Consider the following 56,248-nt stretch of genomic DNA (forward strand, 5'->3'; position numbering starts at 1 on the left):
GCGCCGTGAAGCCGACATTGTCGAGATCATTATGCTTGCCGCCGGCGCGCACGCATTTCTGCGACGAGGCCGCGGTGCTGTACGGCCGCTTTTCCAGCCCGGTGAAGACATTCTTGAACGGCACCATGCCCGCGTTGACGAACATCAACGTCGGATCGTTATACGGCACCAGCGGCGCCGACGGTTCGATATGGTGGCCGGTCCCCGCGAAATAGTCGAGGAACGAGCGGCGAATGTCGTTGGTCGATGTCATGCGCGCGAATTAGGGATTTTGCAGCGATGCGACAAGCCGGTTCGTGTCGATGACCGTCATCGGCCCGATCGGTCAGAAATTGGTCGCAATCCCCTTGCCCAGATAGCAGGGCAGTTCGCGCAGCACATCGGCCTTGGGAACTCCGTCTTCGATCAGGTTGGCGGGCACTTCGGATGTGTCGGTTCGCACCACGGTCCAACCGGCAACCGGCGTCGCGCGGTGGACGACGACATAGCCGCAATCCATCGTCTTGTCCGCACGATCGCCGCGAAAATCAAAGGCGGCATAGAGCCCAGGCGGCTGGCCCGCCGGGTCGAGATACCAGCTAAGGCGCAGGATACGGATCGTCCCGTCAGCCCACAGCCCGGCACGCTTGCGTTGATTCATTTCCCATTCGAGCCGCGGGTTCGACGCCTGGAACGACAGGCGCAACATCGCATAGGCGCTCGCGTAATCGCGTTTCGCCAGAGCCATAGTGTAAGCGGCGAGCCGATCGATTGCGCCTTCCTCATCGACCGGCGCCGGCTGGAAGGTCACGCCTTCGGGGGCAATAATCTCGCGCTCGACTTCAGGAGCGACCACCGGGGGCGCAGCAAACGCAACCGGACCGTGAAGAATCAGGGCAGCAACCACCAAGAGGCGGCGGCAACTCCCCCAGCCTTCAATAGCCATAATAGGCGCCGCCCTTTTCGCGCGCCCGCTGCCAGGCCGGGCGGACGTGACACGCGTTCACGAAGCCTGCGAGCTTCGGATAGCGCGGCGCCATGCCTTGCATGATCGCAATCTCGGCCGGGAAGCTGAGCATGATATCGGCCGCCGACAGGCTATCGCCGATGAAGTGGCCATTCTCCCCGACGCGGTTTTCCATATAGGCGAAATGCGCGTCGAGCTGCTGGTTGATCCGCGGCTCAATCGGCGCCGCGGCCTCGCCCAGCCGTACAGTGTAGATACGCAGCAGGATCGGCATCATCGCCGACCCTTCGGCGAAATGCAGCCATTCAAGATGGCTGATGTGGTCGTCGCTGCCGCGCTCGGGCACCAGATGCCTGCCGCCGTGCCGCTCACACAGATATTCGGTGATTGCTCCCGATTCGATCACGACGCGACCGTCATCTTCAAGAACCGGCGACTTGCCAAGCGGATGAACCGCGATCAATTCGGGCGGCGCGAGGTTGGTAACGGCATCGCGGTCATAAAATTTGATTTCGTAGGGCGCGCCGATTTCCTCGAGCAGCCACAAGATGCGCTGCGAGCGGCTGTTGTTTAGATGGTGGACGATCAGGCTCATGGCGCTCTCCTATCGCGCAGTCTGCGGGGTTCCGTTGCGGTCGATCAGCGCCGCAAGTTCGCGGACGAGCTTGGCGCCGAGGATCGCAGTGACATCGCCGACATCGCGGCCGGGATGCAACTCGACGATATCGGCACCGACGATTGGCGCGGTCTGTTTGTGCAAAACCGCCAGCACCTCGCGCACCGTCAGCCCGCCGGGTTCGGGATGCGCGACGCCCGGCGCCGCCGACGGGTCGAACCCGTCGAGATCGATCGAAATATAGAGCGGTCCGTCGAGCACCGGCACCCGGTCGGGCGTAAAGTCCGTCATCGGAATGATCTCGACGCCGAAACGCTCCGCTTGCTCGCGGCAATGGCCGTTGAGCGTGCGAATGCCGACCTGCACCAGCCTCTTGGCATAGCCCGCCTCGCAGATGCGCGCAAAGGGTGAGGCGTGGCTGCGCGGATTGCCGGCAAAATCGTCGTAGAGATCGGGGTGCGCGTCGAAGTGGAGGATGTTTACCGGCCCGAAGCAGGTCGACGCGGCTTCGACAAGCGGGAAGCTCACGGCATGGTCGCCGCCGACCGCGAGGGGGACTTCTCCGTCCTCGCGCACCATGGCCAGATAGCGGCGGATCGCCACGTCGTCGCTCGGGGTATCTTCGGTCAGCGGCAGGTCGCCGTCGTCGGTGAGCGCGATGTCGGTGCCGATTTCGGGGCCGAGTTCGCTCGCCATATTGCCGCGGTCGCTCCACAGCGCCGCGCGGATCGCGGCCGGACCGGCGGCGGCACCGCGTTCGAAGCTGCTGTTAACGTCAGTGGGGAGGCCGAAGAGGCGGATCGCGGGCATGGCGCGTTGTACCCGCTTGCGATCATGAGGCAAGGATCAACGGCAGGCGGGCCGACCTGTGGGGAGAGGATACAGGTCCAAGGGGCATTGGGGCCCGCCGCCGTTAGCCGGCCGATCCGCCAAAGCGAACCGGCCGGATGGCTATCAATTGTCTTCGTCGCCCTCGTCGTCGGGACCGGCCATCATTTCTTCGGCCACCGCCTCGGTGCGGCCACGGATCGCGGTTTCAAGCCGCTCCATCAGTTCGGGATTGTCTTTGAGGAAGGTTTTCGAATTCTCGCGACCCTGCCCGATGCGGATCGAATCATAGCTGAACCAGGCGCCTGATTTCTCGACAATGCCCGCCTTCACGCCCAGATCGAGAATCTCGCCGATCTTCGAAATGCCTTGCCCGTACATGATGTCGAATTCGACCTGCTTGAACGGTGGCGCGACCTTGTTCTTCACCACCTTCACGCGGGTGGTGTTGCCGACGATCTCGTCGCCATTCTTGATCTGGCCGGTGCGGCGGATGTCGAGGCGGACCGAGGCATAGAATTTGAGCGCGTTGCCGCCGGTCGTCGTTTCCGGGTTGCCGTACATAACGCCGATTTTCATGCGCAGCTGGTTGATGAAGATCACCATGCAGCGCGAGCGGCTGATCGAGCCGGTGAGCTTGCGCAGCGACTGCGACATCAAACGCGCCTGCAGGCCGACGTGGCTGTCGCCCATCTCTCCCTCGATTTCGGCGCGCGGCACGAGCGCGGCGACCGAGTCGACGACGAGCACGTCGATCGCGTTCGAGCGCACGAGCGTATCGACAATTTCGAGCGCCTGTTCACCCGTGTCGGGCTGCGACACGATGAGTTCGTCGATGTTGACGCCGAGCTTGCGCGCATAGACGGGGTCGAGCGCATGTTCGGCGTCGACGAAAGCGACGGTGCCGCCGCCCTTCTGGGCTTCGGCGAGCGTGTGCAGCGCGAGGGTCGTCTTGCCCGAGCTTTCGGGGCCGTAAATTTCGATGACGCGCCCGCGCGGCAGGCCGCCGACGCCGAGTGCGATGTCGAGGCCGAGCGAGCCGGTCGAGATCGACTCGACCTGCATGGTCTCTTTCGAGCCCAATTTCATTACCGAGCCCTTGCCGAACGCGCGATCGATCTGCGCGAGCGCGGCGTCGAGCGCCTTCTGCCTGTCCGTGTTGTTCACTGATTTCCCCGATTCGACGAGTGACAATTGTCCGGCCATGACCGTCCCTTTCCAGCTCTAGAGCGACGGTCGAACCATCGCAACGCCGAACCTGTGTACGGCATTTGTTCTCTCGGAACAAGAGTGGAACAAAATTAAATGCTTTTCCGCTTTTTGGGTCATCCCGGCGAAGGCCGGCATCTCGATCCAGCATCAGAAATCAACGTCGAGATCCCGGCCCTCGCCGGGATGACGGAGTTCCTAATTAGCCGAAAAATCCTCCAGCGCCGCCTCGATATCGCTGATCCGAAACGGCTTTGTGATCAGCTTGCGATGCGCGTGCGCAGGCGGAATGACGTCGCCACCGCCCGAGGTGAACGCAAAGGGGATACCGCGTTCGGCGAGCGCGTCGGCGACCGGCCAGCCCTTTTCGTCGCCCAAGTTGATGTCGACGAGTGCGCCGGCGAGCGGTTCGGCGGCGATGAGCGCGAGCGCCTCTTCGTTGCTCGTCGCCTGCGCGGGCTCGGGAAGGTCGAGCGCGTCGAACATGTCGACGAGCATCATGCCGATCAGCACATCGTCCTCAACGAGCAGGATGCGACGATTGTCGCTCATTTCGGCACCCGATGCGCGGCGTCGTCGAGCGCGGCCGACGTTGCCTCGGCCAATTGCGCGACCGAGAAGGGTTTGGGCAGGAAGGCGACATTGTCGATATCGATCGACTGGCGCAGTTGCTCCTCGGCATAGCCCGACATGAACAGGACCGGGAGGTCGGGCCGCTTGGCGCGCATCGCGCGAACCATCGCCGGTCCGTCCATCGTCGGCATCACGACGTCACTTATAATCAAATCGACCCTCTCCATCTGGGCAAAACGTTCGAGCCCCTCCTCACCCTGCGAAGCGGTGACGACTGTATAACCCGCGCGGGTCAGCGCACGTTCCGCCACCGCGCGCACCATATCCTCATCCTCGACAAGCAGGATGGTTCCGGTGCCCCATTGGCTCTTCTTGGGCTTGGCAGGCGGCGGCACCACGACGGGCGCATCGCCATCGGCGCGATGGACGGGCAGATAGATGAAGAAACTCGTCCCCTGCCCCGGTTTGCTTTCGGCGAAGATATAGCCTGCCGATTGCTTGATGATCCCATAGACCGTCGAGAGACCAAGCCCGGTCCCCTTGCCAACGTCCTTGGTCGTGAAGAAGGGTTCGAAAATCTTGGGCAGCACATCGGCGGGAATGCCCGTTCCGGTGTCGCTGACCTTCAGCGCGCAATAATCGGCGGGCGGCATGAATTCATTGCCCATTTGCCGCACGTCGGCCGCAGAAACCGGATAGGTTTCCATCGTCAGCGTGCCGCCACCCGGCATCGCGTCGCGCGCATTGACCGCAAGGTTTATGATGACCTGTTCGAGCTGCCCCGGATCGGCGCGCACCGCGCCAAGGCCGCGGCCGTGATGCACTGCCAGTTGGACCGTCTCACCGATCAGGCGCTTCAAAAGGTGCGACACTTCGGAAATCACATCGGGCAGCTGCAGGATTTGCGGGCGCAACGTCTGCTGCCGCGAGAAAGCGAGCAATTGCCGCGTCAGGCTGGCGGCGCGATTGGCGTTGCTGCGGATCTGCTGGATGTCGTCATAGTCGCTGTCGCCGGGCGTATGCCGCATCAGCATCAAATCGCACGCGCCAAGCACGGCGGTCAGGATATTGTTGAAATCATGCGCGACGCCGCCAGCAAGCTGGCCAACCGCCTGCATCTTTGACGCCTGCGCCACCTGCTGCTTCAGGCGCGATTCCTCGCTCGAATCCTTGAGGCTCAGCAGTACCGCCGCCTCGCCCAGCCCGCGCACGCCAACGATCCGCATCGACACCGGATCGCCGCTTTGCCCCGCGAGCCGGATCGACAGGTCGCCGCCGACCTGCTGGCCGCTGCTGTGACGGCGGATCATATCGGCAAGCGCGCCCTTGTCCTCGCCGACGACGATGTCGCCCGGATAACGCGGCATCTTGCCTTCGGGAAGGTTGGCCGCCCGAACGAATGCCCGGTTCACATAGAGAAAGCGCCCGTCGCGATCGACCATCGCGAGCCCGAAGGGCAACAGCGACAGCAAGGTTTCGACATAGGTTTGCGCGGTGCCGCGGTCGGTCGGCCCCATCTCCTCGTCGAGCATGGCCAGCAGCATCGGCGTGTTATTGTCGGCGGGCGCGAGCGGAATCTGGATCAGCCGGACCGGCGTCGCGCGATCGCCTTCGCGCGCGAAATAGAGCGCACCAGCGTCGTCTAGCCGGATCATCGGCGCGACGTCGCGGCCAGCATAATGGACCGCGTCATCCTCACCGAGTGCACGGAGCAGGAACGCCTGGTTCGCGACGCGGAGCCGTCCTTCGGCACTGACAAGCGCTGCCATCACCCCCGCATGGCCCAAGGTGCGGCCGGCGGGACCGTCGAGATGACGGACGATCTCGGCCGCGAGATCGAGCCGTTCGAGCGCCGAAAAGCGCCAGACGAGATAATCGTCCGATTGTCCGGTGCGCGTCACCTGCGCGCGCAGTTGCAACGGCCCGATCGCAATATCGTCGGCGTAGCCCTCGCCGTCGCGCCACGCGACGCGGCCGGCATTTTTCAGCGTCTCCGCGCCGCGGCCTTCGAGCGGCAGGCCCGGCGGCGTCACAAAGCCATTGAACCAGGTTCCGAACAAATCGTTCGCGCAAACCATGCGGCCACCGCGATCGGTCACTGCGATTGCGATATCGTCATGATTGACCGCCTGACGCAGCATCGTCCAGTCGGGCACGAGTGCCTCGCCCGTCACCGCCGCCGGGAACAGCCGACGCGCGAGCAGCACGCCGCCCACGGCAACGGCAAGCCCGGCGAGGAAACCCACCGCCAAGACCGCATCGCGCGTCGCCCAGAACAGCAGCGCGGCGGACAGCAAAGCCAACCCGCCGAGCACCGCCTTGTCGACGAGCGACAGGCCCGCCGGGGCCGACAAAGGCCCGGCGGACCCCGCCCCCCTGATGAAATCACCATCAGCGGAGGGCAGGCTTTGCGCGGTCAATGATCAACTTTCCAGTTATTGCATCACCAGATGCGGACGCGGTCTTTCGGCTCGAGATAAAGCTTCTGTCCCTGCTTGATCTGATAGGCCTTATACCAAGGGTCAAGATTGCGCGAGACCCAAGTCCGCTGGATCGACGGCGAATGCGGATCGGTCGTGATACGCTGCGACAAATTCTGCTCGCGATAGTTGCGGCGCCACACCTGTGCCCAGCCGAGGAAGAAGCGCTGATCGCCAGTCAGTCCGTCGATCACCGGCGCCTCCTTGCCGCCAAGTGACTTTTTATATGCGTCATAGGCGACGGTCAGACCCGCCAGATCGCCGATATTCTCGCCGAGCGTGAAGGTGCCGTCGAGCTTTTCGCCGGGCAGCACTTCATAGGCGTCATATTGCGCAATCAACGCCTTGCCCGCGGATTCGAACGCCGCGACGTCGGCGGGGGTCCACCAGTCTGCGAGCTTGCCGGTTTCGTCATATTTCGCGCCCTGGTCGTCGAAATGATGACTGACTTCATGGCCGATTACCGCGCCGATGCCGCCATAATTGACCGCAGCGTCGGCATGCGGATCAAAGAAGGGCGGCTGGAGGATCGCGGCGGGGAAAACGATCTCGTTCATGCCGAAATTGGCATAGGCGTTGATCGTCATCGGGGTCATGAACCACTCCCAGCGGCGGATCGGTCCGCCGAGATGGCCAACATTATCGTCATGCGCGAACTGGTTCGAACGTAGCGAATTGCCGAACAGGTCGTCGGCGCGGATTTCCAGCTTGCTGTAATCCTTCCACTGATCGGGATAGCCGATCTTGGTGGTGAAATTGGCGAGCTTTTCGCGTGCCTTTACCTTGGTCGCGGGCTGCATCCACGTCAGCCCGTCGATGCGGCTTCCCATCGAGGCGAGGATATTCTTCACCAGCGTGTCCATCGCCGCCTTGGTTTCGGGCGGGAAATATTTCGCGACATAATCCTTGCCGACCGCGTCGCCGAGGCTCCCCGTCGTGAAGTCGACCGCACGTTTCCAGCGTTCCTCCATCTGCGGCGTGCCCGACAGGGCCGTACTGTAGAAGGAGAAGGTTTCCTTTGCGACGGCGTCGGGCAGGACGCCCGAAAAGCTGTCGAGGCTGCGCACGATCAGCAGGTCGCGGATCACCGCGATCGGCGCATCGGCGAGCAGCTTGGCTTCGCCGGTGAACGCGCTCGGTTGCGACACGATCAGCGTGTCTTCCTTGACGCCGAGCCCGCGGATGAAGGTCGGCCAGTCAAAGCCCGGCGCGGCCTTGCCAAGTTCGGCGATCGTCATCTTGTTATAGGCTTTGGTCGCATCGCTGCTGTCGTTCTTGTCCCAATGGACCGTCGCGACCTGCTTTTCGAAATCATAGATCGCCTTGGCGCGCGCCGGTGCATTGGCTTCACCCGCGAGTGTCAGGACGTTTTCGAGATGCTTGAGATAGGCCGCCTGAAGCGCCGTGTTGCGCTCATTTTCCTTCAGGTAGAAATCGCGGTCGGGCATGCCGATGCCGCCCTGAAAGATGATGTAGGTATAGACGTCGGGGTTCTTGTCATCCTGCCCGACATAGCCGCCGAAAAAGTGCTGGACGCCGTTGCGGTCGGCTTCGGCGAGCAGCGCCGCGAGACCAGGCTTTTCGACGGCGCGGATCTTGTTCAGCCACGGCTGGATCGGCGCGAACCCCTTGGCTTCGACCGTCGCCGAGTCGAGATAGGATGCATAGGCGCGGCCGATCATGCTGTTCGGGTCGTCCTTGGCGGCGTCGAGGATTTCACGTGTGCGCGTCTGCGACAGGTCGTTGAGCGCGGTGAACATGCCATAGTTGGATTTGTCGGCGGGGATTTGCGTGTTCTTTGCCCAGGTGCCGTTGGCATAGGCATAGAAATCGTCGCCCGGCTGGACGCTCTTGTCCATGCCCGACAGGTCGAAACCGAAATCGCCGATTTCGGGCTTTGCGGTGGTTTCGCCCGCGGACGTGGTCGCGGCCTGTTGCTTGGCGGTTGCCGGAACGGCGGCGATCATCAGCGCGCCCAGTGCGGCGGTCGCCATCAGGCGCGAAGAAATATGCAGAGTCATGATATTCCCCAGTTTTCGATTTGAAGCGAAAATCCGCGCCGCGCAGGCACAACGCAGATTAGCGATGCGACAGCTATACGCGCGCCGTTCGGCGGTTCAACCGGCTGCGGTGTCGCTGGTCGATGCCTCATGTCGTTGGTCGCGGGCGCGCGCCAGTTTGCGCCGCCAGCGGAGGCGAATCCAATTGTCCCAGAAGATCGAGGCGAGCACATAGCCGACCACCGCCGAAACGAGCGAAATGACGAACAGTCCGGCGAGCATCGCGGGCGCGGCGTCCGAAAACACCCAGCGCGCCCATTCGCCCGCCGACGCGCCATGCTCGATCATGGCGGAAAAGGTCGCGCTGTTCGCATGGAGGCCGAACAGCCAGTCGCCGAGCCAGACCGATGCGATGATGATGAACGGCGTCGTCACCGGGTTCGACAGGAAGGTCATCGCCGCGCCGATCGGGATGTTGGCGCGGAAGGGCAGCGCGAGCAGCGCTACGCCCAAAATCTGCACCCCGGGGATCAGGAAGAAGATGCCGACGAACAGACCGAGTGCGGTGCCGCGCGGCACCGAGGTGCGGGTGAAGCGCCACAAATGGCTGTGCGCGACGCGGTGGGCAAAGGGTTTAATGAAGCGGCTCGCGAGCAACTCGTCGCGCGTCGGCGAATTGCGGCGGATCCAGTTCATCACCGCCGCCTTGTCGCGGGGCTTGCCCGCGCTCATCCGCGGTCCTTCATCAACCGCTGCTTGTCGCGCTTCCAATCGCGTTCCTTGATCGACTCCCGCTTGTCGTGTGCCTTCTTACCCTTGGCGAGTGCGAGTTCGACCTTCGCGCGGCCGCGGCTGTTGAAATAGACCGAAAGCGGTACGAGCGTCATGCCCTGCCGCGCGACGCCGGCGTACATCTTGTTGATCTCGCGGCCGCTCAGCAGCAGCTTGCGCGGGCGTTTGGGCTCGTGATTGTGGCGGTTGCCGTGGCTGAATTCGGGGATGTTGCTGTTGATCAGCCACACCTCATTGCCCTTCACCTCGGCATAGCTTTCGGCAATCGTGCCCTCGCCGAAGCGGAGCGATTTGACCTCGGTTCCTTGCAGCGCGATCCCCGCCTCGAACACCTGTTCGATGGCAAAGTCGAACCGCGCGCGCCGGTTCTCGGCGACGACTTTCTTCTTGTCGAATTCGGCGGCGGACTGGGGACGAGCCATGGCGGGACCTAGATTACTCCGGCCGCGGACAGCGCGGCATCGACGGCGGCGCGCGATGTTTCGTTCGCCGGAATGATAGGTAGGCGCACTTCGGGCGAAAACCAGTCGTGGACGCGCGATAGCGCATATTTAACCGGGCCCGGCGAGGTGTCGGAGAACATCGCCTGGTGCAGATCGAACAATTTGTCGTGCAGTGCCAGCGCACGCGCCCAATCGCCGGCGGCGCACGCAGCGGCGAAATCGGCGCACAGGCGCGGCGCGACGTTGGCGGTGACCGAGATGCAGCCCACCCCGCCCATTACGGCATGCGGCAGCCAGAGGTCGTCGTTCCCGCTGAGCTGACAGAAGCCCTTGCCCGCCCCCGCACGCTGAACCGTCACGCGCGCAAGGTCACCGCTCGCGTCCTTGATCGCGACGACACTCGGGATTTCGGCGAGCTTGCACAATGTCTCGGCGCTGATGTCGGCGACGGTGCGGCCGGGGACGTTATAGACGACGATCGGCAGGTCGCTGGCGTCGGCGAGCGCCTGAAAATGCGCGATCATCCCGGCCTGGCTCGGGCGGTTGTAATAGGGTGCGACGATCAGCGCCGCGGTCGCACCGGCCGCCTGCGCGTGGCGCATATGACGGATCGCAGTGGCGGTGTCGTTCGACCCGCAACCTGCAATCACGGGCACGCGGCCCGCCGCAGCCTGGATGCAGCTATCGATCACCTGATAATGTTCGTCGAAGCCGAGCGTTGGGCTTTCGCCGGTCGTACCGCACGGAACGAGCCCGCTCGTCCCCTCTTTGATCTGCCAATCGACGAGGCGCGCGAAGGCCGGAGCGTCGAACGCCCCATCACGGAATGGCGTCACCAAAGCGGGAATGGACCCCGAAAACATGCTCCGCTCCTTTACAATACCCCGCCGTGACCGATAGAATCCGGCCAGCGCGCCGCTATTGGACGTCTATTCAGCGCCCCGCAAGGAGTTTGGTATTACCATGGCAGCCATGACCTCGCTGACCCGTATCTCCCGCCTCGCGCTAGCCGCGGCCCTCCTCATTCCAACGGCTGCGCACGCCAGCGAGCTCACGCCCGAACAAATGGCCTGGTATCGCGCCCAGATGGGTCTGGCGGCCACTTCCGGGCCACCGCCGTCGACGAGTTCGGTTGGCGACGCCGTGATGGAATGGCGGCGGCTGACCGCGAATACCGGCGCGTCCTTCGACCAGCTTTCGCGCTTCCTGATGGCGAACAAGGGCTGGCCCGACGCCGAAAAAATGCGTTCCCGCGCCGAAAAAGCGATCTCGCTCGACAGCTATGATCCGCAGCGTACCCTTGCCTATTTCCAGACTTATCCGCCGCAAACTGCGAGCGGCCAGCTCCGCTACGCGCTCGCGCTCAATGCGTCAGGCCGCCGCGAAGATGCCGCCGCCGCAGTGCGCCGCGCATGGACCAGCGGGCCGCTCGACGATTATGAAACGAGCCGCGCGCTCGGCATGTTCCCCGGCGCGATCACGCTTGCCGACCATGACGCGCGAATGGACAAGCTGCTCTGGCTCGGCGCGACCTCGGCGGCGAGCCGCCAACTCGCCTACACCTCGCCAGAGAAACGCAATGTATTCGCGGCGCGGCTCGCGATGCGCAGCAAGGCGGTCGACGCCGCCTTCCAGGCATCGGCGGTCGAAAGCGCGAACCCGTCGCTGACGCGCACCGACCCCGGCTATATCACGGACAAGGCGACCTGGCTGCGGACATCAGGCCGCGTTGGCGAAGCGCGGGCTCTGCTCGCCGCGCCGCGATCGCTGGCAAAGGCGCCGACCGATCCCGAAGAATGGCTCGAAACCTTGCTCACCAACGCGCGGCAGGCCGATGCCGGCGGCGACAAGACGACCGCCTATAATATCGCACGCCAGCTCGACGACGCCTTTCCGGCGGGGACGGTGATCCGCGAGACGCCGCTCGGCGTACGCGACGATTATACGTCGCTCGCCTGGCTTGCGGGGCAACTCGCATATAAGGACCTTCGCCGGCCGGCCGAAGCGGTGAAGCTCTATCGCGCCTATGGCGAAGCTGCGCGTTCGGCGCAGACGCGTACCAAGGGCTTTTACTGGGCGGGCCGCGCCGCGCTCGCTGCTGGCGACGCTGCCACTGCGAACGCGCATTTCGCTGACGCAGCGCAGCATTATGACCAGTTCTACGGACAATTGGCACTGGAACGGCTGAACCGTCCGCAGCCCAAGCCGACGCCCGACCCGACAATTCAGGTTGGCAGCGCCGAACAGCGCGCATTCGAAGACGACCGGCTGGTACGTGCCGCGCGTGCGCTCGGCGAAATCGGTGCGTGGCGCGAGCAATCCGCGTTCCTGCGAGCATTGGCGCAAAAGGCCAGCTCGCCTGCGGATCATGTGCTCGCCGGCAAGCTGGCGTCCCAGATCGGGCGCCCCGACCTTGGCGTGATGATCGGCCGCAGCGCGCAGGCTAACAGCCTCGACGCAGTCGAGGTATCGGGTTTTCCGACGGTGCGTGTTCCCGCCGGGCATGAAAGCAACTGGACCTTCATCCATGCGATCACGCGGCAGGAAAGCCAGTTCGACCGGCAGGCAATCAGCCACGCCGGCGCGCGCGGGATGATGCAGCTGATGCCGGGCACCGCGAACGAGGTCGCAGGCAAACTCGGCCTGTCTTATAACCGCGACCTGCTGACATCCGATACCAATTACAACATGATGCTCGGCTCGACCTATTTCCAGCAGATGCTGCGTTACTTCGGCGGCAGCTACCCGCTCGCTGTCGCGGCGTACAACGCCGGGCCGGGAAATGTGAACAAATGGCTCCGCGCCAATGGCGATCCGCGCACGGGCTCGATCGAAATGATCGACTGGATTGAGGCGATCCCGATCTTCGAGACGAAAAATTATGTCCAGCGCGTGCTCGAGAACGCCGTCGTTTACGACACGCTGCGCGACGGCAGCGGCGCGCGCGCGCAGGCGCCGCTCAGCTTCTATCTCGGCAAACGGACGCCCGGCTGACACCCGATGACGGGGGAGAAAACGAATATCATCAGCCCGGCGGGCTTCGCCGCGCTGCGCGCCGAATATGACGCGCTGCTCGGCGGCGAGCGGCCGAAGCTGGTCGAAGTGATCAGTTGGGCCGCCGGCAATGGCGACCGCAGCGAAAACGGCGACTATATCTATGGCCGCAAGCGGCTACGCGAAATCGACCGGCGCCTCTCCTTCCTCGCGCGGCGCATGAAAGCGGCGCGGGTCGTCGATCCTGCCGAGCAGCCCGACAAGAGCCGCATCTGGTTCGGCGCGACGGCCGAGCTCGCCGACGACGATGACGCGCGGCGTATCGTCACGCTGGTCGGCGATGACGAGGCCGAGGCGGGCGAAGGCCGGATCGGCTGGAACAGCCCTCTCGCCCGCGCACTGCGCGGCGCCGCGATCGGCGATCTGCGTACAGTACAGCTACCCGCCGGGCCGAAAGAATGGGAAGTGATGTCGGTCAGCTATCCCTCGAACTGATGTTCGCCCTTCTCGCCGCCACTGAAGACCGATATGCAGAAAAAAGGGCGCGGAAGCTTGCTGCCGCGCCCTTTTCCGCTGAGGTTCGCGATGCTTAGCTAGCGGGTTTGTCCGGAGCGGGCGTCGCGGCGTCGGCGGTTGCATCGGCCTGCGGTGCCGGCGCGCCGGTGGCCTGCGCGACGGCGGAAGCGAACTGCTCGGCGGTGTAGGCCGCAGCAAGGCCCGCGGGCGACATCAGGAAGGCGCTCCGCGGCAGGCTGACATCATCGCCAGCCGCCGTCGTCACGACGACGGTCGCGGCGCTGGCCGATTTCACCTTGCCCAAGACGGCAGCGCCCTTGAGGCTGCGGACATCGGCACCTGGGACAAGCGCAGTGGCAACCGCAGCGTCATTGGCGGCGGCGGCGGTGTTCACTTCGGCCATCGCCGCAGCAAACTGATCGGCGGTGAAGCTGGTTGCAAGGCCGGCCTGACCGACGAAAAAAGCGTTGCGCGGCAATTTGACGTCGCCGGTCGGGGTGGTGAGCACGACGCCATCGGCCGCGGCGAGCTTTACTTTGCCAAGAATGGCGGTGCCGTTGGCGCTACGAACATCGGCGCCCGGCTGAAGCGCAGCCGTCAGCTTGGCATCGCTGCCTGCGGCAGCCTGATCGACCGCAGCGACCACCTGTGCTTTGGTGGCACCGATCGTCGGACCCTGTTCCAATTTGCCAAAGGCGTTGCTGGGGAGCGTAACCTGCTTGCCCTCGCCCAGGTCGACGACGACATTGGCACCTTGCGCGCTGGAAATAGTGCCGAGTTCGGCGCCTGCGGAATCAAAAACCTTGGTGCCGACCGATAAATCAACGGTGGCAGCGGCGGCGTCCTGGGCCGTTGCGGGGGCTGCCACAAGCGCGGCGCTGCCAAGGGAAAGAGTTGCGATTAAGCCTGCGAATTTCCGCATTGCCTGTGGTCTCCTTTAGAATGTCGGAACGAGAGGGTCGCCTTTTGAACGCGCATGGGCAGCAAAGGACACGCCAATGCCGTCGAAACGTGGCAAAGCTGGGACGAATTGAGTTTATGGTCGGGCGATTGCCATGATGTCGCCTGCCGCTGCGCTCTTCTCGTTGCGGGCGGCGTGACTGCGGCGATGCGAAATAGCCCTCCCGCCGATCAGGGCTGCAACAGCGCCGGGATGATCCAGATCGCCGACAGGACGATCACCACCGCGATCAACGAAAATCCTAGCACATAGCGAACGTTGTGGCCCTTTACCCCGCCGCTCGCCTCTGTCTCGTTCACTTCGACATGTTCATCGACGACTTTCATGATGCGGTTCCCTTTCAACTGGTTCGTTTAGAACGCCGCCCGCACGCGGGCGTTCCGCGCAGGGTGTTGGGGAGAATATTGCCAGAGGGTCTGTAAGCCGGGTTCTGTCCATCCCCTTGCGGGGACTGGGCGATCATTCCTCTAGGCGAACGGTTACCCGAACGCTCAAGCAGTCAACCCGGACGGCTGGGCCGGAATCAGCCCTGAGTTGCCTCGTACCGTCCCTATTCGACCTTGCTCCCGGTGGGGTTTGCCGTGCCGCGCCTGTTACCAGCCGCGCGGTGCGCTCTTACCGCACCCTTTCACCTTTCGCCGGGCCGAAGCCTTTGGCGGTCTACTCTCTGTGGCACTTTCCCTGAACCTGGCCGAAGCCCGATCCGCCGGACGTTATCCGGCACCGTGATTTCCGTGGAGCCCGGACTTTCCTCCCCCGGCGGGATACCCCACCGGCGGCGATCGCCCAACCCTCTGGCGGGATCGAGTATAGCCCTCCTTGGGCGCTTTGACGAGGAATCAATTGCCCTCGGGTTGCGGCAACAGCAGCGCGAGCAGGATCGCGCGGCATTCGCCGCAGATCGTGCCGTCGATCAGTTCGGGACGAAAGCGCCGCTGGAACGCCACCGTCGCCGCAAAACCGTCGGTCACGTCATATCCGAACCGTTCGAGCGCGAGCAGAAAGCCCGCGTCGGTCCACAGCGGATCGGTGAGCTTCTTGGTCGGGCGCGGCAGCGCGAGGCGGCGGCGCGCGAGTTCTTCCCACGGGAAAAGCTCGCCCGGATCCTGCTTGCGCGTCGGAGCAACGTCCGAATGGCCGACGACATTGCCGCGCGTGATCGAATAGCGATCCTTGATCATGTGGACGAGACGGACGACCGAGGCGACCTGCGGGTCGGGGAACGGGACATAGCCCCATTCATGCCCCGGATTGACGATCTCGATCCCGACGCTCGCCGAATTAATGTCGCTGATGCCGCGCCAGTGCGATTTTCCCGCATGCCACGCGCGCTTGTCCTCAGGCACCATATGCGTAATCTGCCCGTCCTCGCTGACCACATAGTGCGCCGACACTTTCGCTTCCGGATTGGCCAGCCAATCAATGGCTTCGGCGCCGCTTTTCATACCTGTATAATGCAGCACGATCATCGAGATGGGCAGCGCGCGCTCGTCGAAATTGGGAGACCAGCGTTCGATAAAATCGCTCATACGCTTTTGGGGGTCCGTCCTGTACTTGCCAACCCATCGATTGCGCCAGTGGGGCGCAAAAAGCAAGGTCAGGCAGCGGCGCGGCGCACCTGCTGGTCGGCGGGCTCATAGAGGCCGCGTAATCGCGGGCTGGCGACGAACTGGTCGGTCTGGCCCAATACGGTTTCGCCCGCACCAAGCACAAGGAAGCTTTGCGGCGCCGCCATTGCACGGAGCCGGGCAAAGGCTTTCTGGCGCATCGGCGCGGAGAAATAGAGCAGCAGGTTACGGCAAAAGATCAGGTCGGCGGAACTCGCGAGCGGCGGCCGGTCGACGAGCATATTCTGCACCGAAAAATCGACGCGGCGGCGCAGGTCCGCCTTGGCGAGCCATCCGCCGTCGGTCTGGTCGAACCAGCGGACCATGCGCTGAACGGGCAGCCCGCGCTGAATCTCGAACTGGCTGTAGAGCCCGACGCGCGCCCGCGAAATCGCGTGATAGCTGACATCGGTGCCGACGATATCGACCTGCCAGCCCGCCCATTTTGCCCCTTGCTCGGCGATCAGCATCGCGAGCGAATAGGCTTCCTGGCCGGTCGACACACCGCAATGCCACACGGTCAGGCGGCGGCGCAGCTTGTTGATCTCGCGGATTTGCTCAAGTGCGGTCGCAGCTATTTCATCGAACACGCTATATTCGCGGTAAAAATAGGTTTCGTTGTTGAGCATCGCGTCGACGGTGTCGTCGAGCAATTGGCGGCTGTTCGACGTAACGAGCGCCGCGACGAGCGCGTCGAGGTCGGCGATACCGTGGCGCTGCATCACCGGTTTCAGCGACATTTCGATCCGCCAGATTCGGTTCGGCGACAGCGTTTGCCCGGTCCGCGATTCGAGTACCCCCATCAACACGCGATACGCCGATTCGCTGGCGGTCGCGCCCATCATGACTTGCGGCGCCCCGGAAGGAAGCTGCCGAGCATCAGCGCGATCGCGTCCGGGTTGAGCGTCGCCGCGGCAATTCCCGCTTTCGCGACCGCGCCTGGCATCCCCCAGATCACGCAGCTTTCGGGGGCCTGTGCAAAAATTGTGCCGCCGGCCGCTTTGAGCCGCGCCGCGCCGATCACCCCGTCGCGGCCCATGCCGCTGAGGACGACCGCTACGCCGCCCTTGCCATAGACGTCGGCAACCGAATCGAGCATCGGATCGGCCGATGGGCAGCAGCCATTGTCCATCACGCGGCGGTCGAGCGCGATTTCGCGGCGGCGACCGTTGGCGACGACAATCAGATGGGCGTCGCCAGGGGCGAGATAGATGCAGCCGCGCTCGACGACCATTCCCAGCTCGGCAACGCAGACGCGGCGCGTGGTCATCGTCGCGATCTGCTTGGCGTAAAATTCCATGAACGCGTCGGGCAGATGCTGGGTGAGGAGGATCGGCGCGGTGATGCGCGGGTCCAGATTAGCGAGGAAATTGGCGAAGGCGGGAATGCCCCCGGTCGATGCCGCGACCGCGATGCATTCGATCGGCTGGTCGGTGTCGATCGCGAGCGCCGCGGCGGGTGCGGGAGCCGGACGCTCGGCGACCGGGATCGGCGCCGGAAAATCGCGTCGATGGCCGAGCGTCATGATCCGTTCGGTCAACACTTCGGCGAAACGGCCCGAGAAGCTGCCGCGACCCGGCTTGGCGAGCGTGTCGCTCGCGCCGAGCGCCAGCGCGTCGATCGCCGCCGGACCGCCCTCGACGCAGTTCGAGGACAGGATGAGGACGCGCGCCTTTTCGGCGCGCTCCAATATATGCGGCAACGCATCGATGCCGTTCATTCCGGGCATTTCGATATCGAGCACAACGACATCGACGGGCTCGCGCGCCAGATAGTCGAGCGCGTCATGCGCAGAGGCGACCGATGCGCAAATCTTTAAGCCCGCGCGCTGGTCGACGATCCGCTCGAGGATGCTGCGGACGACAAGGCTGTCGTCGACGAGCATCACGCGCACGGTGCGGGCGGTCGGCTCGGGATCTTGTATCAGGGGTTGTGGACGGGCCACCTAAAACACCTCAACAGAAAACCTTAGGCAATGCCGACGAGCTGCAGCTTTCCTTCAAGCGTTTCGCGGTCGAACGGCTTCATGACATATTCGTCCGCGCCGGCCTCGATCGCCGCGCGGATATGGTCGATGCTGTTTTCTGTCGTGCAGAAAACGACGCGCGGCCGTTCTTCACGCCCGTAATCCAGGTCGTTGAACGCGCCGAGGAACTCCATGCCGCTCATCACGGGCATGTTCCAGTCGAGCAGGATGACGTCGGGACGATTGGCGCGGCAGAAGGTCAGCGCCTCTTGTCCGTCGGCAGCCTCCTCGACGGCAAAGGACATGCTTTCAAGGATATGGCGCGCGACCTTGCGAATGACTTTGCTGTCATCGACCACCAGACAAGATTTCGACATTCAATTTAACTCCGACCCCCGGGATTTGGGCATGTTTACGTTGAAGGCGTGTGCAGCCCGTTAATAAACGACCATATTCATGCCGCCTTTAAGGCCGGCAGCGTGATAAAATTGGATGGATCGACGACGAGCAGTGAAGCGCCCCGATGTTCGATCATCGCATCGGCGACGCGCGCCCAGCCGGGGAGCAGCTTTCCCGCGATGCGCGTCTCGGGCGCGTCGATGAAACAAACATCCTCGATCTCGTCGGCGAGCAGCGCATAACCATGTTCGGCGACGTCGACGACGATCACGCGCTGTCCCGGCGTCACCGGCACCGCGGGCAGTCCGATGACGACGTGCGGGTCGATGAGTGTGAAGACACGGCTGCGCAGCGCAAACAGCCCGGCGACATGCGGCGGCGCGGCAGGCACTTCGACCGGGACGCCGACGGTAACGACCGAATTGATCGCGCGGCTGCGGAGCGCAACGCGCGTGTCAGCGATGCGTGCGATCAGATAGAGTTTTTCCATCATGCGCGGTCTCCTCCGACCTGACGGCGCAATGCGTCGAGAAGCGCCTGGCGGTCATAACGATAGACGGTTTCGTCTTCCGGCCCCTTGGCGGCGATCGAAGTGCGTAGACGGATCACCGGCACCTCGCCATTGGCAGAACCCAAAACCGCCCCTTCGTCGGTGCAGCACAGCAGAACATCGGGCACTTCGTCCGACACATCATCGCCGAGGACGACGCGGTAACCGGCGCTCCGCAGGATCGGCGCGAGAAAATTGCCGCCCCAGCCGTCACGATCGTCGGCAACACGACATAGGGGCTGGCGCAGCGCGGGTGCAGGTGCACCGGCGGCATATTGTTCCATCAGCCAGAAGGGATCGATCAGCTCGACCGGATCGCCACCGACAAGCACGACGCCGGCGATCAGGCCGGGCGCCGCCGACGGCTGGACGGCATCGGGCAGACGGACGATATCGATCACCTCGGCGATCGGATAACAAAGAACCGCGCGGCCGTCGTAGAGGCGAAGCAGCTTCAGCGTCCCTTCGCCGCCCGGCAACGTCGCGGCATGGACGGGAAAGATGTCGTCGCCGATCTGTGCCTGGACGCGGCCCGCACTTTCGAACAGCGCCGATGCGGGCACTTCCTCGACGCGTTCGATGACCGACAGGCGGACCCCGCGGACGCGGCCGTTCATGTCGCGGAACAGCAGCAACTGCACGGCATTGCGCGCCGCCGCGGCCGCGGCGTCCGCTTCGGTCATCCGGTTATGGCTGCGGCCCGCTTCGCTCGCGTCGACCGCCGCGGCCGCCAGCAGCCCCTGGACATCGAGCAACAGGACGGGACGGCCGTTGTCGGGCAGCGTGGTGCCGGCATAGAGGCCCGTCGCCATGATCATCGGCGCCGCAGGCTTGATCACCAGTTCCTCGTGATCGTGGATCGCCGCGACACTCAGCGCATAGCTTTGCCCTTGCCCCGGCCGAACGATCACGAGCGCGCGGTCGTCGCTGTCGTCTTGCGCGTCGCGCGCGCGACCCAGTATATTTTCCAGCCGCAGGAGCGGAAATTGTTCACCGCGGACGGTCGCGAGTTCGCCGCCGCCCAGCTGATCGATACGCACCGTATCGCCGCCTTCGAGCAGGATCTCGCGCACCGCGCCGCGCGGGATTGCGAAATATTGTCCCGCCGCGCGCACCATCAGACCCGAAATGATCGTCAACGTCATCGGCACGCGGAGCAGGATCGTCAGGCCGCGCCCCTCATCGTTGCGCAGTTCGACGATGCCGCCGATCTTTTCGACATTCGCCTTGACGATATCCATGCCGACGCCGCGCCCCGAAACCGCAGTCACCTTCGCGGCGGTCGAGAAGCCTGGGCGGAAAATCAGCTCGAGTTTTTCTTTTGGCGTCAGCGCGCGCGCGTCGGTCGCGGTAACGACGCGCGACCCGATCGCCTTGGCAACGAGCGCTTCGGGCGAAAGCCCGCGGCCGTCGTCGCGCACCTCGATTTCGATCTGGTTGCCCGACTGGCGCGCTGACACCGAAATCGTCGCGGTGATATCCTTGTCGGCGGCAACGCGGTCCTCGAGCGATTCGATGCCATGATCGATCGCGTTGCGGACGATGTGGATCAAGGGATCGCGAATATTCTCCATCATTTCACGGTCAAGTTCGACTTCGCCGCCGCTCGTCTGGAACGCGATCTTCTTGCCCAAGTCCTTCGCGAGGTCGCGGACGATGCGCGGCAGCGGTGCAAACAATTTGTCGATCCGCTGCATGCGCATCTGGCTGACCGACTGGCGCATCCCGGCGATCGAGTCCGACAGGCGGTCGAACGAGGCGATCACCGACAGGTCGGCGCCCGATTCGCGCAGCATCCGCGCGAATTCATTGCGCGCCAGCACGATATCGGTAACGCCCGTCATCACGCTGTCGAGCAGTGGCAGCGGCACGCGGATCGAGCGCCAATTTTGCAATTCGGCCTGAAGATCATCCTCGCGGCGTAGCGGCACACCCGCGACCTCGATCACCGGTTCTTCGGAGGCATCTTCCGCCGCGAGGGCGCCGATGACATCGCGGTCGTCGCCCGCGGGCTCAACCCCCGTCTGACCCAGCGTCGTACAAAGATCGCCCAGCCGGTCGAGGATGCCGAGCACGCCGGTGACGAGCGCAGCATTCGCCGGACGATTGCCGCACCGCACTTGATCTAGCGCGTCTTCGGCGGCGTGCGACAATGCGGTGACGCGCGGCAAAGCGAGAAAGCCCGAGCTGCCCTTGATCGTGTGAACGAGCCGAAAAATGGCATCGAGCTGCGCGCGATCGGCAGGGTCCGCCTCCCACGCGACGATGGCCCCGCCGGCTTCGGCAAGGATTTCCGCCGTTTCGGCCAGAAAGTCGTTCAGCAGATCGTCCATCGCGGTACCGGTGCGCCCCAAAAACTGAGGTTCGACCATGCCCGACAATGGTTAAGGGAGGCTTTACCCGCGACCGCGGAGGACGGCTCCAACCAGCAGCGAGGTCGGTGTTTCGCGCGCCAGCATGACGGTGCCGTCATTCTGCCGCGCCACTGCCTGCACCAGCACTGCGGGCGCGGTGCGCGAGGTCATCGGGCTCGCGCCTTCGCCTTCGGCCAGGATGCGTTCGACATCGGCGTCGAGGAACATGCGCTCGGCCTCGACATGCAGCGCGATCTCGATGCCCCCATCCTTATCGGCGCCCTGCTTTTCGCAGCCGACATCGAGCCGCCCGCCGCGCACCAGCGCATCGACGAGGAGAAGCGACAGGTTGAGGATGATCTTCACCGCGGGCTTGGGCAGCGGATCGGTCCCGATCATCCAGTTCAGTTCGATCGCGCGGTCGCCGATGATCCCCTGGATCGCCGACTTCGCTTCGTCGGCCGGAACGAGTTCGCCGAAGCCGCCCGCCGACCCGAAAGCGAGGCGAAAAAACTTCAGCTTGTTCGCCGATGTCCGCGCGCTTTGTTCGAGCAGTTCGAAGCAACGCTCACGCATCGCCGGGTCTTTTTCGTCGGCGAGCAGTTCGAGGCCGTTGGCGAAGGCGCCGACGGGGCTCAGCAGGTCGTGACACAGGCGCGAGGCCAGCATCGAGGCAAAATCGACGCGATCGTCGGACATGGATGAAATGGCTCCCCAGCGCAGTCTCCGGACCTTTCCGGCACGGGCTGCTCCTACGGCACCAAAGCCGTCCAGGGCAAGCGCGATACGGCAAGGCGTGGCCCTTGAATTTCGCCGTCCAAAAACCACATTCCTCTCAATGCAGGGGGATGACGATATTTTGACCGTGGCGCTATCGGATAGCGCGGCCGGGTTGCGGCTCGACCGGGCCTTGGCCGAGGCGCTGCCCAGCCTGTCGCGCGAGCGCCTCAAGAGCCTGATCAAGGGCGGCCGCGTCGTCGATGCGAGCGGCAATATCCTTTGGGATCCCTCGGGAAAGGCGGCGGCGCCCACTACGATCGAGGTTCGCCTTCCCGCCGCCAAGCCCGCGCACAATGTCGCGCAAGACATGGGGCTGGTCATCGCATATGAGGACGAGCATCTAATCGTCATCGACAAGCCCGCGGGGATGGTCGTCCATCCCGCCGCCGGCAATCTCGACGGCACGATGGTCAACGCATTGCTGCATCACTGCGCGGGGCAATTGTCGGGGATCGGCGGCGTCGCGCGGCCGGGGATCGTGCACCGGATCGACAAGGACACGAGCGGGCTGATCGTCGCCGCCAAGCATGACAAGGCGCACGAAGGCCTGGCGAAGCAGTTCGCCGCGCACAGCATCGACCGCCGCTATCTCGCGCTCGCAACCGGACGGCCGATGCCCGCGAACGGGACGATCGATGCGGCGCTCGGCCGCTCGACGACGAACCGCAAGAAGATGGCGGTGGTCGCCGAAGGGCGCGGCAAGCATGCGATCACGCATTATCGCACGATCGAACCGCTGAAGGGTGCGGCTCTGGTCGAATGCCGGCTGGAAACCGGACGTACGCATCAGGTACGCGTTCACATGGCGCATATCGGCCATCCGCTGGTCGGCGATCCCGTCTATGGGCGCCAACGTAAACCTTTGTCTGATGTACTTAAGACCCGGAATTTCGTACGTCAGGCGTTGCACGCGGCCCATTTGGGTTTTATTCATCCGGTAACCGGTAACGAAATCGCGCTCGACAGCGAACTCCCAGCCGACATGCGGGAACTGCTCAACGAACTGCGCGTTTAGGTTTCGAATGAAAATCTATTTTGACCGCCAAGGCAAATGGCGGCACAATGATCACAGGATTTTAGGGAAGACACTCTCCTATGGCTAACAAAAGCAATGTTCCGGCCACGGTTCCAGCGCTCGGCGGTGAGGCGAGCCTGAACCGCTATCTGGCCGAAATCCGCAAATTCCCCCTGCTCACCCCCGAGCAGGAATATATGCTCGCGAAGCGATTCCAGGAGCATGGCGACAATGAGGCTGCGGCGCAGCTCGTCACTTCGCACCTCCGCCTCGTCGCGAAAATCGCGATGGGTTACCGCGGCTATGGCTTGCCGGTCAGCGAGCTGATCAGCGAAGGCAATATCGGCCTGATGCAGGGCGTGAAAAAATTCGACCCTGAACGCGGCTTCCGCCTCGCGACCTATGCAATGTGGTGGATCCGCGCCTCTATCCAGGAATTCATCCTGCGCTCTTGGAGCCTCGTCAAAATGGGCACCACTGCAGCGCAGAAGAAGCTGTTCTTCAACCTCCGCCGGATGAAGAACAACCTGGCGGCTTTCGAAGACGGCGACCTGTCGCCCGAAAATCTGACCAAGATCGCGACCGACCTGGGCGTCACCGAAGAAGAAGTCATCAGCATGAACCGTCGCATGTCGATGGGCGGCGACACTTCGCTGAACGTGCCGATGGGCGAGGATGGCGACAGCCAGTGGCAGGATCTGCTCGGCGACGAGGGCCCGCTGCAGGACGAACGCGTCGCCGAAGCGCAGGAGCGCGACGTGCGCCATTCCCTGCTCAATGAGGCGCTCGAATCGCTCAACGAGCGCGAACGCCACATCCTGACCGAACGTCGCCTGACCGACGATCCCAAGACGCTCGAAGACCTGAGCCAGGTTTACGACGTCAGCCGCGAACGCGTCCGCCAGATCGAAGTGCGCGCGTTTGAAAAGCTGCAAAAGGCGATGCTGAAGCTGGCGGGCGACCGGCGGTTGGTCGGGGCCTGATTTTTCCCTAAACAGCCGCTTGCCACTCGGTGGCAAGCGGCTAATTTGCCCGCATGGCAACTCCTCCCCGCGCGAAGAAGCGCAAGCTCCCCTGGTATCTTCGGCCGTTCAAATGGCTGTTCTGGTTCATCATCGCCTCGGTGCTGTGGGTGCTGCTCTATGCCGTCGTGCCGCCGCCCGTGACCTTCACAATGCTGGCGGACAGCAATGGGATCACCAAGGACTGGACGGCTTTGTCGGGCATCGACCGCAACATGGTCCGCGCTGTAATCGCGGCCGAGGACGGCAAATTCTGCAGCCACGACGGCTTCGACCGTGACGCGATCGAACAGGCGATCGAGCGAAACGCTCAGGGCAAGCGCATGCGCGGCGGATCGACGATCAGCCAGCAGAGCGCGAAAAATGTCTTCCTGTGGCAAGGAACCGGCTGGACCCGCTATGTCCGCAAGGTGCCCGAAGTGTGGTTCACCTTCCTGATCGAAAAAATCTGGGGCAAGCGCCGGATCATGGAGGTCTATCTCAATGTCGCCGAGACCGGCATCGGCACCTATGGCGTCGAGGCGGGGGCGCAGCGCTATTTCAAGCATGGCGCGGGCAAGCTGACCCCCGCCGAGGCGGGACGCATCGCCGCGATCCTGCCGCTGCCCAAGAAACGCGAGGCCGTGAGCCCGTCGGGCTTCACGCGCCGCTACGGCAATACGATCCGCGCGCGCATCGGCGTGGTTGGGCGCGACGGGCTGGATGCGTGTGTGTATAAATAGGGTCGATACGTCGGCTTTGGGGTGGTGAGCGGACGTAGCCCTCTCCCGTTCAGGGGAGAGGGTTGGGAGAGGGGGCGGAAGCAGTTCAAGCCCCTCTCAACTGCGGCTAGCCGGTAAAACCGGCAAGCCTTCTTATCTCTCCCCTGAAGGGGAGAGAGCAAATCCTTCAACGGCAACTATCGGTCGCTAGCAGCCGTCAGCGCAAAACCGCTAAGCCGGCTTCCAGCTCTTGCGTTCTTCGGCCTGCTTCAGCACCTCGAACGCCGCCTGCCCTGCGGCAAAGCGCTTCGCCGCGTCGGCATCGCCGGGTTTCACGTCGGGGTGGGTTTCCTTGGCGAGATTGCGCCACGCCTTTTTCGTCGCCTCGAAATCGGCGTCGGGTTCGAGGTCGAGAATTTCGAGCGCGCGCATTTCGTCGGCGCTGCGGGTGCCGTCGCCCGATCCGCCCCACGCGTAATGCTGCGCCTTTGCATAGGCTCCGGCGTCGCGCGTTTCATCGGCCGCCCGCGCCGCCGCATCTTCGGCGCTCAATCCTTCGAAATAATCCCAGCCGCGGTTATATTCGGCGGCGTGGGTTTCGCAGAAATACCAGCGCTCGGGGCTGTTCGGCGATTTCGGCGCGGGGCAATTGCCGGGGTTGGTGCAGCCGTGGCGATCGCAAAGGCGCACCTTCTGCGCCTCGGTGCTCGATCCATAGGGGCGCCAGCGGGGAAAACCCCAGTCATCGGTTCTTTTGGCGCGGCTCATCATTCGCATGTAGCGGCTGGGGCGCCCGATTGCTAGCCAAGGAGGCCGAAAAACCTAGTCTTTGGGCTTGTAGCCGAAGGCCTTGCTCGCGAGTTTGACGACCGCGGGGTCCAGATCGGGCGGCGTCATTGGCACAGCGGCTTCGAGCGTTTCGATAATATGCGTCAGTGCAGCGATGCGCGCCGCCTTCTTGTTGTTGCCGTCGATCACTTTCCACGGCGCCCAGCGTGTATTCGTCTGCGCGAACATCTCGTCCATCGCGGCCAGATAATCCTTGCGCTTCGCCCGGTTGCGATAATCTTCGGTGCCGGTTTTCCAGCGCTTCCACGGATTGTCGAGCCGGTCGGCAAACCGCTTGTCCTGTTCGTCCTGCGTCACATGGATGAAGAGTTTGACGAGGTTGGTGCGATTGCCGGTCAGCTGCGCCTCAAACTCGTTGATTTCATCATAGCCCTTGCGCCACTCGGCCTCGGTGGCGAAGCCTTCGACGCGCTCGACCAGTACGCGGCCGTACCAGCTGCGGTCGAAGATCGATATTTCGCGGTTGCCGGGCAGGCGCTTCCAGAAACGCCACAGGAAATGCCGCGCCTTTTCCTCGTCGCTCGGCGCGCTGATCGGCCATACTTCGAAATAGCGCGGGTCGAGCGACGCGGTCAGCCGCTGGATGATCCCGCCCTTCCCCGCCGCGTCCCAGCCTTCGAACATGATGATGCTGCGCTGCCCGCGGGTGATGTGCGCGGCCTGCAGCCGTTCGAGCCGATCCTCGAGCGCCGCAATGGCGTCGGAATAGTCGCCGTCATATTTGGCGCCGGCTTCATAGTCGGAAAGGGAGATGCTCATCGGGTTATCCTAGCCAAGAGAAAGCGTCCTACCAAGCGGACGATGCGGCGATGTCATTTTCTGGCACAGGGTGCGCCGGCTTTCTTATCGGCGGAATCAAAGATGCTCGGCGAGCAGCGCGGCGACGCGCGCTGGCGCCTCCATCGGTATAAAATGGCTTTGGTCGGCCCATAGTTCGTCGCGCTCCGCGCCGATCGCCATACCGAGGCCGGTCCAGGTCGGACTCAGCGAAAAATCGAGCGGCCCGCCACGTTCGCCGGTCGGTGCGCGGATCACCGTGGAGGGAACCGTGAGATAGTGAAGCCATTCATGCGGGTTGGTACGCAGCGCATTTTGATAGACCGACGCCTCAAGCGCCGGAGGACAGGCGAGCTCCAGTCCCTCGCCGTCCGCAGCGGGGACAAGGCCATGGGTGCAGTAATCGGCAAGGACGCGCGGATCCCAGTTCGCATAGGGCGGCCGTTCGGCAAAACGGGCACGCATCTCCTCTACGCTCGACCAGCCATTGCGACGGCGCGCGACAGGATGCTCGGCTGGATCGGGGATCGGCCTGGCCGCCTCTTCCTCGTAAAAAGCGGGGTCCATGATCACCGGATCGATCAGGACAAGATGGGCGAAGGCGGCCGGGCGCTGTGATGCGAGTCGCGTCAGGATATAGGCGCCCATGCTGTGCCCGCAGCCGACAAGCGGATGGCCGCCGAGCCCGTCGAGCAGCGGCAGCAGCACGTCGGCGGTCGCCGCCCAGTTGGCGAGTGTCGCCGGGCGGAAACTGCGGCCATGGCCGCGATGGTCGGGCGCGATGATATGCGTATCGGCAGGCAGCGCCGCAACGACCTGATCCCACAGGCGCGCGTGAAATCCCGTCGCATGCAGCAGGAGCAGCGAAGCCCCCTCGCCCCGCTCACCCCATTCGAACCAGCAGATATCGCCCTCCGGCGTTCCCAGCCGGTGCTCCCGGGGTTCGCTCACGCCTTAGCTCTTTGGGCCGTCGACGATGCGGATGCCGAGTTCCTTGAGCTGTTTTTCGCTGACCGGCGCTGGCGCGTTCATCATCAGATCCTCGGCCTTCTGGGTCATCGGGAAGACGATGACTTCGCGAATGTTCGGCTCATCCGCGAGCAGCATCACGATGCGGTCGACGCCCGGTGCCGATCCGCCATGCGGCGGCGCCCCGAATTTGAACGCGTTGATCATGCCGCTGAAGTTCGCATCGACATCGGCTTGGCTATAACCCGCGATTTCGAACGCCTTGTACATGATGTCCGGCCGATGGTTGCGGATCGCGCCCGACGACAGTTCGACGCCGTTGCAGACGATGTCATATTGATAGGCAAGGATATCGAGCGGGTCCTTGGTCGCCAGCGCGTCCATCTCGCCCTGCGGCATAGAGAAGGGATTGTGGCTGAAGTCGATCTTGCCGGTTTCCTCGTCGGCCTCGAACATCGGGAAGTCGACGATCCAGCAGAATTCGAAGCGGCTCTTGTCGATGAGGTCAAGCTGGTCGGCGACGCGCGTGCGTGCAAGGCCGGCGAGCTTCGCGGCCTTCGCCTCGGCGCCCGCAGCAAAGAAGATGCCGTCGTTCGGGCCCAGCCCCATCGCGTCGGCGATCGCCTTCATGCCGTCCTGGCCATGGTTGTTGGCGATCGGACCGCCGAACACGCCATCCTTCTGCGTCGCATAGCCGAGGCCGGGAAAACCTTCCGACTGCGCCCAGCTGTTCATCTCGTCGAAGAATTTGCGGCTCTTCTCGTGCGTTTCGGGGGCGGCGACGGCACGGACAACCTGGCCTTCCTCGACCATCGATGCAAAGCGGCCGAAGCCCGATCCCTTGAAGAAATCGCCGACATCATGGACGAGCAGCGGGTTGCGCAGGTCGGGCTTGTCGCTGCCATATTTCAGCATCGATTCGCGGTACGGGATGCGCTTGAACGGCAACGGCGACACGCTGCGGCCCTTGCCGTCGAAATCGGCGAATTCCTCGAACACGCCGTGCAGGACGGGCTCGATCGCGTTGAAAACATCGTCCTGCGTGACGAAGCTCATCTCGAAATCGAGCTGGTAGAATTCGCCGGGCGAACGGTCGGCGCGCGCATCCTCGTCGCGGAAGCAGGGCGCAATCTGGAAATAGCGGTCGAAGCCCGCGACCATCAGCAGCTGCTTGAACATCTGCGGCGCCTGCGGCAGCGCGTAGAATTTGCCGGGATGGACGCGGCTGGGCACCAGATAGTCGCGCGCACCTTCGGGGCTGCTCGCGGTCAGGATCGGCGTCTGGAATTCAGTGAACCCCTGATCGATCATCCGGCGGCGCAGCGACGAGATCACGTTCGAGCGCAGCACGATATTCTTGTGCAGCCGCTCGCGGCGCAGATCGAGGAAACGGTTGGTGAGGCGGATTTCCTCGGGATATTCGGTATCGCCGAACACCGGCAGCGGCAGGCGATCGGCGGCCGACTGCACCGTCACCGCGCTCGGATAGATTTCGATCTCGCCGGTCGCCAGCTTCGGGTTGAGCGTCTCGGGCGAGCGCGCGGCGACCTTGCCCGTGAAGGTCAGAACGGACTCGGGGCCCAGTGCGTTGACGGTGGGATAGAGGTCCGAACCGGTTTCCACCACGATCTGGGTAATCCCATAATGGTCGCGAAGATCGACGAAGAGCACATTCGCATGCTCGCGCGTGCGATGCACCCAGCCCGAAAGACGGACTTCCTCACCGACGTTGGCGGCGCGAAGATCTGCGCATGTGTGGGTGCGATAGGCGTGCATTATGTTCGTCTTTCAAATGTCCGGAGAGGCGCGCAGGAAAACGCGCCGATATGGCCGCGCCTAAGGCAATGCGGCGCGCCATTTGTCAAGGGTGGAGGGCGTAAATCAACGGGTCAGGCCGAGGTTGTCGAGCACCTCGCTGCCGAACAGCGCGCGATGCGCCGGATCGGGAAGCAGCCGGCCCTGCGCCGCCCGCCAGCGTCGGAAATCCTCGCCATAGTCGGCGGCGACGCGCGCGGCGTCGAGGTGGCAATTTTTGGCCCAGTGGCGGGTGAAGCCGATGCCCTCGGCATCGAGGCATTCGACAACGCGGGCATAGGCGTCGGCGGTGCGCCGGCTGCGCGGCCCGTCGAAATCGATCACAGCATTATGCGTGAAGCGCGCGGGGGCGAGCAGACCCTGCGCGCGCTCCATGAAGCGCACCGTGACCACGGTGGAGCCGCCATGTTTGGCGTAAACGGCGCAGATGCGCTCGAACGCGCGCGCGAGGTCGGCGCGGTCGATGGTGACCGAAGCGTTGAACAGGCCGGCGAGCGGCCGGTGCGTGTCGAGCCCCTCGCCCCAGCTGCCATAGACCGGCGGGTCATCGACGTCGGGCCCGCTGGCATAGCCCTGCTTCATCGCGAACTGGAGAAGCGGCCCCCGCGCCCACGGATAATCATTGAGCAACCGGCCGAGCAGGCTGAGCGCGTCATAACCCGCGCCGAGCTGGCCCGGCGTGGCGCGGGGATAATCGTCGCGCCAAGGTTCGCGATACAGGAAGCGCAGCATCGCCGGCCGTTTGAACGGCTTGTACGGATTGACGATCATCTGGACGAAATCGGGGTCTCGATCGAGCGCGTATGCGGCCGAGAAGCGCCGGAAATCGCCGGCGGCGAGCCAGTCGAGCGCGGCGCGATCGACCTTGCGGAGATTCTGGATCGGGCGGACGAGGAATTTCGGCACGCTGTCGACCACGAGCGCAGTAACGATGCCGACCGACCCAACGGGAAGCTGCGCCGCTGCAAAAACCTCATCGTCGCGTAGCGCCACTGAGCCCGTCGCGGCAATGAAGGCGTCGCTCATCACACCCGCGGCCGGCTCTATCCAGTGAATGCCGGCGGGCGTGACGATCTGCACCGCGCGGATATGGTCCTGGATACCGCCGCGCGCGATCATCGAGCCATGGGTGCCGGTTGCCGCGGCCCCCGCGAACGTCTGCCCGTTGCCCGCGCCGCTGGTCCACAGCGAACGGCCCTGTTCCTCGAACTTGTCCGAAATCTCGTCAACCAGCGCGCCCGCCTCGACGAGCATCAACGCGCCCGCATCGACACCGGGGCGGACGTCGCCCGCGCCGATCCGGAAGCAACGGTTGAAGCGGCGCGTGTGGAGCAGCCAGCTTTGCGAGCTGATATTGACGTTCGACGGCGACCAGCCCGCGCCGAGCGGGCGGACGCGGCGCTTGGCCAATTTAGCCTGCGCAAGCCAGTCCTGCACCGATTCTGCGGCAATCGCGATCTCGTCGCGCCCGCGCTCGGCGTCGCCGCTGCGCAAGGCGAACCGGGTCGCTCCTTCGCAGGTGCCTGTGCCGTGATAATTGGTCCAACGGCCTTCGTCACCCAGTCTGACGATCGGCATCACGCGTCTCCCAGCGGTGGGATGCCGGCGTGCGCACGCCACGCGACCGTCACGGGGCGCAGGAAACCGAAGGTCACGATCGCGACCAGCATCTGGCGCCGCGTGGCGAACACCCGCACGTCGCAAAGACCATGATCGGATTCGGGGGTCACGAACGGCCGCGCGGCCTGGGCAGCGAACCCCCAGCCTTTCAGCGTCACGACCATCGATTCTTCGTCGAGCGGCCGCGGATTGGCTATCGACAGAAAGATATCCGCCTGCCCCGCGGCATATTGCCCCAAAAGCAACGCAAACCCGAGCGCGGCGAGCGCCCAACCCAGCCACATCATGCCCATATTCCCTTCGACTTTTTCCGCCGTTTTTTTGGCTGCCGGCATTCCGGCTCCGCGACCCGAAGAGCACGGACAATTTTTCCTGCCCGTTCGTCTCAACTAGCTGTATAGGCGCGCTATGCAAGTCCATCCGTTGATCGAAACCAACGCCGCGCTCGTCGAATTCTGCGCCCTCATTCGGGGCAGCGATTTCATCGCGGTCGATACCGAATTCATGCGTGAAAACACTTTCTGGCCAGAGCTTTGCCTGATCCAGGTGGCCGACCGCGACCATGCCGCGGCGATCGACCCGATGGCGCCAGGAATTGACTTGAAGCCCCTGCTCGACCTGCTCGTCGATAATGAAGACATGCTGAAGGTCTTCCATGCGGGCGGACAGGATGTCGAAATCATCTTCAACCTGACCGGCAAGACGCCGCATCCGATCTTCGACACGCAGATCGGCCAGATGGCGCTCGGTCAGGCCGAACAGGTCGGCTATTCGAACCTCGTCGAGGCATGGATCGGGCTGCAACTCGACAAGGGCGCGCGCTTCACCGACTGGAGCCGCCGCCCGCTCGACAAGCGTCAGATCGACTACGCCGTCGGCGACGTGACGCACCTGGCGAAGATTTTCCCGATGATGCTCGACAAGCTAATCAAGACCGGCCGCGGTCATTGGCTCGACGAGGAAATGGAAAAGCTCGCCGACCCCGCCAATTACAGCGTCGATCCCGAAAATGCGTGGCAGCGGATCAAAATCCCGACGCGCAAACTCGACGTGCTCGGCCGGTTGCAGTCGCTCGCCGCATGGCGCGAGCGCGAGGCACGCACGAAGAACCTGCCGCGCGGCCGGATCGTCAAGGACGAAACGCTCGCCGACCTCGCCGCGCATCCGCCGAAGGATCAAGACGGGCTGGGGCGCGTTCGCGGCCTGTCGGCGACATGGCGGACCAACGATATCGGCGGCCGGTTGATGGACGCGATCGCCAATGCCAAGCCGATGTCGAAGGACGACATGCCCGAGCGCGCACCGCGCGGTCCGGGGCTCGGCAAGGAAGGCACGTTGGTTGCCGACCTTCTGAAATTACTGCTCAAAATTCGCGCACGCGAATTGAATGTCGCGGCGCGGCTGATCGCGCGCAGCGACGATCTCGAAGCGCTCGCCGCGGGTGCGCGCGAGGGTATCCAGATGATGCAGGGTTGGCGCTACGACGTGTTTGGCCACGCCGCGCTCGACCTCGTCGAGGGCCGGATGGGCTTTGCCGTCGTCAACGGCAAGCTGGTGATGAGCGAAATCGACCCCAACGCCGCGATAGAAATCTAAAGCAGCACAAGCTCCGGTTTCGCGTCGAACGACTGTGCGAGAACGCGCAGGCGGCGCTCGACCGATTCGCCCGCCAGTTGATGCCAGCCCGTCGCGAGGCATAGCCTTAGCTTGCCGTCGACGAGCGCGACGCCGCTCGCCTTCAGCGGCGCCTCGACCCCGCCGGTCAGCCGCTGCGCTAGGCGGATCGCAAGACCCCATTGCCGCGCGCGCGCCAATCGCTCGGGCGACACGAGTGTGCCCATTGCGGGAAATTCGGCGTCCGCGCCGCCAAAGCCCGCGTAAAGCGCGCGCGCGAGCAGGATGCGCCCCGGAATGTCGATGCTGCGCCAGTTGCCGTGCAGACCGATCTCAGTACCGCGTTCGGCGCGGAAATCGGGGTTCGCCGACCAGGCGACATCGCTCAGCAAGCTGGCGGCAAGGCGGACGCGGCTGTCTGCGGGCGCCTCGTCGGCGAACAGCGGCGCGATCCATTCGGCGATTGCACGGCCGTGCGGCGCAAAGCGCGCCAGCCGACGCCCCTCGAATTCGGCGGCGACGATCAGCGGGTCCTGCGCGCGCGTCTCGGCATCGAGCGCCTGATAGAGCAGTCCTTCACGAAGTCCCGACGACGACACGGTCATTTCGGGGACATCGAGGATGTTGACGAGCGCCGCAAGCAGCGCCGCAGCGTCGGGCAAGGCCGCGGCGCGGTTCGACGCCATGCCTGGAATTGCGCGCAATTCCTCGAAACTTAGCCGCTTCGACGCGCGGACCAAGCGGCGCAGCGCGCTGCGCGGCAGATTATGCTGGTCGAGCACCGCGAGCGGATCGCGCGTCAGTTCGAGGTCGAGGCGCGAGAGCGCGCGCCACGAGCCGCCGACAAGGTAGAGCGGCAAGCCGGTCAGCCCTTTGCCCGGCCAGTCCGCGTCGCGGAGCATCTTGCGGATCGCGCGTTCGAAGGCCTGTTCGCCATCGGCGCGCAGCGCGGGCAGGCGGAGCACGCCGAGGGGGAACGAGGCGCGGCGGCCGACCTTCCCGTCTGATACCTCAGCGAGTTCAAGGCTGCCGCCGCCCAGGTCGACGGCGATGCCGTGCGCATCGGGGATCGCAGCAAGCACGCCATAGCCCGCCGCCTCGGCCTCCTCTTCACCCGACAATAGCCTGATTTCGAGCCCCGCTTCTGCGGCCGCGGCTATGAACTCGGGACCGTTCGCTGCATCGCGCACGGCGGCGGTCGCGACGCATTGCACGTCCATCACGTCCATATGCTTGGCCAGCAACGCGTAGCGGCGCAGAGCGACAAGGCCGCGTTCGGCGTCTTCGACCGCGATGCGGCCGTCGACGGCGAGCCCGCGGCCGAGGCCGGCGGCGACCTTTTCGTTGAAGATCACCGCGGGCGCGCGCGCCGGTCCTTCATAGACGACGATGCGGACCGAGTTGGACCCAATGTCGATCACGGCGGATCGGTGGACCGCCTGCTTGGTGGGACGTTGGGTTTTCAATTTTTTCAATCTTCACGCGTGTCGAAGGCGAGGGTCGGGACGTCGTGGCGCTTGTGGAGCGCGGTGCCGCGGCCCGAGAGCGACGCGTTCGTCATGAAATAATGATGCAAGTTGAACGGCTTGTCTCCCGGCGTAACGCGTACCGAGGTGCCATCGGGCCCAAGAATCCAGCTTTGTTCATTGTCGATCAGGTTCGCGACGAGCACTTGGTCCAATATCTGATCGTGCACCGTCGGGTTTTCGATCGGGATCATATATTCGACACGACGATCGAAGTTGCGCGGCATCCAGTCGGCGCTGCTGATGTAGAGCTTTGCCCCGCGATCCGGCAGCGCCGCGCCGTTCGCGAACGCCCACACGCGACTATGTTCGAGGAAACGCCCGACGACCGATTTGACACGGATCGTCTCCGACAGCCTGGGCACGCCGGGACGCAAGCAGCAGATACCGCGTACGATCAGTTCGATCGGCACCCCCGCCGCGCTCGCTTCGTACAGCTTGTCGATGATGTCGGGGTCGACGAGGCTGTTCATCTTGGCCCACACACCCGATGGCTTCCCTGCCTTTGCCGCAGCGGTTTCGGCGTCGATCAGCTCGGAGAGATGCGCGCGCATGTTGAGCGGCGACATGGTGATGAGGTCGAGCCGTTCAGGTTCGACATAGCCGGTGATATAGTTGAACAGCTGCGCCGCATCGCGCCCAGCGCGCGGATCGGCGGTGAAGAAGCTGAGGTCGGTATAGATGCGTGCGGTTACCGGGTGGTAATTGCCGGTGCCAAAGTGGCAGTATGTGCGATACCCCTGCCCTTCGCGGCGAACGACCATCGAAATCTTCGCGTGCGTCTTCCACTCGATAAAGCCGTAGACGACCTGCACCCCCGCGCGTTCCAGCTGGTTGGCCCAGAGCAGATTCTGTTCCTCATCGAAACGCGCCTTGAGTTCGACGACCGCAGTCACAGACTTGCCCGCTTCAGCCGCCTCGATCAGCGCACGGATCACCGGCGACTGGTCGCCGGCGCGATAGAGCGTCTGCTTGATCGCGACGACGTCGGGGTCGGCCGCGGCCTGGCGCAGGAAAGCGAGGACAACCTCAAAGCTTTCATAAGGATGATGGACGACGATGTCCTTCGAGCGGATCGCCGCGAAGCAATCGCCACCATGTTCGCGAATGCGTTCGGGGAACCGCGCCGAATAGGCGGGAAATTTGAGGTCGGGGCGGTCGACGTCGACAAGCGCCGACAGCGCCGCAAGACCGATGAAGCCGCCGATCTTGGCGACGATCGCCTCGTGCCCCTGAATATCGGCGTTGAGCACCTCGGCGATTTCGCCGGGCATGTCGGCCTCAAGTTCGAGCAGGATCACGCGGCCGCGGCGGCGGCGGCGGATAGCGGTGCGGAACAGGCGCACGAGATCCTCGGCCTCTTCCTCGATTTCGATGTCGCTGTCGCGGATGATACGAAATACACCCAGCGAGCGGATCGTGAAGCCCGGGAAGATGAGGTCGCCGAAAATCTCGATCAGATATTCGATCGGGACGAACGCGCTGCCCTGTCCGGGCACCGGAACGAAGCGCGGGAGCGCGCCCGGAATCAGCACCAGTTCGCGCACCGTCTCGCCATTCGCCTTGCGCTGGAGATCGAAAACAATCCCGAGCCCGCGATTGGGGATGAAGGGAAAGGGATGCGCCGGATCGAGCACCTGCGGGGTCAGGATCGGAAAAATCTGGTCGATGAAATATTGGCGTAGCGCGGTGCGAAGCGCCTCGCGGTCGGAGCCCGTGCCGTGAACGACGATACCCTGTTCGCCGAGTTGCCGGTGGAGCACCTGCCATTCGCTCTGTTGCTGGTCGACGAGGCGGTTCACCTCGGCCTCGATCTCGGCCAGCTGCTGGCCCGGCGAGCGGCCGTCGGCCGAAGGGTCGTCGATCCCCTGCAATTGCTGCCCCTTCAACCCCGCGACGCGGACCATGAAGAATTCGTCGAGGTTGCTGCCCGAAATCGAAAGGAAGCGGAGGCGTTCGAGCAATGGATGTGCGGGATTGCGCGCCTCCTCCATCACGCGGCGGTTGAAAGCCAGCCAGCTGAGTTCGCGGTTAAAGAAGCGTTCGGGGCCGAAGGTGGACAGCGCCGTTTCGGCGTCGTTTTCAGCGCGTAGGGGACCGCCGGTTATCGACATGTCGCTTCATCCTGCCTTTCAAGGAGATCGGGATCGATCAGCCCCTGTGACAGTAATGTTTCACGCGTAAGACGAATGCTAATGCCGCCACCCTTTTCGAGCGACGCGGCGTCGAGCGCCGCGACGACCCGATGGATCGCCGCATAACTGCGCTCCATCCGCGGGACAATGTAAGATGCAACGCCGGGCGCGAGCGCCATGCCACGCTGCGCGAAGATCGCCTCGATCAGGTCGCGCGCAAGGCAGTCATCGGGATCGCCGATCGTGAGCACCGGCACCGCCGCAAGGCGCGAGCGAAGGTCGGGCAGCGCGACATTCCATTCCGCTGGCGGCGCGTCGGCGATGATCAGCAGCGGCGATCCGCTCTCCTGCGCCGCGTTCCACGCATGGAAGATTTCTTCCTCCGACACACTGCCATGCCCGTCGATCACGCGGCCGCCGGTGTCGCTAGCGAAAAGCCGGCCGATGAGACTGCGCCCCGATCCGCGCGGCCCGGTGAGCACCGCCGTGCGGACAGGCCAGGTGGCGACATGGCGCAGGTAACGCACGGCATCGGCGTTGCTGGTGCCGACGATCAGCGGGCCGTCGTTGCTGCCCCCCGCGCTCCAGTCGAGCGGGAGTGCGATCTGTCCCGATGCGCGCGCCATCAGCGGCTGATCCTGAGCGTGCTGCCGCCTTCCTGCACCTTGTAGCCGCGCGCTGTAAGCGCGGCGCTGAGCGCGGCGATATCGCCCCGGAAGGTCACGCGCATCACCGATGTTCCGCCCAGCGCAAGGCTGGTTGTCGACGCCGACTGGACGCCTGCGATGCCACCGACGGCGCGTTCGGTCGCGGTGACCGAATCGACGTCGGGCGAACTATATTGCACGGTGAAGCTCTGCACGCCGACCGCGGCCGTGGTCGGTACGCTGGCGTCGGTTTCGCTCGGCAGCGCGTCTTCGTCAATCGCCGCATCTTCTGGCAGGTCTTCGCGCTCGACCGGCTTTTCGAGGACGAGATAGGTGTCGGTCTTGAGCACGCCCGACGCCAGCGCGTCGATATAGATGCGGTCCATCCGTGCGACCGCTTTCTCCATCATGTCGGGGAGCGCCGCCGGGCTGGGTCCGGTCATCGTGAAGCTGGAAATCAGCTTGCTGTCGGGACCGAAGCGTGCAGTGAAATAACCTTTGATCGGGCCGCTGGGATAGGAATATTCGACGCGCGCAATCGGCGTCAGCACGTCGGCGGCGCCATATTGATCGAGGATGACGCGCCACCAGACGCGCCCGCGTCGCCCGGTCTGCCCGGTGTTGAGCAGCAAGGTATCGGCGCCGGTGCCCGCGGTGCGGACATAGTCGATCGCGCTCTGCCCCGTATTATATTCGGCCCACGCGCGCTGCCACGCGCTGCGTTGTTCGAATACCTGCGGGATGCCGTCGATCGAATAGACCGGAATGACGAGCAACGGAGGCGAGCGCAAAGTCCGACCGCTGACGCCAAGGATCTGGCCGGCGCGAACGCGGTCAAACTGGACGCCGAGCCGCGCGACATAGCGGCGCGGACCGATCTGTTCTTCCTCAACCACGATCGCGGTGACGATGCCGTCAAGCACCGAATCGCCAAGTTTTGGGCCGTCGCTGCCGTTCAATTTGCGATAAAGCTGCGTCCAACCGAGGCGCTGCGCCTCGCGCCAGCCCTTTTCGCGCGCGTCGTCGGCGTTGTCGCCGGTGACGTCGACGAGGATGCCGCTTGCCAAGAAATCGCCGCTGCTGTTGATCGGGGTAATGCCGCGATCGCCGCGCGTGATCTGACCATCGACCACCCCGACGAGCAGAATCGCGAAAAAAAGGCCGAAAGCCGCGGCCCAGCGCCAGTCGCGCGGGCGAAAGGCATCGAGGGTCAGGCGAGGCGCGAAGCGGGGGAAAGCAGCCGAAATCATATCTTCTCTATGCTTTGCCCAAAAGCGTGATGCCGGACAAGGAAATCATGGCATTTCGTGGCCAGAGTCGTTAGTCGCGCTGGCCATGGATTCCAAGCACAACCAACCCGGCTCCTACACTTATGCGCAGGCCGGCGTATCGATCGAGACCGGCAACGCGCTGGTTCGTGCCATTGCCCCGCTCGCCCGTGCGACGCGCCGCCCCGGCGCCGACGCCGACCTCGGCGGCTTTGGCGGCTTCTTCGACCTGAAGGCGGCGGGGTTCAACGACCCCTTGCTCGTCGCGGCGAATGACGGCGTTGGTACCAAGCTGAAGCTGGCCATCGAATCGGGCAAGCATGACGGGGTCGGGATCGACCTGGTCGCAATGTGCGCGAACGACCTGATCGTTCAGGGCGCCGAACCGCTGTTTTTCCTCGACTATTACGCCACGGGCAAGCTCGACAACGACATTGCGACCGACGTCGTCGCGAGCATTGCCGAGGGCTGCAAGCAGGCCGGATGCGCGCTGATCGGCGGCGAGACCGCTGAAATGCCGGGGATGTATTCGGATGGCGACTATGACCTCGCGGGCTTTTGCGTCGGCGCGGTTGAGCGCGACCAGGTGCTGACCGCCGACAAGGTGGTGGCGGGCGACGTCATCCTCGGCCTCGCCTCGTCGGGCGTCCATTCGAACGGCTTCTCGCTCGTTCGCCGCCTCGCCGCAGACAAAGGGTGGAAACTCGATCGCCCCGCCCTGTTCGACCAGACCATTCTGCTGATCGACGCGCTGATGGCGCCGACGCGCATCTATGTGAAGAGTCTGCTGCCGCTGGTGAAGACCGGCAAGATCCACGCGCTCGCGCATATTACGGGCGGCGGCCTGCTCGAGAATATCCCGCGCATCCTGCCGAAGACGCTGCACGCGCATGTGGATGCCGACGCGTGGGAACAGCCGCGCCTGATGGCCTTCCTGCAGGCGCAGGGCAATATTGAGCCCGAGGAAATGGCGCGCACCTTCAACTGCGGGATCGGCATGGCGGTCGTCGTGGCCGAAGCCGATGTTGACACTGTTACCGCGGCGCTCGAAGCCGCGGGAGAAACGGTGCACCGCATCGGCCATATGGCCGATGGAGAAAAGGGCTGCACCGTGACCGGCAGCGCCGAAACATGGAGCGCGATGGGCGCGTGGTCGGCGACGCATAATGGCTAAAATCCTCCCTGTTGCGCAGCAATGGGGAGGTGGCAGCCCCGCAGAGGCTGACGGAGGGGCAATACACGCGACGTTTCGGCCCCTCCACCACGCCCTTCGGGCGCGGTCCCCCTCCCCACGCTTCGCGCAGGGAGGATCGGCATGAAAGCCAAAGTCGCGGTCCTGATCTCGGGCGCGGGCACCAATATGGCAGCGCTGCTCTATGCGGCAAAAGCCGTCGACTGCCCCTATGAGCTGGTATTGGTCGCGAGCAACGTCCCCGACGCACCTGGTCTCGCGATTGCAAAGGCCGAGGGCATCGCGACCTGGGCGCTGTCGCACAAGGGCATGAACCGCGACGCCTTCGACACGCTCGTCGACGGGCAATTGCGCGCAGCGGGCGCCGAATTCATCGCGCTCGCGGGCTACATGCGGATTCTTTCGGACGATTTCGTCGCGCGCTGGACGGGCAAGATGCTCAACATCCATCCCAGCTTGCTGCCGCTCTACAAAGGACTGAACACCCACAGCCAAGCGATGGAAGCCGGCGACAAATTCGGCGGTTGCAGCGTGCATATCGTGACCTCCGGAGTCGACGACGGCCCGGTGCTCGCCCAGACGCCGGTTGCCATCCTGCCCGGCGACACCGTCGAAACGCTGAGCGCACGGGTACGGATCGCTGAGCATCAGCTGTATCCGCCCACACTGGCCGCCTTCGTCGCGCGCGAACGGTCGCCCGATTATCTGCTCGGCCGCGTCCGCGAACTCGCGCTGGCGCTACCCGAAAGCGACGAGGTGATCTCGCACGGGATGCCCTGTTTCGGGATCGTGAAGGGCAAGAAATTCGCCTATTTCACCAAGGATCATCATGGCGACGGCAAGATTGCGCTGCTGGTGAAGATCAGCGGCGCCGACGAACAGGCGGCGCTGATCGAGATGGACGAAACGCGCTATTACCGGCCTGCCTATTTCGGCGACGGCTGGGTCGGGATCCGACTCGATCTGGGCGACACCGACTGGGATGCGATCGGCGAGTGGCTGCGGCAAAGCTGGCTGGCGGTGGCGCCGAAAAAGCTTGCCGGACTGATGGGCGTAGCGGACGAATTCTGATGCGCGAAACGGCCGTCAGTTTGCTGAAAAACGTACTGACAGCCGTTATCGTCATTCCACTGGGCGTCGGCATCGGCAAAGCGATCGAATATAGCACGGTCGATCTGCTCGGCGACCGATTTGGATACGACGGCGCGGCGCTGCTCGGCACCGCAGTATTCGTCGCTCTTGCGCTGCTGGTGTCGAGACGCTGGACGCGGCGGCAGGCACGAAAAAGGCCGCCGGATTGCTCCGGCAGCCCTTCGCTGCCCTAGGGCAAACGTCGCTTAACCGACGATTTCTTCGGGCTTGAAGAAATAGGCGATTTCGATCGCCGCATTTTCGTCGCTGTCAGAACCGTGAACGGTGTTCGCTTCGATGCTTTCGGCCAGCTCCTTGCGGATCGTGCCGGGGGCGGCGTCCTTGGGGTTGGTCGCGCCCATGATGTCGCGGTTGCGCTGCATCGCGTCTTCGCCCTCGAGGACCTGGACGACGACGGGGCCGCTGATCATGAAATCGACGAGCTCGCCAAAGAAGGGGCGTTCCTTGTGGACCGCGTAGAAGCCTTCGGCCTGTTCCCGGCTCATGTGGATGCGCTTCGACGCGACCACGCGCAGGCCGGCGTCTTCCAGCATCTTGGTGACGGCGCCGGTGATGTTGCGACGCGTGGCGTCGGGCTTGATGATCGAGAAAGTGCGAGTGACCGCCATGGGGGAAGCTCCTGGTTATTATGATTTGTGAAGGGCGCGCCTCTAGCCGCGCTTTTGCTGCACTGCAAGGATAGAGCGCGCGGGTGCTAGGGCCCTTCGGACCAGCGGCCGTTTTCGTCCTGTTTCCAGAAGCGGTTGTCGACGTCGTCGCGCGCCGCGAGCGTGCGCCAGAGAGCGCGGGCGTCATCGATGCGGCTGTTGTCGAAGAGCAGGAAGGTGCGGTCGAACCCCAATGCTTCCTCGCGCCATTCGCCATCGGCAAGCGCGAGGTGGCTGGCGCGGTTGGGCGGCGACGGATCGAGCGTCCCCGCGATCAGGATCGGCTCAATCTCCTCGTCGGGCGATCCCGCCATTCCGTGCGGCAGGAAGCTCGCGGGATTCAGCGTCCACAGCGCCGCGTCGATCGCTTGCCGCTGCATCGCGGGCGCGGCGACCACCAACAGGCGATCGCCGTTTGCCAAGATGCGCGTCGCGAGCGCGGGGAGCACCCGTTCGACCGGGTCGCGGGTCAGCCGGTAAAAGTCGACGCGCGCCATGCTCCCCTTCCCGTTTCGCTCAGCCTTCGTGGTTCGTGGCGATGTAGCGGTCGAGCAGGCGGACGCCATAGCCGGTCGCGCCCTTCGCCCACACCGGGCCGTCCTTGTCGGCCCATGCCATGCCCGCAATGTCGAGATGCGCCCAGGCGACGCCGTCGCCGACAAAGCGCTTCAGGAACTGCGCCGCGGTGATCGAGCCGCCTTCGCGCGGGCCGATATTCTTCATGTCGGCGATCGGGCTGTCGATCAGCTTGTCGTAGGCAGGCGACAGCGGGAAGCGCCATAGCTTGTTGTTGCTGACCTCGCCCGCCGCGAGCAGGTCGGTCGCGAGCGTGTCGTCATTGGCGAAGATGCCCGCATATTCATGCCCGAGCGAAATCACCATCGCGCCGGTCAAGGTCGCGAGATCGACGATAACCTTCGGATTATAGGCGCTCTGCGCCCAGCTGATTGCGTCGCAAAGGACGAGGCGGCCCTCGGCGTCGGTGTTGAGCACCTCGACCGTCTGCCCCGACATGGTGGTGACGACGTCGCCGGGGCGCATCGCATTGCCGTCCGGCATATTCTCGACGAGGCCGACGACGCCGACGACATTCGCCTTCGCCTTGCGCCCCGCGATCGCCTTGATCGCGCCCGCGACTGCACCCGCGCCGCCCATGTCCCACTTCATCATGTCCATGCCCGCGGCGGGTTTGATGCTGATCCCGCCGGTGTCGAAGGTGACGCCCTTGCCGATGAACACGACGGGCGCCTCGCCCGGATTGCCGCCGTTCCAGCGCATCGCGAGCAGGCGCGGCGGGCGGGTCGAGCCCTGCGCAACGCCGAGCAGGGCGCCCATGCCGAGCGCCTTCATCTGGCGTTCGTCGAGCACTTCGATCTCGACGCCGAGGTCTGCGAGATGCTGGCAGCGCTCGACGAAGGTCTCCGGGTAAAGGATGTTCGGCGGTTCGGCGACGAGCGTCTGGGTCAGCGCGACACCATCGGCGATCGCCTCATTTTCGGCCCAGCGGCCCGACAGGTCGCCGTGCGGCGACGCGATCGTCACCGTCTTCAGGCTCGGCTTCGCGGTGTCGGCGAGCCGCGTGCGATAGGTATCGAGGCGCCAGTTGCGCAGGCGCGCGCCCATCGCAAAGGCGAGGATATCGTCGGCATCGCTCGCGCCCGTGCTCGCGAAATCGACTTGAACGGCAGTGGCGCCGCTCGTCTGCAGCTTCGCCGTCAGCGCCGCCCCGCCGCGCTCTAGATCCTGCTCGCTGCCCTCGCCGATGCCGACGAGCAGCAGGCGCTTCGCCTGGTCGCCGTCGAGCGCCGCGGTCTCCGCGATCGCGCCCGCAGCGCCGTCGAAGCGCGCCTGCGCCGCTGCGGCGCCGAGCAAGGCGCCGAGTTCGCCGGCCTCGCCCTTGCGGACCGGAAATGCGACGACGTCGGCAGACGCGTCGATTTGCGCGACAAACTGAATGTCCATGCCTTAACTTTCTTATGCGATGATTGATTGGAACGTGGCGGACCGATAGGGGTTTCGCCTGCGAGTTGCAAAAACAAAGCAGCCGGTCCAAGCCGGGTGGACGCAAGATAAGGTGTGGGACAAAGATATCAAATGAGCTGGACTTTGTTCCATCGGGCAGCGCGTGCGCGGCCGTTCTGGCTGGCGACGGCGAGCGGCGCAGCCTTGGCTGCGTGCCCCGTGCTGGCCCAGACGAACGACGAATCGACCCAGTCGGTTGAAGTGACGGGCCAGCCCAACCTGCAAACCCCCGACGTCGCCCCGACAACCACCGACGCCCCCGCGGTCCAGGCCGAAGATCAGATCGGCTTCGCCGCCGATGCCATGAATTACGACAGCGACACCGAAGTCGTCATTGCCGAGGGCAATGTCCAGATGAACCGCGAAGCGATCGAGATGCGCTCCGACAAAGTCACCTGGGACCGCAAGACGGGCAAGGTCTTCGCCGAGGGTAATGTCGTCATCAAGAATCCCGAGGGCGACACCGCCTATGGCGACAAGATCGAGCTGACCGACAGCTTGCGCGACGGCGTCGTCGAGAATCTGCTCGTCGTGCTCGACAATGGATCGCGGCTTGCTGCGATCAAGGGCACGCGGTTCGACAATGGCAATATCGAGTTGGAGAACGCCGCCTACACCCCCTGCCCGGTCGAGGACGACGAGGGCTGCCCCAAGAATCCGAGCTGGCAGATTCGCGCGGTCAAGGTGGTGTACGACCGGGCAAAGAACAAGATCCGCTACAAGGGGGCGCGTGTCGAGATTTTCGGCCTGCCGCTGATCCCGCTGCCGGGGCTCAGCCATCCGGCGAATCAGCAAGCCGGAAGCGGCCTTTTGGTCCCCGAAATCCGGCTCGACCGCAGCAACGGCTTCGAGATCGCGGTTCCCTATTATCTGCGCCTCGCGCCCGATCGCGACATCACGATCACGCCGCATGTCTTCACCAGCGCGGCGCCGATGATCGAGGGCGAGTTCCGCGCGCTGACCGACATCGGATCGTTCCGGATCAACGGCTATGCGACCTATGGCTCGCTCGTGCCGCTGACCGGCGAGGATCCGGACAGCCAGAAACGCTTTCGCGGCTACCTCGAAAGTGCGGGCAAGTTCCAGTTCGACCCGCGCTGGAGCCTCACCTATTCGGGCCGCATCGCGACCGACCGCACTTTCATGCGCCGCTATGACATCAGCCGCGACGATCGGCTGCGCTCGACATTCGAGCTCGAGCGGATCGGCGGCAACTCCTATCTGTCGATCGCCGGCTGGGCGACGCAGACGCTGCGCCGCAACGACGAACAGGGCCAACAGCCGATCGCGCTGCCGATCATCGATTATCGTCAGCGCTTCGCCGATCCGATCCTTGGCGGCCAGCTCGAACTGCAGCTCAACACGCTCGCGATCGGCCGCACCCAGGGCCAGGACACGCAGCGCGCCTTTGCCGGCGCGCGCTGGGATCTGCGCGGACTGACCGGGCTGGGCCAGGAAGTCACGCTGACCGCATTGGTCCGTGGCGACGTCTATCACAGCGACGAAAATCTTCTGACCGCCATCCCCGGCTATCGCGGCAAATCGGGCTGGCAGGCGCGCGGAATCGCCGCGATCGCCGCCGATATGCGCTGGCCGTTCGTCGGCGAATTCGCGGGCGGCACGCAAACGCTGACCCCGCGCGTCCAGATCGTCGCGACCCCGCCGATCGAGAATATCGACATTCCGAACGAGGATTCGCGCGCCTTCGACCTCGAAGACAGCAATTTGTTCGCGATTAACCGCTTCAATGGCCACGACCGGTTCGAGGATGGCGCGCGCATCACCTATGGCGTCGAATGGAATTACAGCCGTCCGGGTTTCAACATCAGCAGCGTCGTCGGGCAAAGCTATCGCCTGTCGGACAAGCCCAGCCTGTTCCCCGACGGCACCGGGCTGACCGACAGGACGTCGGATATCGTCGGGCGCACGACGGTCGCGTATAAAGATTTCCTCCGCCTGACCCACCGCTACCGACTCGACAAGGATAATCTGGCGATCCGCCGCAACGAATTCGACGCGACGATCGGCAGCCGCTCGACCTATGCCGTGCTTGGCTATTCGCGGCTCAACCGCGACATCCTGCTGCTCGGCGAGGATTTGCAGGACCGCGAGGAAGCGCGCGTCGGCGGGCGTGTCGCGGTGGCGAAAAGCTGGTCGATATTCGGGTCGGCGATCGTCGATCTGACGCAGCAAAGCGACGACCCGCTGAGCGATGCTGACGGATTTGAGCCTATTCGCCACCGTTTGGGCGTCGCTTATGACGATGAATGTCTGTCGATCGCGCTGACCTGGCGCCGCGACTATGCCGACACCGGCGACGCGCGCCGCGGCAACAGCTTCTCGTTCCGCATCGCGTTCCGCAATCTGGGGTTCTGAGACACTTCGCTCAGACTAGGTTCAGCGTCCGCGGCGCATCTGTCGGCATCAAACGGTCTATTTGGCGATTGCGCTGGACCATCGGGCGTGTCCACTGATACGGAGCGTCCGGACTTTCTCGAATAGGGTAAAGATGACCAAATTTTCGACCATGACCGGCCTGATCGCCTTGGCCGCCGTCGGCGTAACGCCCGTGCTGGCCCAGACCGTTGCCGACAGCGACGTTCCGACGACCAGCCTGAACATTCCCGGTAATGTGCAGCTTTTCGGCGATGCTAAGCCGAACGTCTATCGCCCCTCCGCCACCGTGAACGGCGAGATCATCACCGCAACCGACATCGAGCAGCGCATGGCGCTGATCCGCATTGCGAACAATAATGTCGAATTGCCGCCCGAGGAAATCCAGCGGCTGCGCAGCCAGGTGTTCAGCAACCTGATCGACGAGAAATTGCAAATTCAGGAAGCCAAGGCAGCCGACATCACCATCGACGAGAATGTCGTCAACGATCAGTTCGCCCGCCTGGCCACGCGTTTCAAACAGACGCCGGAGCAGTTTTCGACCTATCTCGTGTCGAAAGGCTCGTCAGCAGCGGCGGTAAAGCAGCAGATCCGCGGCGAGTTCGCCTGGGATCGCTTGTTGTCCCGCAACATCCAGTCGACGACCAACGTCTCGACCGAAGAGGTCGACCTGATCGTCAAGCAGATGGAAGCAACCAAGGGCCAGGACGAATTCCACCTTGGCGAAATCTATCTGTCGACGACGCCCGAAACCGCCCCCGCGGTCGCCGAAAATGCCAAGAAGATCATTCAGGCGTTGCAGGCCGGGGGCAGCTTCGCCGCCTATGCGCGCCAGTTTTCGGAAGCATCGACCGCCGTCGTCGGCGGCGACCTGGGCTGGGTGAAGGCCGGGCAGCTCCCCGGATCGATGGGCGAAGCCGCAACGCAGATGCAGCCCGGCCAGCTTGTCGGCCCGGTCGAGGTACCAGGCGGTGTGTCGATCATGCTGATGATCGACCGGCGTCAGGTGCTGACCGCCGATCCGCGCGATGCGATCCTCAGCCTCAAGCAGATTTCGCTCGATTTTCCTGCCGGCACCACCCCGGCCAAGGCGTCCGAGCTCGCGGGCCAGTTCGCCGAAAAGACGCGCGGCATCGCGGGTTGCGGGGCAGCCGACGCGGTGGCGCAGAGCCTGGGTGCGAGCGTCGTGTCGCGCGACAATATCGAGATGCGCGCGCTTCCGGCCCCGCTGCAAGCGACGCTTGCCAACCTGCAGGTCGGCCAGACGACGCAACCCTTCGGCGCTGCGAACGAAGGCGTTAGCGTCCTCGTGCTGTGCGGCCGCGACTTGCCGCAGACCGCGACCGCCCCGAACCTCGAGCAGATCGAACAGAAATTGCTGGAAGATAAGGTCAACAAGCGGGCCCAGCGCTATCTGCGCGATCTCCGCCGGGATGCTGTGATCGAATATAGCTAAGCTTATGTGTGATCCCAGCCATCGACAGCCGATCGCGGTCACCATGGGTGACCCGGCCGGCGTCGGCCCCGAAGTCACGGCCCGCGCCTGGGCGGCGCGCCGCGAGCATAATTTGTCCCCCTTTGTCGCCATCGGCGATGCGGCGGCGATGACCGCCGTTTGGGACGGCCCTGTCGCGCGCGTCGGCGACATGGACGAGGTGTTGCAGGCGTTTGGCGACGCCCTGCCCGTATGGCATCTGGAGGACAGCGGCCCGCTGACCCCCGGCGTACCGACCGCGGCCGGCGCGACCTGTGCGCTCCACGCGCTCGAGACCGGCATCGGGCTGACCCGCAATCAGGCAAGCTCGGCGCTCGTCACCGGATCGGTGTCGAAATATGCGCTCCACGGCATCGGCTATACGCATCCGGGGCAGACCGAATTCATAGCCGAACGCTGCGGCGTTACCGCCACCAATGCCGTGATGATGCTGGCCGGGCCGACCTTGCGCGTCGTACCGCTGACGGTTCACATCCCGCTGTCCGAAGTGCCCGAGCGGCTGACGATCGAGCTGATCGTCGCGAAAGCGCGGATCGTTGCACGCGGGCTCAAGCGCGATTTCGGGATCGAAGCACCGCGTATCGCACTCGCCGGGCTCAACCCCCATGCGGGCGAGAGCGGCCAATTGGGCAGCGAGGAAGAGCGGATCATGGCACCTGCCATCGCGCAGCTCGCCGAAGAGGGGATTGTCGTCGACGGCCCATTCGCCGCCGACAGCCTGTTCGCCCCCGCGGTTCGCGCAAATTATGACGCGCTGCTTTGCCCCTACCACGACCAGGCGCTGACGCCGTTCAAGGCGCTGCATTTCCACGACGGGGTCAATCTGACGCTCGGCCTACCGATCATCCGCACCTCGCCCGACCATGGCACCGCGTTCAATATCGCGGGCACCGGCACCGCCGACCCGGGACCGACGATCGCGGCAATCGCGATGGCGGCCCAGCTCGCCGCAGCGCGCGAGCGCAGCTACGCGCCGGCGAAGTGACGATCGAACCCCAGGTTCCGCTACCACCGCTTCGCGAGACGGTGCGCACCCACGGCCTGCAGGCGAGCAAGGCGCTGGGGCAGAACTTCCTGTTCGACGAGCAATTGCTCGATCGCATCGCGGCGATCCCCGGCGATCTGGGCGGCGTGACGGTGTTCGAGGTCGGCCCCGGCCCCGGCGGCCTGACGCGCGCACTGTTGCGGGCGGGCGCGAAGGTGATCGCGGTCGAGCGCGACGACCGCTGCCTGCCTTTGCTCGGCGAGCTTGGCGAAGCCTTTCCGGGGCAGCTGACGGTGATCGCCGACGATGCAATGGCGGTCGATGTCAATGCGCTGACCGGCGGCGTACCATATCATATCGTCGCTAACCTGCCCTATAATGTCGGCACCGCGCTGTTCACGCGCTGGCTGGAGCCCGCGGCTTGGCCGCCGCGCTGGCTGTCGCTGACCCTGATGTTCCAGCTCGAGGTCGCCGAACGCATCGTCGCGCCGGTCGGGTCCGATGCCTATGGGCGGCTCGCTGTGCTCGCGCAGTGGCGCTCGACCGCGAAGATCGCGATGAAGGTCCATCGCTCGGCCTTCACGCCGCCGCCGAAGGTGATGTCGGCAATCGTCCATGTAACGCCCGCCGATCAGCCCGAAGGCGTCAATCCGAAGCTGCTGTCGAAGCTCACCGAAAAAGGCTTTGGCCAACGGCGCAAGATGTTGCGGCAGAGCTTGAAGGGCGTCGAGGGTGCGGTTGCCGCGGCGGACGCGCTGGGGATCGAACCGACGCGGCGCGCGGAGACGGTCAGCGTTGCCGAATGGGTCGCATTGGCACGGAAGCTCGGCGCCTAATCAGTTCTGGTTGCTCGTCGCACCCACCGTGGCAACCGGTTTCGGCACAAGCACTTCGGCGGCAACGACGCGCTTCGATGCGCTCGAGGCTATCGTCTTTTCCAGCGCCGCGACTTGCGGACATTTCTCGCTGCAGACGCGTTGCGCCTCGACGAGTTTCTCGCGCGCGAGTTCCAGCGCGCCCTTGTCGGCGAGCGCCTCGCCCTGCCCCGTCAGCGCGACGATATCATTGGGTTCGAGGACGAGCGCCTCGCGATAGAGGCCGATCGCCTTGCCCGGCAGTCCCTGCGCGCGCGCCACCTGCGCCAACGCGATGATCGCCGAACGGTTGCGCGGGTCGGCGGCCAGTGCCGATTCATAAAAACCGATAGCGGCGTCGAGGTCGCCGGCGTCCTGCGCCTTATGACCTTCCTGCTGGAGCGCAATCGAGCGCGGGAAGATATCGTTGTCGGCGCGCTGCGCATCGGACGCCGTGGGCAGGCTAGCGAGGATCACTCCCGCAGTTAGAGCCAAAAAGCCGACGCGCATCGCATTCTCCCATCGCTTCATTGCACGCGATGCTAACATGGCGCCGTCAGTCGTGCGAGAAAAAATCCGTCGCATCCGTCACGGCCCGGCGTGAGCAGAAAACCGCTGCCCGCAGCGCGTCCCACGCCTTCGGGAAGATAGCCGTCGTCGGCCGTCCAGCCGGGATGTCGTTTCAGAAAATCGTCCACCTGTGCCCGCCCCTCGCGCGTGATGATCGAGCAGACAGCATAGAGGAGTTTGCCCCCCGGCGCCACAAGATCGGCGCCGATGTCCATCAGCTTCGCCTGTTCGGCGACATGGCGGTCGAGCCGCACGGGCGTCGAACGCCAGCGCAGTTCGGGGCTGCGGCGCCAAGTGCCACTGCCCGAACAGGGCGCGTCGACGATGACGCGATCGGCCTTGCCCATCCGGTCGGCGAGCATCGCGCGTTCCTGCCCCGGATTGAGCAGCAATGTTTCGATCGCCGTTGCCCCGGCGCGGTGCGCGCGCGGCGGCAATTGCTGAAGCCGCGCGCGATTGGTGTCGCAGGCGAGGATCGCGGCTTCGTCGCCGGCCGCCGAAGCGATCGCGAGCGTCTTGCCGCCGGCGCCGGCACACAGATCAATCACCACCTCCCCGGCTTCGGCGCCCAGCGCGGCCGCGGCATATTGGCTCGCCGCGTCCTGCACCTCGAACTGACCCTCGGCGTAGGAGCTGTGCTGGACCGCCGCCGTTTCGCCGGGCAGACGCCAGCCGTCGGCGAGGCCGGCAATCGCTTCGCCGTCCGGAAAGATCAGCGCGAGTTCGTCACGGCTCGACCGCAGCCGGTTGGCGCGCAGGTCAAGCGGTGCGCGCGCCAGCATCGCCTCGCGATCCGCCTTGCCGACCAGCGGGTCGAATAATTTTATCAGTGCGGGAGTGGCGATCCCGGTTTCGGCGCGCGGCTCATCGGCCGAAATCGCAGCTGGGCCATAGGGTGTGCCATCAAACAATGCGGCGAGTTCGGGGTCGGCATCGGCAAGCGCCAGCATCGCGGCGCGGCCCGAGGCCGGCACCGACCGCACGCCGCGGATCGCGTCATAGACAAGGCCCCGGATCGCACGGCGATCCTTCGATCCGGCATAGCGGCGCGCGCGCATCGCCTCGGCAAAAATCGCGTCGGCTGGCGCCCCGCCGTCGCGCGCAGAGGTGGCGATGGCATCGAGGATCTCGATAGCGGTCTGGACGCGGGCTGCGGGGGTCATGGCTTTTCCTTTTTCTCGTCATTGCGAGCGACACGAAGCAATCCAGTGGTGGTTTACGCGGGCTCCGGATTGCCGCGTCCCCCGGATCAAGTCCGGGGTCCTCGCAATGATGAAGCGAAAACCTCAACCAGCCGGATAGTTCGGTGCTTCGCGCGTGATTGCGACGTCATGGACATGGCTTTCGCGCAGGCCCGCGTTGGTGATGCGCACGAATTTGGCGCGCTCGCGGAAATCCTTGAGCGTGCGGCTGCCGGTATAGCCCATCGCCGCCTTCACGCCGCCGACCATCTGGTGGATCACGTCCTTGGCCGGGCCCTTGAACGGCACCTGCCCCTCGATGCCTTCGGGGACCAGCTTCATCTGGTCCTTGATGTCCTGCTGGAAATAGCGGTCGGCCGAGCCGCGCGCCATCGCGCCGACGCTGCCCATGCCGCGATAGCTTTTATAGGTGCGGCCCTGATAAAGGAAGGTTTCGCCGGGCGCCTCGGCGGTCCCCGCGAGCATCGATCCGACCATCACGCTCGACGCGCCCGCCGCCAGCGCCTTGGCGACGTCGCCCGATGTACGAAGGCCGCCATCGGCGATGACGGGGACGCCCAGCTTCGCAGCCGCCTCGACGCTGTCGAGGATCGCGGTGAGCTGCGGCACGCCGACACCCGCGACGATGCGCGTCGTGCAGATCGAGCCGGGGCCGATGCCGACCTTCACGCCGTCGGCGCCCGCGTCGATCAACGCGCGCGTCGCGTCGCCCGTCGCGACATTGCCCGCGAGCACCTGGACGCGGTTCGACAATTTCTTGATCCGCGCGACGGTCTCGCCGACGCCCTTGCTGTGGCCGTGCGCGGTATCGACGACGATCAGGTCGCATTCGGCCTCAAGCAGCGCCTCTGCGCGCTCGACGCCGCTATCGCCTGTGTTCGTCGCTGCGGCGACACGCAGGCGGCCGCTGGCGTCCTTCGTCGCGTCGGGGAAATTGACCGCCTTTTCCATATCCTTGACGGTGATCAGGCCGATGCAATGATAATCATCGTCGACGACGAGCAATTTTTCGATGCGGCGCTGGTGAAGCAGCTTGCGCGCCTCGTCCTGCCCGACCCCGGGGCGCACCGTCGCAAGATTTTCCGCGGTCATCAGTTCGCGCACCGGCTGGCCGGGATTATCCGCAAAGCGGACGTCGCGGTGGGTCAGGATGCCGACGAGCTTACCGCCGGGTTCGACGACGGGGATGCCCGAAATCTTGTGTTGGTCCATCAGGGCCGTCGCGAACGACAGTGGCGCGTCGGGCGTGATTGTGATCGGGTTGACGATCATGCCGCTTTCGAAGCGCTTGACCTGGCGGACCGCAGCGGCCTGTTCCTCGACGGTCAGGTTGCGATGGAGGACGCCGATGCCGCCGATCTGCGCCATCAATATCGCCATATCGGCCTCGGTCACTGTATCCATCGCCGACGACAGGATCGGGATGTTGAGGCTGATTTCGCTGGTTAGCTGGGTCGACAGGTTCGCGTCCGACGGCAGGATATCCGACGCGGCGGGCACCAGCAGCACATCGTCGAAGGTCAGGCCGGTGATGATTTCCATGGGTGCCACTTTCTGGTGCGGGCGGCGCCTGTCCCGGTTTTCCGGGCGGCACACGCGATTCGTTTGGTGGCGGCCCATGTAACCAGTCGCGCGCGGGCGCGCCAGTGGGTGACGAACGATTATTTCGCGTAGAGCGGGATCAATGGCGGGCACACCGAAAAGTGAGGTCGCGCGCCAAAAAATGTAACCGGTTGCATTGCCTCGGGCCGCTCGTTAGACCGCTCCCGCATAACATAGTTTCGGCGAAGAGGATATTCTGGATGACCATGCCCAGCCAGGCGACCACCCAAGGCGGCGGTCGCTCGAACGCGATGGCGGCCTTTGCCGCTGTGACCGTTTTGTTTTTCGCCTGGGGCTTCATCACCTCGCTGATCGATCCGCTGGTCGCCGCGGTGAAGGGCATCTTCACGCTGAGCGACGCCGAGGCGCAATTGTCGGCCTCGGCCTTCTTCATCGCCTATGGCCTGATGTCCTTCCCTGCCGCCGCGCTGATCGCGCGATTCCACTCGGTGCCGTCGATCCTGACCGCGCTGTCGACTATGGTCGTCGGCTGCCTCGTCATGCTCGCCGCCGCGAACCTCGCGATTTACCCGCTCGTCCTCGCAGGGCTATTCATTCTAGCAAGCGGCATCACGATTTTGCAGGTCGCGGCGAACCCGCTCGCGGCGGCGCTCGGCGATCCGAAACGCAGCCATTTCCGCCTGACCTTCAGCCAGACCTTCAACAGCTTCGGCACCTTCCTCGGCCCGCTGATCGGCGCGCACCTGTTCCTCGAGGGCGTCGAGGTCAAGGAAGGCACGGTGGTTACCGAAGCGGTGCGCACGCAGGCGCTCGCCGGGATCGATTCGGCCTATTTCTGGATCTGCGGCCTGATCGTCGCGCTCCTGCTGTTCTTCTGGGTTAGCCGGCGGATCGTCAACGAAGCGGTGCCGCCCGCGCCGATCGGCGAACGCGCAGGAATTGGCGAGCTAATCCGCGAGGCCTTTTCGTCGCGCTGGGCGCTGATCGGCGGGCTTGCGATCTTCCTCTATGTCGGCGCCGAGGTTGCCATCGGCACGCAGATGGCGCTGTTCCTCAACAGCGATGCGATCTGGGGCCAGTCGGACGCCGCCTTCGGCACGTTCGGCTGGATTATGGGCAATGACGGCGTCCCCGGCGTTTCGTTGCAGGAGGCCGGCAAGGCCGTCGCGCTTTACTGGGGCGGCGCGATGGTCGGCCGGGCGATCGGTTCGGTGATGTTAGCACGCTTCTCGGCGTCGAAGATGCTCGCCACCTTCACCGCCATCGCCGCCTTGCTCTGCCTCTATGTCGTCCTTGTCGGCGGCGTGACGGCGGGATTTGTCGCGCTGTCGATCGGCCTGTTCAATTCGATCATGTTCCCGGTGATATTCACGCTGACGCTCGAACGCTCGACCGCGCGCGCCGAGGCGACGTCGGGGCTGCTCTGCACCGCGATCGTTGGCGGGGCGGTGATCCCTTACTTCATCGGCCTGCTTTCGGGCTCGGTCGGCTATGCTGCCGCACTGATCCTGCCGGCCGCCTGCTATGTCCTGCTTTGCGTCTTTGCCATCGCTGCCGGACGGGCGCCGGCGCGCCAGGCGAGCGCGGGCGTCACCGTCCACTGAGGCCCGAAGAACGAGGGGGATATGGCCGGACTGTCGATCCAGGGTGCACGCAAGAGCTTCGGTGCCACCGAGGTGCTGAAAGGCGTGTCGATCGATGTCGCCGACGGCGAATTCACGGTGATCGTCGGTCCGTCGGGATGCGGGAAATCGACGCTGTTGCGGTCGGTCGCGGGGCTGGAGGAACTGACCGGCGGCAGCATCGTCATCGGCGAGCGCGATGTCACCAGCCTGCCGCCGTCGGAGCGCGGCATCGCGATGGTGTTCCAATCCTATGCGCTTTACCCGCATCTGACGGTGCGCGAGAATATGGCGTTCGGGCTGAAGATCGCGAAAGCGGCGAAGACCGAAATAGATAAAGCCGTGCGGCGCGCGGCGGAGATTTTGAACATCGAAACGCTGCTCGATCGCAAGCCCGCGGCGTTGTCGGGCGGGCAGCGGCAGCGTGTCGCGATCGGCCGCGCGATCGTGCGCCAGCCGCAGATATTCCTGTTCGACGAGCCGCTGTCCAACCTCGACGCCGATTTGCGCGTGCGGATGCGCTACGAGTTCGCGAGCCTGCACCGGCAGCTTGGCACCACGACGCTGTATGTGACACACGATCAGGTCGAGGCGATGACGCTCGCCGACCGGATCATCGTGCTACGCGACGGACGGATCGAGCAGGTTGGCACGCCGCGCGAACTTTACGAACGACCGGCGAATATCTTCGTCGCGCAGTTTCTTGGTACGCCGCGGATGAATATCCTGGCCGCGACAGTGGCCGACGATGGACGGGCCGAACTCGCGGATGGTCGACGCATCGCCTTGCCCCCGCTTGCGGTGCCGCTTGCCACCGGAACTCCGTTCTCGATCGGTATTCGGCCCGAAGACATCGCGATCGGCGACGCACCTGGCGCACTGCAGTTCACGATCCGCTTTATCGAGCGGCTCGGCGGGCTTGCGACGCTTCATCTGGTCGGACGCCAGGGCGACGAGCCGATCGCTTGCCAGTTGCGCGACGACGGCGGTCTCGGCGAGGGCGACACGGTCTTTGCTTTGCTGCCACCCACGCATCTGCACCTGTTCGGCGCAGACGGTCAGGCGTTGCAGACGGTGGGGGAATGACCTTGCATTTCGCCTGTGTAACCGGTTACGGTGCAACCGTTTCCGCGCCCAGCAAGAATAAAAATACAGAGTCGCAACAGCGGCTTGGCGCCATTTGAGGGAAGGGGCCCGACCGCATGGCTACATTGAGGGACGTCGCCCGCGAAGCGGGGGTTTCGGTGGCGACGGCATCGCGGGCGATAAACGGGCTTGGCAATGTCACCGCGCCCACAAAAGCCGCGGTGATGGCGGCGGTAAAAAAACTGAACTTCGTCCCGCACAGCGGCGCGCGCAGCCTGACGCGGCGCAAGACCGACACCGTCGGTGTCATCCTGCCCGACCTGTTCGGCGAATTCTTCTCCGAAATCATCCGCGGCATCGACCTTGTCGCGCATGAATCGGGCATGCACCTCTTGCTCGGCAACATGCACGGCAGCACGCACGAAACCGCAGCCGCGATTGCCGCGATGCGCGGGCGCGTCGACGGGTTGTTGGTGATGCCGCCCGACCTGAAACCCGAACTGCTGTCGGATTATCTCGACCCGACGCTGCCGACGGTACTGCTTAACTATGACGCGGGCTCGCTCGACCTGCCGTTCGTCGCGGTCGACAATTATCGCGGCGCCTATGCGATGACCGAAGCGCTGCTCGCGCGCGGCGCGCGGCACGTCGTCCATATCGCGGGACCGAAGCACAATCGAGACGCGCGCGACCGCCAGCGCGGCTTTGTCGACGCGATGGCGAAGTTCGCGGGAGTGCGAAATCCCGCGATCCTTCCGGGCGATTTTTCGGAAGAGAGCGGGCTGAAGGCGGCCGGGTTGCTCGTGCAGGGGCAATTGCCCGTGGATGCGGTGTTTGCCGCGAACGACCAGATGGCGGTCGGACTGATCGCGGGACTTGCCGACTCGGGCAAGTCGGTGCCGGGTGACGTCATGGTGGCAGGGTTTGACGACATCCCGCTCGCACGCCATCTCAATCCGTCGCTGACGACGATGCAGGTCCATATCGACCGGCTGGGGTCGACCGCGATGATGATGCTGTTGCGCATCCTGCGCGGCGAGACGCTAGGCAGCGCGAGCGCGACGATCCTGACCCCGGCGCTGATTGCGCGCGGAACAACCGTTGTGGCGGCGCAGGCGACGACGGCGCAGCCATGACGTGCGTGGGCGCCCGATGGAGGTGACGCGGCGCCAGATGACGGGCGCGCTCGCGGCGCTGCCCCTGCTCCCGGCGCTTGCTGCGTGCAGTGCGCGCGGAGACGGCGCGCTGACCGTCTGGGCTATGGGCAATGAGGCGGCAAGCCTGCCCGAATTGCTGAAGGTCATCGGCTGGCCGGCAAATGCGCCGGCGATCGAGGTTCAACCCTTGCCCTGGACCGCGGCGCACGAGAAATTGCTCACGGGCTTTGCCGGGGGATCGCTGCCAACGGTCGGACAGGTCGGCAACAGCTGGATCGCCGAGCTGGCGGCGATCGGCGCGATTGCGCCGGTGCCCGATCGTGCGCTGGGGATGC

The 56,248-nt window shown here is 64.5% G+C and carries 53 protein-coding genes and 1 other RNA gene (2 of these 54 only partly in view); 17 read left to right on the forward strand and 37 right to left on the reverse strand.

Features of this window, described 5'->3' with window-relative positions; all coding sequences use genetic code 11:
- From alaS to dapA, 11 genes are all read right to left on the reverse strand, one after another.
- Positions 1-253 carry the 5' end (the start) of an alanine--tRNA ligase gene (gene alaS / locus SKP52_RS12260; RefSeq protein WP_039575051.1) on the reverse strand. The gene continues 2,405 nt to the left of window position 1, outside the view, so only the first 253 of its 2,658 coding nucleotides appear in the window; it begins with the start codon at positions 251-253; the stop codon falls past the left edge of the window.
- A gap of 72 nt (positions 254-325) precedes the next feature.
- Entirely contained in the window at positions 326-835 is a 510-nt protein-coding gene (locus tag SKP52_RS12265; RefSeq protein ID WP_228383629.1) for a hypothetical protein, read from the reverse strand.
- A gap of 79 nt (positions 836-914) precedes the next feature.
- Positions 915-1,541, reverse strand: a complete 627-nt coding sequence (locus SKP52_RS12270; protein WP_039575055.1) for a glutathione S-transferase family protein — start codon at positions 1,539-1,541, stop codon at positions 915-917.
- Between the two features lie 9 nt (positions 1,542-1,550).
- Complete coding sequence (speB, locus tag SKP52_RS12275; protein ID WP_039575058.1) at positions 1,551-2,372, reverse strand: agmatinase; 822 nt, start codon at positions 2,370-2,372, stop codon at positions 1,551-1,553.
- Between the two features lie 144 nt (positions 2,373-2,516).
- Positions 2,517-3,596: a recombinase RecA gene (gene recA / locus SKP52_RS12280; RefSeq protein ID WP_039575061.1), complete on the reverse strand. Its 1,080-nt coding sequence runs from the start codon at positions 3,594-3,596 to the stop codon at positions 2,517-2,519.
- 201 nt (positions 3,597-3,797) lie between these two features.
- Positions 3,798-4,151: a response regulator gene (locus SKP52_RS12285; protein WP_039575064.1), complete on the reverse strand. Its 354-nt coding sequence runs from the start codon at positions 4,149-4,151 to the stop codon at positions 3,798-3,800.
- A complete protein-coding gene (locus tag SKP52_RS12290; protein WP_228383918.1) occupies positions 4,148-6,526 on the reverse strand; it encodes a hybrid sensor histidine kinase/response regulator in 2,379 nt (792 codons plus the stop codon). The genes SKP52_RS12285 and SKP52_RS12290 overlap by 4 nt, the downstream gene beginning before the upstream one ends.
- 89 nt (positions 6,527-6,615) lie before the next feature.
- A complete protein-coding gene (locus SKP52_RS12295) occupies positions 6,616-8,673 on the reverse strand; it encodes a M13 family metallopeptidase (RefSeq protein WP_148309114.1) in 2,058 nt (685 codons plus the stop codon).
- A gap of 96 nt (positions 8,674-8,769) precedes the next feature.
- Entirely contained in the window at positions 8,770-9,384 is a 615-nt protein-coding gene (locus tag SKP52_RS12300; RefSeq protein ID WP_081997324.1) for a DUF2062 domain-containing protein, read from the reverse strand.
- A complete protein-coding gene (gene smpB, locus SKP52_RS12305) occupies positions 9,381-9,866 on the reverse strand; it encodes an SsrA-binding protein SmpB (protein ID WP_039575066.1) in 486 nt (161 codons plus the stop codon). The genes SKP52_RS12300 and smpB overlap by 4 nt, the downstream gene beginning before the upstream one ends.
- A gap of 8 nt (positions 9,867-9,874) precedes the next feature.
- Positions 9,875-10,750 carry a 4-hydroxy-tetrahydrodipicolinate synthase gene (dapA, locus tag SKP52_RS12310; protein WP_039575069.1) on the reverse strand — a complete coding sequence of 292 codons (876 nt, stop codon included), beginning with the start codon at positions 10,748-10,750 and terminating at the stop codon, positions 9,875-9,877.
- A gap of 100 nt (positions 10,751-10,850) precedes the next feature.
- Here dapA and SKP52_RS12315 point away from each other — a divergent pair, with 100 nt between their 5' ends.
- Positions 10,851-12,881 carry a lytic transglycosylase domain-containing protein gene (locus SKP52_RS12315; protein ID WP_039575072.1) on the forward strand — a complete coding sequence of 677 codons (2,031 nt, stop codon included), beginning with the start codon at positions 10,851-10,853 and terminating at the stop codon, positions 12,879-12,881.
- Positions 12,882-12,887: 6 nt separating this feature from the next.
- On the forward strand, positions 12,888-13,376 hold the full coding sequence (gene greB / locus SKP52_RS12320) for a transcription elongation factor GreB (protein ID WP_039575074.1): 489 nt from the start codon (positions 12,888-12,890) through the stop codon (positions 13,374-13,376).
- 94 nt (positions 13,377-13,470) lie between these two features.
- Here greB and SKP52_RS12325 read toward each other — a convergent pair whose 3' ends face one another.
- The 10 genes from SKP52_RS12325 to SKP52_RS12360 all read right to left on the reverse strand — a co-directional run bounded on the left by SKP52_RS12325 (position 13,471) and on the right by SKP52_RS12360 (position 21,933).
- Complete coding sequence (locus SKP52_RS12325; protein ID WP_228383630.1) at positions 13,471-14,265, reverse strand: hypothetical protein; 795 nt, start codon at positions 14,263-14,265, stop codon at positions 13,471-13,473.
- A 263-nt stretch (positions 14,266-14,528) separates the two neighbouring features.
- Complete coding sequence (locus SKP52_RS26490; RefSeq protein ID WP_160292409.1) at positions 14,529-14,684, reverse strand: hypothetical protein; 156 nt, start codon at positions 14,682-14,684, stop codon at positions 14,529-14,531.
- A 77-nt stretch (positions 14,685-14,761) separates the two neighbouring features.
- An RNA gene (gene rnpB / locus SKP52_RS24925) (RNase P RNA component class A) lies at positions 14,762-15,156 on the reverse strand.
- A gap of 41 nt (positions 15,157-15,197) precedes the next feature.
- The gene (locus tag SKP52_RS12330; protein WP_039575075.1) at positions 15,198-15,887 is read right to left on the reverse strand and encodes an N-acetylmuramoyl-L-alanine amidase; all 690 of its coding nucleotides are present in this window, start codon (positions 15,885-15,887) and stop codon (positions 15,198-15,200) included.
- A gap of 68 nt (positions 15,888-15,955) precedes the next feature.
- A complete protein-coding gene (locus SKP52_RS12335; protein ID WP_039575077.1) occupies positions 15,956-16,810 on the reverse strand; it encodes a CheR family methyltransferase in 855 nt (284 codons plus the stop codon).
- A complete protein-coding gene (gene cheB, locus SKP52_RS12340) occupies positions 16,807-17,910 on the reverse strand; it encodes a chemotaxis-specific protein-glutamate methyltransferase CheB (RefSeq protein WP_052208209.1) in 1,104 nt (367 codons plus the stop codon). Before cheB ends, SKP52_RS12335 begins: the two co-directional genes overlap by 4 nt.
- A 23-nt stretch (positions 17,911-17,933) precedes the next feature.
- A complete protein-coding gene (locus SKP52_RS12345; protein WP_039575078.1) occupies positions 17,934-18,308 on the reverse strand; it encodes a response regulator in 375 nt (124 codons plus the stop codon).
- Between the two features lie 77 nt (positions 18,309-18,385).
- Entirely contained in the window at positions 18,386-18,823 is a 438-nt protein-coding gene (locus tag SKP52_RS12350; RefSeq protein ID WP_052208212.1) for a chemotaxis protein CheW, read from the reverse strand.
- Positions 18,820-21,252: a chemotaxis protein CheA gene (locus SKP52_RS12355; RefSeq protein WP_228383631.1), complete on the reverse strand. Its 2,433-nt coding sequence runs from the start codon at positions 21,250-21,252 to the stop codon at positions 18,820-18,822. Before SKP52_RS12355 ends, SKP52_RS12350 begins: the two co-directional genes overlap by 4 nt.
- Positions 21,253-21,276: 24 nt before the next feature.
- On the reverse strand, positions 21,277-21,933 hold the full coding sequence (locus SKP52_RS12360) for a histidine phosphotransferase family protein (protein ID WP_039575083.1): 657 nt from the start codon (positions 21,931-21,933) through the stop codon (positions 21,277-21,279).
- 139 nt (positions 21,934-22,072) lie between these two features.
- Here SKP52_RS12360 and SKP52_RS12365 point away from each other — a divergent pair, with 139 nt between their 5' ends.
- The 3 genes from SKP52_RS12365 (at position 22,073) to mtgA (ending at position 24,773) form a co-directional block, all read left to right on the forward strand.
- Positions 22,073-23,029 carry an RluA family pseudouridine synthase gene (locus SKP52_RS12365; RefSeq protein WP_052208214.1) on the forward strand — a complete coding sequence of 319 codons (957 nt, stop codon included), beginning with the start codon at positions 22,073-22,075 and terminating at the stop codon, positions 23,027-23,029.
- An 80-nt stretch (positions 23,030-23,109) separates the two neighbouring features.
- A complete protein-coding gene (gene rpoH / locus SKP52_RS12370; protein ID WP_039575085.1) occupies positions 23,110-24,012 on the forward strand; it encodes an RNA polymerase sigma factor RpoH in 903 nt (300 codons plus the stop codon).
- Between the two features lie 53 nt (positions 24,013-24,065).
- Complete coding sequence (gene mtgA / locus SKP52_RS12375) at positions 24,066-24,773, forward strand: monofunctional biosynthetic peptidoglycan transglycosylase (RefSeq protein ID WP_039575088.1); 708 nt, start codon at positions 24,066-24,068, stop codon at positions 24,771-24,773.
- 210 nt (positions 24,774-24,983) lie between these two features.
- On the opposite strand, the gene SKP52_RS12380 is transcribed toward mtgA, so the two are convergent.
- The 6 genes from SKP52_RS12380 to SKP52_RS26495 form a co-directional block, all read right to left on the reverse strand.
- Positions 24,984-25,520, reverse strand: a complete 537-nt coding sequence (locus SKP52_RS12380) for a J domain-containing protein (RefSeq protein ID WP_039580919.1) — start codon at positions 25,518-25,520, stop codon at positions 24,984-24,986.
- 54 nt (positions 25,521-25,574) lie between these two features.
- The gene (locus tag SKP52_RS12385; protein ID WP_039575091.1) at positions 25,575-26,360 is read right to left on the reverse strand and encodes a polyphosphate kinase 2 family protein; all 786 of its coding nucleotides are present in this window, start codon (positions 26,358-26,360) and stop codon (positions 25,575-25,577) included.
- Between the two features lie 96 nt (positions 26,361-26,456).
- Positions 26,457-27,329 (reverse strand): alpha/beta fold hydrolase, encoded by an 873-nt coding sequence (locus tag SKP52_RS12390; protein WP_039575094.1) that lies wholly within the window; start codon positions 27,327-27,329, stop codon positions 26,457-26,459.
- A gap of 3 nt (positions 27,330-27,332) precedes the next feature.
- A complete protein-coding gene (aspS, locus tag SKP52_RS12395) occupies positions 27,333-29,123 on the reverse strand; it encodes an aspartate--tRNA ligase (protein WP_039575096.1) in 1,791 nt (596 codons plus the stop codon).
- A 105-nt stretch (positions 29,124-29,228) separates the two neighbouring features.
- A complete protein-coding gene (locus SKP52_RS12400) occupies positions 29,229-30,740 on the reverse strand; it encodes an FAD-binding protein (protein ID WP_039575099.1) in 1,512 nt (503 codons plus the stop codon).
- Positions 30,740-31,069 carry a hypothetical protein gene (locus SKP52_RS26495; RefSeq protein ID WP_160292410.1) on the reverse strand — a complete coding sequence of 110 codons (330 nt, stop codon included), beginning with the start codon at positions 31,067-31,069 and terminating at the stop codon, positions 30,740-30,742. Before SKP52_RS26495 ends, SKP52_RS12400 begins: the two co-directional genes overlap by 1 nt.
- Before the next feature lie 121 nt (positions 31,070-31,190).
- Here SKP52_RS26495 and rnd point away from each other — a divergent pair, with 121 nt between their 5' ends.
- Positions 31,191-32,378 carry a ribonuclease D gene (gene rnd, locus SKP52_RS12410; protein ID WP_039575105.1) on the forward strand — a complete coding sequence of 396 codons (1,188 nt, stop codon included), beginning with the start codon at positions 31,191-31,193 and terminating at the stop codon, positions 32,376-32,378.
- Here rnd and SKP52_RS12415 read toward each other — a convergent pair.
- The 4 genes from SKP52_RS12415 to SKP52_RS12430 are packed head-to-tail and all read right to left on the reverse strand — an operon-like array spanning position 32,375 to position 37,954.
- Entirely contained in the window at positions 32,375-33,862 is a 1,488-nt protein-coding gene (locus SKP52_RS12415) for a Ppx/GppA family phosphatase (RefSeq protein WP_039575107.1), read from the reverse strand. The two genes, rnd and SKP52_RS12415, sit on opposite strands and share 4 nt — an antisense overlap.
- Before the next feature lie 5 nt (positions 33,863-33,867).
- Positions 33,868-36,036: an RNA degradosome polyphosphate kinase gene (locus SKP52_RS12420; RefSeq protein WP_039575109.1), complete on the reverse strand. Its 2,169-nt coding sequence runs from the start codon at positions 36,034-36,036 to the stop codon at positions 33,868-33,870.
- The gene (locus SKP52_RS12425) at positions 36,027-36,683 is read right to left on the reverse strand and encodes an HdaA/DnaA family protein (protein ID WP_039575110.1); all 657 of its coding nucleotides are present in this window, start codon (positions 36,681-36,683) and stop codon (positions 36,027-36,029) included. The genes SKP52_RS12420 and SKP52_RS12425 overlap by 10 nt, the downstream gene beginning before the upstream one ends.
- Complete coding sequence (locus SKP52_RS12430; RefSeq protein ID WP_039575113.1) at positions 36,683-37,954, reverse strand: hypothetical protein; 1,272 nt, start codon at positions 37,952-37,954, stop codon at positions 36,683-36,685. Before SKP52_RS12430 ends, SKP52_RS12425 begins: the two co-directional genes overlap by 1 nt.
- Before the next feature lie 85 nt (positions 37,955-38,039).
- Between SKP52_RS12430 and purM the strand changes: the two genes are divergently transcribed.
- The 3 genes from purM (at position 38,040) to SKP52_RS12445 (ending at position 40,489) form a co-directional block, all read left to right on the forward strand.
- Positions 38,040-39,146, forward strand: a complete 1,107-nt coding sequence (purM, locus tag SKP52_RS12435) for a phosphoribosylformylglycinamidine cyclo-ligase (RefSeq protein WP_039575116.1) — start codon at positions 38,040-38,042, stop codon at positions 39,144-39,146.
- Positions 39,147-39,287: 141 nt separating this feature from the next.
- Complete coding sequence (gene purN / locus SKP52_RS12440; protein ID WP_039575119.1) at positions 39,288-40,235, forward strand: phosphoribosylglycinamide formyltransferase; 948 nt, start codon at positions 39,288-39,290, stop codon at positions 40,233-40,235.
- On the forward strand, positions 40,235-40,489 hold the full coding sequence (locus SKP52_RS12445; protein WP_039575121.1) for a hypothetical protein: 255 nt from the start codon (positions 40,235-40,237) through the stop codon (positions 40,487-40,489). The genes purN and SKP52_RS12445 overlap by 1 nt, the downstream gene beginning before the upstream one ends.
- A gap of 12 nt (positions 40,490-40,501) precedes the next feature.
- On the opposite strand, the gene ndk is transcribed toward SKP52_RS12445, so the two are convergent.
- From ndk to SKP52_RS12460, 3 genes are all read right to left on the reverse strand, one after another.
- The gene (ndk, locus tag SKP52_RS12450) at positions 40,502-40,924 is read right to left on the reverse strand and encodes a nucleoside-diphosphate kinase (RefSeq protein WP_039575124.1); all 423 of its coding nucleotides are present in this window, start codon (positions 40,922-40,924) and stop codon (positions 40,502-40,504) included.
- An 86-nt stretch (positions 40,925-41,010) separates the two neighbouring features.
- On the reverse strand, positions 41,011-41,460 hold the full coding sequence (locus SKP52_RS12455) for a DNA polymerase III subunit chi (protein ID WP_039575126.1): 450 nt from the start codon (positions 41,458-41,460) through the stop codon (positions 41,011-41,013).
- Between the two features lie 19 nt (positions 41,461-41,479).
- A complete protein-coding gene (locus tag SKP52_RS12460) occupies positions 41,480-42,925 on the reverse strand; it encodes a leucyl aminopeptidase (RefSeq protein ID WP_039575127.1) in 1,446 nt (481 codons plus the stop codon).
- Between the two features lie 132 nt (positions 42,926-43,057).
- Here SKP52_RS12460 and SKP52_RS12465 point away from each other — a divergent pair, with 132 nt between their 5' ends.
- The 4 genes from SKP52_RS12465 to rsmA all read left to right on the forward strand — a co-directional run bounded on the left by SKP52_RS12465 (position 43,058) and on the right by rsmA (position 48,695).
- Positions 43,058-45,361, forward strand: a complete 2,304-nt coding sequence (locus SKP52_RS12465; protein ID WP_039575129.1) for an LPS-assembly protein LptD — start codon at positions 43,058-43,060, stop codon at positions 45,359-45,361.
- A 133-nt stretch (positions 45,362-45,494) separates the two neighbouring features.
- Entirely contained in the window at positions 45,495-46,835 is a 1,341-nt protein-coding gene (locus tag SKP52_RS12470) for a peptidylprolyl isomerase (RefSeq protein WP_052208216.1), read from the forward strand.
- Positions 46,836-46,878: 43 nt separating this feature from the next.
- On the forward strand, positions 46,879-47,859 hold the full coding sequence (gene pdxA / locus SKP52_RS12475) for a 4-hydroxythreonine-4-phosphate dehydrogenase PdxA (protein ID WP_039575132.1): 981 nt from the start codon (positions 46,879-46,881) through the stop codon (positions 47,857-47,859).
- Complete coding sequence (gene rsmA / locus SKP52_RS12480) at positions 47,856-48,695, forward strand: 16S rRNA (adenine(1518)-N(6)/adenine(1519)-N(6))-dimethyltransferase RsmA (RefSeq protein WP_039575135.1); 840 nt, start codon at positions 47,856-47,858, stop codon at positions 48,693-48,695. The genes pdxA and rsmA overlap by 4 nt, the downstream gene beginning before the upstream one ends.
- Here rsmA and SKP52_RS12485 read toward each other — a convergent pair whose 3' ends face one another.
- From SKP52_RS12485 to guaB, 3 genes are all read right to left on the reverse strand, one after another.
- A complete protein-coding gene (locus tag SKP52_RS12485) occupies positions 48,696-49,223 on the reverse strand; it encodes a tetratricopeptide repeat protein (protein WP_039580926.1) in 528 nt (175 codons plus the stop codon).
- 32 nt (positions 49,224-49,255) lie between these two features.
- Positions 49,256-50,446 (reverse strand): RsmB/NOP family class I SAM-dependent RNA methyltransferase, encoded by a 1,191-nt coding sequence (locus tag SKP52_RS12490; RefSeq protein ID WP_039575137.1) that lies wholly within the window; start codon positions 50,444-50,446, stop codon positions 49,256-49,258.
- Positions 50,447-50,569: 123 nt separating this feature from the next.
- Entirely contained in the window at positions 50,570-52,027 is a 1,458-nt protein-coding gene (guaB, locus tag SKP52_RS12495; protein ID WP_039575139.1) for an IMP dehydrogenase, read from the reverse strand.
- Positions 52,028-52,287: 260 nt separating this feature from the next.
- Here guaB and SKP52_RS12500 point away from each other — a divergent pair, with 260 nt between their 5' ends.
- The 4 genes from SKP52_RS12500 to SKP52_RS12515 all read left to right on the forward strand — a co-directional run.
- Complete coding sequence (locus SKP52_RS12500; protein ID WP_081997326.1) at positions 52,288-53,652, forward strand: MFS transporter; 1,365 nt, start codon at positions 52,288-52,290, stop codon at positions 53,650-53,652.
- 21 nt (positions 53,653-53,673) lie between these two features.
- Positions 53,674-54,756: an ABC transporter ATP-binding protein gene (locus SKP52_RS12505; RefSeq protein WP_039575141.1), complete on the forward strand. Its 1,083-nt coding sequence runs from the start codon at positions 53,674-53,676 to the stop codon at positions 54,754-54,756.
- A 116-nt stretch (positions 54,757-54,872) separates the two neighbouring features.
- Positions 54,873-55,892, forward strand: coding sequence for a LacI family DNA-binding transcriptional regulator (locus SKP52_RS12510; RefSeq protein WP_039575143.1), 1,020 nt, complete (start codon positions 54,873-54,875; stop codon positions 55,890-55,892).
- A 1-nt stretch (position 55,893) separates the two neighbouring features.
- Positions 55,894-56,248 carry the start of an extracellular solute-binding protein gene (locus tag SKP52_RS12515; protein ID WP_228383632.1) on the forward strand. Its footprint extends 929 nt past the window's final position, so the window shows 355 of its 1,284 coding nt (coding positions 1-355); the start codon lies at positions 55,894-55,896; its stop codon lies beyond the right edge, outside the window.

Source organism: Sphingopyxis fribergensis (assembly GCF_000803645.1).
In the GTDB taxonomy this organism is placed as follows: Bacteria; Pseudomonadota; Alphaproteobacteria; order Sphingomonadales; family Sphingomonadaceae; genus Sphingopyxis; species Sphingopyxis fribergensis.

What these genes read in the sequence shown, in the direction of transcription:
- SKP52_RS12270 (WP_039575055.1), bottom strand. Translation starts at nt 1,541, where the DNA reads ATGAGCCTGATCGTCCACCATCTAAACAACAGCCGCTCGCAGCGCATC.
- speB (WP_039575058.1), bottom strand. Translation starts at nt 2,372, where the DNA reads ATGCCCGCGATCCGCCTCTTCGGCCTCCCCACTGACGTTAACAGCAGC.
- recA (WP_039575061.1), bottom strand. Translation starts at nt 3,596, where the DNA reads ATGGCCGGACAATTGTCACTCGTCGAATCGGGGAAATCAGTGAACAAC.
- SKP52_RS12285 (WP_039575064.1), bottom strand. Translation starts at nt 4,151, where the DNA reads ATGAGCGACAATCGTCGCATCCTGCTCGTTGAGGACGATGTGCTGATC.
- SKP52_RS12295 (WP_148309114.1), bottom strand. Translation starts at nt 8,673, where the DNA reads ATGACTCTGCATATTTCTTCGCGCCTGATGGCGACCGCCGCACTGGGC.
- SKP52_RS12300 (WP_081997324.1), bottom strand. Translation starts at nt 9,384, where the DNA reads ATGAGCGCGGGCAAGCCCCGCGACAAGGCGGCGGTGATGAACTGGATC.
- smpB (WP_039575066.1), bottom strand. Translation starts at nt 9,866, where the DNA reads ATGGCTCGTCCCCAGTCCGCCGCCGAATTCGACAAGAAGAAAGTCGTC.
- dapA (WP_039575069.1), bottom strand. Translation starts at nt 10,750, where the DNA reads ATGTTTTCGGGGTCCATTCCCGCTTTGGTGACGCCATTCCGTGATGGG.
- SKP52_RS12315 (WP_039575072.1), top strand. Translation starts at nt 10,851, where the DNA reads ATGGCAGCCATGACCTCGCTGACCCGTATCTCCCGCCTCGCGCTAGCC.
- greB (WP_039575074.1), top strand. Translation starts at nt 12,888, where the DNA reads ATGACGGGGGAGAAAACGAATATCATCAGCCCGGCGGGCTTCGCCGCG.
- SKP52_RS26490 (WP_160292409.1), bottom strand. Translation starts at nt 14,684, where the DNA reads ATGAAAGTCGTCGATGAACATGTCGAAGTGAACGAGACAGAGGCGAGC.
- SKP52_RS12330 (WP_039575075.1), bottom strand. Translation starts at nt 15,887, where the DNA reads ATGAGCGATTTTATCGAACGCTGGTCTCCCAATTTCGACGAGCGCGCG.
- SKP52_RS12335 (WP_039575077.1), bottom strand. Translation starts at nt 16,810, where the DNA reads ATGATGGGCGCGACCGCCAGCGAATCGGCGTATCGCGTGTTGATGGGG.
- SKP52_RS12345 (WP_039575078.1), bottom strand. Translation starts at nt 18,308, where the DNA reads ATGTCGAAATCTTGTCTGGTGGTCGATGACAGCAAAGTCATTCGCAAG.
- SKP52_RS12350 (WP_052208212.1), bottom strand. Translation starts at nt 18,823, where the DNA reads ATGATGGAAAAACTCTATCTGATCGCACGCATCGCTGACACGCGCGTT.
- SKP52_RS12355 (WP_228383631.1), bottom strand. Translation starts at nt 21,252, where the DNA reads ATGGTCGAACCTCAGTTTTTGGGGCGCACCGGTACCGCGATGGACGAT.
- SKP52_RS12360 (WP_039575083.1), bottom strand. Translation starts at nt 21,933, where the DNA reads ATGTCCGACGATCGCGTCGATTTTGCCTCGATGCTGGCCTCGCGCCTG.
- SKP52_RS12365 (WP_052208214.1), top strand. Translation starts at nt 22,073, where the DNA reads ATGCAGGGGGATGACGATATTTTGACCGTGGCGCTATCGGATAGCGCG.
- rpoH (WP_039575085.1), top strand. Translation starts at nt 23,110, where the DNA reads ATGGCTAACAAAAGCAATGTTCCGGCCACGGTTCCAGCGCTCGGCGGT.
- mtgA (WP_039575088.1), top strand. Translation starts at nt 24,066, where the DNA reads ATGGCAACTCCTCCCCGCGCGAAGAAGCGCAAGCTCCCCTGGTATCTT.
- SKP52_RS12380 (WP_039580919.1), bottom strand. Translation starts at nt 25,520, where the DNA reads ATGAGCCGCGCCAAAAGAACCGATGACTGGGGTTTTCCCCGCTGGCGC.
- SKP52_RS12385 (WP_039575091.1), bottom strand. Translation starts at nt 26,360, where the DNA reads ATGAGCATCTCCCTTTCCGACTATGAAGCCGGCGCCAAATATGACGGC.
- aspS (WP_039575096.1), bottom strand. Translation starts at nt 29,123, where the DNA reads ATGCACGCCTATCGCACCCACACATGCGCAGATCTTCGCGCCGCCAAC.
- SKP52_RS12400 (WP_039575099.1), bottom strand. Translation starts at nt 30,740, where the DNA reads ATGCCGATCGTCAGACTGGGTGACGAAGGCCGTTGGACCAATTATCAC.
- SKP52_RS26495 (WP_160292410.1), bottom strand. Translation starts at nt 31,069, where the DNA reads ATGATGTGGCTGGGTTGGGCGCTCGCCGCGCTCGGGTTTGCGTTGCTT.
- rnd (WP_039575105.1), top strand. Translation starts at nt 31,191, where the DNA reads ATGCAAGTCCATCCGTTGATCGAAACCAACGCCGCGCTCGTCGAATTC.
- SKP52_RS12420 (WP_039575109.1), bottom strand. Translation starts at nt 36,036, where the DNA reads ATGTCGATAACCGGCGGTCCCCTACGCGCTGAAAACGACGCCGAAACG.
- SKP52_RS12425 (WP_039575110.1), bottom strand. Translation starts at nt 36,683, where the DNA reads ATGGCGCGCGCATCGGGACAGATCGCACTCCCGCTCGACTGGAGCGCG.
- SKP52_RS12430 (WP_039575113.1), bottom strand. Translation starts at nt 37,954, where the DNA reads ATGATTTCGGCTGCTTTCCCCCGCTTCGCGCCTCGCCTGACCCTCGAT.
- purM (WP_039575116.1), top strand. Translation starts at nt 38,040, where the DNA reads ATGGATTCCAAGCACAACCAACCCGGCTCCTACACTTATGCGCAGGCC.
- purN (WP_039575119.1), top strand. Translation starts at nt 39,288, where the DNA reads ATGAAAGCCAAAGTCGCGGTCCTGATCTCGGGCGCGGGCACCAATATG.
- SKP52_RS12445 (WP_039575121.1), top strand. Translation starts at nt 40,235, where the DNA reads ATGCGCGAAACGGCCGTCAGTTTGCTGAAAAACGTACTGACAGCCGTT.
- ndk (WP_039575124.1), bottom strand. Translation starts at nt 40,924, where the DNA reads ATGGCGGTCACTCGCACTTTCTCGATCATCAAGCCCGACGCCACGCGT.
- SKP52_RS12455 (WP_039575126.1), bottom strand. Translation starts at nt 41,460, where the DNA reads ATGGCGCGCGTCGACTTTTACCGGCTGACCCGCGACCCGGTCGAACGG.
- SKP52_RS12460 (WP_039575127.1), bottom strand. Translation starts at nt 42,925, where the DNA reads ATGGACATTCAGTTTGTCGCGCAAATCGACGCGTCTGCCGACGTCGTC.
- SKP52_RS12465 (WP_039575129.1), top strand. Translation starts at nt 43,058, where the DNA reads ATGAGCTGGACTTTGTTCCATCGGGCAGCGCGTGCGCGGCCGTTCTGG.
- SKP52_RS12470 (WP_052208216.1), top strand. Translation starts at nt 45,495, where the DNA reads ATGACCAAATTTTCGACCATGACCGGCCTGATCGCCTTGGCCGCCGTC.
- pdxA (WP_039575132.1), top strand. Translation starts at nt 46,879, where the DNA reads ATGGGTGACCCGGCCGGCGTCGGCCCCGAAGTCACGGCCCGCGCCTGG.
- SKP52_RS12485 (WP_039580926.1), bottom strand. Translation starts at nt 49,223, where the DNA reads ATGCGCGTCGGCTTTTTGGCTCTAACTGCGGGAGTGATCCTCGCTAGC.
- SKP52_RS12490 (WP_039575137.1), bottom strand. Translation starts at nt 50,446, where the DNA reads ATGACCCCCGCAGCCCGCGTCCAGACCGCTATCGAGATCCTCGATGCC.
- guaB (WP_039575139.1), bottom strand. Translation starts at nt 52,027, where the DNA reads ATGGAAATCATCACCGGCCTGACCTTCGACGATGTGCTGCTGGTGCCC.
- SKP52_RS12500 (WP_081997326.1), top strand. Translation starts at nt 52,288, where the DNA reads ATGACCATGCCCAGCCAGGCGACCACCCAAGGCGGCGGTCGCTCGAAC.
- SKP52_RS12505 (WP_039575141.1), top strand. Translation starts at nt 53,674, where the DNA reads ATGGCCGGACTGTCGATCCAGGGTGCACGCAAGAGCTTCGGTGCCACC.
- SKP52_RS12510 (WP_039575143.1), top strand. Translation starts at nt 54,873, where the DNA reads ATGGCTACATTGAGGGACGTCGCCCGCGAAGCGGGGGTTTCGGTGGCG.